We start from the raw sequence: 56,598 nt of genomic DNA on the forward strand, positions 1-56,598 counted from the left end.
ACCTCGAGTCATACCACTCCGACATGTCGTAGTCGCGTCCACTTGCCTTGGCGTGACCCGACGTTCCTAGTGTTGTTGCCATGTTGTTTCCTCCTGTTGCCTTGTGCGTTGATCATGTGCTGCGCGCTCTACCGGCTTGAACCCAACTTCGACTCCTTAACCACTCCCCGCCGGTATGAGCTTCGATAATTTGTTGCTGTCTTCGTTGCTATCAATCTGGTGTTGCTCGGTGTGTCTGGTTTACTCGATGCTGCGGGTGTTGCTCAATGCTTCTGGTGCTGCTTATACTGCAGGTGTTGCTCGGTGCTGTCAGAGGTGTTTCCAGGTGTTTCTCTGTACCTGTGTATTCTGAATACGGTGTTACCAATACGTTACATACCCATAACCTCATAAAGACTATCCCCGAAGATGCCCTAAGTCAAGCAGTTTGTCGGGGCTGCAACAGGGCATCTTCCATAGCAATTTCTATGCCAATTTGTGTTGGTTTTTTCGTAATCTTTCAGTGATGCAGTCCGATAGATATTTTGTCGCCTGGAAGAACGCCAGTAAACGGGGATATGGTTTCGTTATTCGTGGAAGAATTGTAATGGAAGCTACCCGGTTAGCGACAGAATAAGCTAAGATAATTTCGAAAGCGTATCATCATCTGTTACCACTTTTTTTGTCGATTTATTTTGATATTGCTGATCCTTCATACCCGGATCGATTACGTTGACCGTTGGCTAATAGTCTACCTATCTTTCCACCCTATCGTGGACGCTTTGCTCCATCTCCGACCGGACCGCTGCATTTCGGCTCCCTTGTCGCTGCCGTCGGCAGCTATCTTGAGGCGAAATCGCGTCAGGGCGAGTGGATGGTCAGGATCGAAAACCTGGATCCGACACGCGAAATTGCCGGCGTATCGGGGCAAATTCTAAATACCCTGCAAGCGCTGGGAATGGAATCGGATAGTGAGGTTATCTATCAAAAACAGCGCTACAAAACGTATCAGGCAGCGCTCGCTGTACTTGAAAGGCAGCATTTGGTTTATCCCTGCGTCTGCAGCCGTAAGGAAATTGCAGATTCCACGATCACAGGAATAGATGGACCCATTTATCCTGGTACCTGCCGTGGACGCTTCCTTCATGACCAATGCCCCGGGGCACGGCGAATACGAACTGATAACAGGCTGATCCAGTTCAGGGATTCGCTGCAAGGGCTGATTCTACATCGATTGCACAGTGATATTGGGGATTTCGTGCTGCGCCGTGCCGATGGGGTTTTTGCTTATCAATTGGCAGCGGTCGTTGACGATGCCGAGCAAGGAGTCACTCATGTGGTGCGTGGGAGAGATTTGCTGAATTCTACTTCTCGCCAAATATACCTGCAACAATTGCTGGGTTATCCGACTCCTTCCTATCTGCATCTTCCGGTAGTAGTTAACGCTCGAGGTGAGAAACTCAGCAAACAGACCGGCGCTGCGCCTCTTGATGTTTCCGATCCGATGCCACAATTAATGATGGCGATACGTTTCCTGGGTCAAGCACCACCGGCAGAATTGATCGGAAGCGATGTCGGTTCATTTTGGAAGTGGGCGACAGAATATTGGAAACCGGAGAAAATTCCTCAAAAATAGCGAAACTTCCAGCAGAAATCGAATTCGGTCAAGATGCAACGCCCTCATCAAGACATTCGTGCTACGCTGCTGCCCTGATTGCGATAGGCTGAGTAACTGGATGGCACCTCGTAACTTATTAAAGATGTTATATGAAATGAATATAACCCTGCAGGGATCTGAGAAGGGATACCGATGAATAGTGAAATACCTGAATTGATCTGCATTGCGAAGGAGGAGTAGTGCCGTTTCTGCCATTTTACATACCCAGGCATAAGCAACTCAAGATTGTAATTGTGGGTGGCGGTTATGCGGGAATCGCTGCGCTGGTAACCCTTCTGCGCCATATGCCCGAGGTCCGCATCACGATCATAGATCCCAGGCTTCATCACCTTAAGATTACGCATATACATGAAACGTTCCGGTATCCGCTGGACGACTTTCTCGTATCGTTTTCAGATCTGGAAAATCGCTTTGGCTGCCGACACGTTTGCGCCCAGCTGATCCTGAACGATTGTGTTCTCCAGCAAAGCCAGAAAGATAGATTTATCGTGGTCAACGACGAAATACTGGAATTTGATTATCTTCTGGTGGCCTCAGGTTCGCCTCTCGCGCAGCTGAGTAAATCAGAGGATATTTTCGACCTGAATGATTTCATGATCACCACCGGCTCGGACTTACTGAACCAGCAGCGCTATATACATGAGCCCGGCGAGAAAATCATTTCAGTAATAGGCGGAGGCGCCACAGGTATTCAATTTCTTTTCGAAATCGCCCATTTTCTCCAGCGCCAGAAATTCGGATGGAAATTGCGGTTGATTCATGGGGGAGATCGTGTACTTAACCAATTTGGAGTAGGCTTTTCGGAATATACCCAGGCACGCATGTCTGAACTGGATATAGATTTTTATCCTAATACTCGTTACCGGGACCAGGTCGCGAATAAGATTTTGCTGCAAGAAGTCGAAACGGGTCACGAATTCGAGCTACCTTCCACTATCTCGCTCCTGTTTCTCGGCAAAAAACTTGATACGCCGCTCTTCGCCAATGCGTTCGGACAAGTTGTGATCGAGCAGAAACAGTTGGAGAATATTTTTACCGCCGGCGATTGTTCCATATATAACTCTGCCGGTTCCAATGCCATGACAGCGCAATCCAGCGTTCGCAAAGGAATGCTGGCGGCAAGAAATATTTTACGTCACTCAGGCTCATTAAAGTTGCTGGAGCCATACTTTCATCGCGACTTAGGTTACGTCATCAGTCTTGGACCATCGGATGCCGTCGGTTGGCTGGCACTCGAAGGTAACGTGGTCGGTGGCATGCCGGCGCTGATGATCAAGGAGGTGGTAGAGGCTCAATATGATTTATTGCTGACAGGAATCGATACGTATCTGATCTAAGTTCGAATGCTTGGCATTAACAATACAATACCATATCGTTAAAATAAACAGTTGAAGAGCGGGCTATTAAGAGCGGGCTATTAATCGATATTCACCGGTTCGCCAGGATAGACGATATAACCATACCCTGCTGAAACCATTTATCGATCACATATTCATAAAACTCCTGATTTCGGTTATTGCTGAAAACGGTCGCTAGCGCTTTCCCTTTTTCTGTCAGGAGAACGTGTCCAAGATCAAGCTGATTGTTCGCTTCCTCCGGAAATTGGATTTTCGTAGCCTGGCCGAAATAAAACAGACGGGTATGCTTACCAAACCTTCTCTTCACATATCCAGCGGCCTCAAAGGATATCAAACCGATTGACTCCAAATGTTTTAATACCCGTAAGCTGATGCCATGCTTTGCATAAACCGCATGCTCCGGATTATAAATTAAAAGCAGCGGCTCCCCTTGAATCCATACAAACTGGCACAGGGATGTAAAAAGCGCTGCATCGTCTTCATCAAGATCAGGAATATGGGCGTCTATCTCTTTCTTTAAAGACATTGCCAACTCGATATCAATGGAGTTTTTTATTTCCTGGAAATTGGCTGCATCCAGGTGAAAACGCCGGGGATGGCGTAGCGCGTTAAAATTGATGGCCGCGACGGGTAAGTTCCTGGTCAATTTTTCCGAGAAAACTTATATTTTTTTTGCGCTGTTTGTCGCCCTTGTACCAAGTAAAACAGGCAAGAGTACCAAGCAAGACCAAGAGAAGGTTTGTCGCAGTCGGACCGCCGAAAAACATGTCCATAAGCCCGGTCAACAATGCAAACGCGCCCGCTATACCATTCCAGTTCAAGAACTTATTTCCCCACGTCGGGGCTTCACGTTGGAGACGCCACGCAAGAAGTTTCTCACGTATCGAAACAAGTTCGGCCACGGTCCAGGTCGTTAAATCCATCGGAATAGCCCCAACTGAAATAAAAGATACATAACCGATCGAATGTCCATGCTATCAATAGCTCAGATCAGTGTATGTTAGAAGCATACAAGAATTCTCTGAACCAGACAATGATTTATGCTGGGCAGAGCTAAAGCAGTTTTTATTCCGCGATGCCAAACCGGATGATGGTTTATTAATACCGGTCAGGCATAAAGAAGCCGGGATAACCCGGCTTCTTTTTTTTACCTTATCGCCGGCACTTACGTATCGGCTTTCTCAGCTACGGTCGTAGTTAATTGCTCTGGTCGATCCAACAATTCCACTAAAGCCATCGGTGCGTTGTCACCCTTGCGAAAACCGAATTTAAGAATACGCAAATAACCGCCGTTACGTGTTTGATATCGCGGACCCAGTTCACCGAATAACTTACCGACCATGTCACGATCGCGCAAGCGATTGAATGCCAGACGTCGATTCGCCAGCGATGGTTTTTTACCTAGCGTTATCATTGGCTCGATTACACGGCGCAACTCCTTGGCCTTAGGCAGCGTGGTTTTAATAACCTCATGCCGCAACAATGAATTGGTCATGTTACGTAGCATCGCCAGTCGGTGGCTGCTCGTACGATTTAGCTTTCGTAGCCCATTATGGTGCCGCATGACTTGTTTCCTTTTTTCCCTTATCAAGATTGGAAGGCGGCCAACTTTCCAGCTTCATGCCCAGCGTCAATCCACGCGAAGCCAAGACCTCCTTTATTTCATTGAGAGATTTTCTTCCCAAGTTAGGGGTTTTCAGCAATTCGGTTTCCGTGCGCTGAATTAGGTCGCCAATATAATAGATATTCTCCGCTTTCAGGCAATTGGCCGAGCGCACGGTAAGCTCCAAATCATCCACTGGCCGAAGCAATACCGGATCAATCTGAGGTAATTTTGGCTGCTCCACCGGTAACGGTGTGCCCTTAAGGTCGGCAAATATGGAGAGTTGCTCAACCAGCACCTTCGCCGCATAACGGATCGCTTCTTCCGGATCGACGACGCCGTTGGTTTCAATATCCATAACGAGCTTATCGAGGTCGGTACGCTGCTCAACCCGAGCACTCTCGACCGCATAACTTACGCGCCGCACAGGACTGAAAGAAGCGTCCAGCAAAATGCTACCGAGAGCACGACCTTCACTTGTCAATTGCCGCACAGTTCCAGGTACATAACCGCGCCCAAGCTCCACCTTAATTTGCATATCCAGCTTTCCGCCGGCAGTAAGATGTGCCACCACATGATCTGGATTAATGATTTCCACATCATGTCCTGCTTCGATGTCGCCGGCAGTCACCGTACCTTCACCTTTCTTTTTAAGGATCAGTATAGCCTCGGTTCGGCTGTGTAGCTTTAGAACGATACCCTTAAGATTGAGCAGAATATCGACCACATCCTCTTGTACACCGTCCAGTGCAGAATACTCATGCACTACACCGCTAATCTGGACTTCGGTTGGTGCAAATCCCGGCATGGACGATAGCAAAATTCGACGTAATGCATTTCCTAACGTGTGACCGTACCCACGTTCAAACGGTTCCATGATAATCTTGGCATGCAGCGGGGAAATATTCTGCACGTCAATAATGCGGGGCGTAAGAAAAGTGTTACTTGGCATAGCCTGATCCTTTTGCGGAAACCTTGGCGGTAATTACTTAGAATACAACTCAATTACTAGAGACTCATTGATGCTTGAAGGCAAGTCAGAACGCTCCGGTTTAACTTTAAACGTTCCTTTCATAGCCTTGACATCCATCTCTATCCACTCTGGAAAATTACGCTGCTCCGCTGCTTCCACAGCAGCCTTGATGCGCAGATGACCTTTAGCCTTTTCCGCAACCTCTATCACATCACCGGGCTTAACCTGGTAGGAAGGAATATTGGTCCGGCGTCCATTTACCAGGATGCCGTTATGGCGCACGATCTGGCGCGCCTCTGACCGCGAAGCACCAAATCCCATCCGGTAAGAAACCGTATCCAGGCGACATTCCAGCAACTGCAGCAAATTCTCGCCAGTAATACCGCGCTGTCGTTCCGCTAGCTCATAATTGTTATGGAACTGGCGCTCCAATATGCCATATATCCTGCGCAACTTCTGTTTTTCGCGCAATTGGACCCCATAGTCAGACAACCGCGTACTTTTCTGACCGTGTTGACCGGGCGCATAGTTCCTGCGCTCGATTGCACATTTGTCGGTGAAACACTTCTCACCTTTCAAGAATAACTTCTCCCCTTCCCGTCGACATTGGCGACATTTAGGATCAAGATTTCTAGCCACAGACTACTCCTTAAATACGGCGTTTTTTCGGTGGGCGGCAACCGTTATGCGGAACCGGCGTCACATCCGAAATACTGGTGATTTTAAAACCGGCTGCGTTCAAAGCCCGCACGGCGGATTCACGTCCCGGACCAGGACCTTTGATACGCACTTCCAAATTCTTTACTCCGCATTCCTGAGCAACCTTACTTGCCTGCTCGGCTGCTACCTGAGCAGCGAATGGAGTACTTTTACGCGACCCCTTGAATCCGGCACCGCCGGAAGTCGCCCATGATAAAGCGTTGCCCTGGCGGTCCGTGATAGTCACGATAGTGTTATTAAATGATGCATGAACGTGGGCAATCCCCTCCGCTACATTTTTTTTGACCTTCTTGCGAACCCGTGTGGCTGCTTTTACCATATCGAATTATTCCTGTATGCTACCGTTCAGTTGGCTGAAAATTATCTCGTTGCTGCCTTTGCGTTGGAAGCTCGAACTGCCTTGCGTGGCCCCTTACGCGTCCTTGCATTTGTACGAGTACGCTGGCCCCGTACCGGCAAACCACGACGGTGACGCAATCCACGATAACAGCCCAAATCCATCAAACGTTTGATATTCATAGAAACCTCACGCCGCAGATCGCCCTCGACCGCAAATTTTGCGACGTTGTCTCTCAGCTTTTCCATTTGAGCATCGGTTACATCTTTGATCTTAGTGGAAGCACCGATGCCAACCGCAGCACAAATCTCCCGCGCTCTGGCGCGACCTATGCCGTAGATTGAAGTTAACGCAATTTCGGCATGCTGATGATTCGGGATATTTACTCCAGCGATACGGGCCATACAGGTTTCCCACAAAAATTTTGAATTATAACATCGAAAGTGATGCTTATTCGATTAACCTTGGCGTTGCTTATGCCTTGGATCTGAACAAATTACCCGAACTATCCGATTGCGTTTAATAATCTTGCAATTACGGCAGATTTTTTTTACAGAGGCTAATACTTTCATAAATACTCCTTCCCCACTATTTCGCGCGAAATGTAATTCGCGCTCTGCTTAAATCGTATGGCGTCAAATCCACCGTAACCTTATCACCAGGTAAAATCCGAATGTAATGCATTCGCATTTTTCCTGAAATATGGCCCAGCACGACGTGCCCATTTTCCAGCTTGACACGGAAGGTTGCGTTTGGCAACGTTTCGAGTATCTCGCCCTGCATTTGTATCGTTTCTTCTTTGGCCATCCTATCCTTAGATGTAACTATCTTGCCGGTAATCCACCGCCGCCTTTGAAGTTGGTTTTCTTCAGCAAGCTCTCATACTGATGGGACATTATGTACGCCTGAACCTGCGCCATGAAGTCCATGGTAACCACCACGATAATGAGGAGAGACGTCCCTCCAAAGTAAAATGGTACGTTCCATTTCAAGATCAGGAATTCCGGCAGCAAACACACGAGTGTTACATAAATCGCTCCGGCCAGGGTAAGTCTTAGCATAATGCGTTCGATATACCGGGCTGTCTGCTCGCCCGGACGAATCCCAGGGATGAAAGCCCCGCTTTTTTTCAGATTCTCGGCAGTTTCTCTGGGATTGAATACAAGCGCGGTATAAAAGAAACAGAAAAATATGATCATTGCAGCATACATGATCACGTAAATCGGTTGGCCCGGCGATAGCGCGCCGCTCATATCCTTCAACCAACTCATGGATTCGCCCGTCGCAAACCAGCCTGCCAGCGTAGCTGGAAACAATATAATGCTGGAAGCAAAGATCGGAGGAATCACACCGGACATATTCAGCTTCAACGGCAAATGAGAGCTTTGGCCGCCATAAACTTTTCGTCCCACCTGGCGCTTCGCATAATTCACAAGTATCTTGCGCTGGCCGCGCTCGACAAAAACCACGAAGGCTGTCACTGCCGTTGCCGCCACAAAGATCCCCAATGCAACCAGAAAATGCATTGCACCAGTTCTGACCAGTTCCAGCGTACCGCCAATTGCGCTGGGAAGCCCCGCTGCTATGCCGGCAAAAATTATGAGCGATATACCATTCCCGATGCCGCGTTCAGTAATCTGTTCGCCTAGCCACATTAGAAATATCGTTCCGGTAACCAAGGTTATCACCGTTGTCAACAGGAACATCGGTCCAGGCTCGATCACCAATCCGGGCTGGGATTGCAACGCAATCGATATGCCATAACCCTGCAGCAGCGCCAATCCCAACGTACCGTATCGAGTGTATTGGGTAATTTTCCTGCGGCCTGATTCCCCCTCTTTCTTCAGCGCTTCCAGATAAGGAAACGCAACTGTACCCAATTGCATAATAATAGAAGCCGAAATATACGGCATGATCCCGAGTGCAAAGATCGAGAAACGGGAAAGCGCGCCACCCGAAAACATGTTGAACATCCCAAGGATGCCCCCTTGCTGCGACTCGAACAGGTCTTTTAGCACCACTGGGTCGATACCTGGTACCGGAACATGCGCACCGATTCGATAGACGACTAATGCGAGCAACAAAAACCACAACCGACGTTTCAAGTCGCCAAGTTTTCCGGAGAGTCCCCGCAGGGATTCGCTAGCGGCCAATCTGTATCCTCTCGAGTTTATTCAACGCTGCCCCCAACGGCTTCGATGGCAGCCTTCGCGCCTTTCGTTACTGCAATTCCCTGCAACTTAAGTGCACGCTCGACCTTTCCGGAAAGTATCACCTTCGCACTCAAAGCAGATCCGGGAATAACCCCTGCCTGTTTCAGGATGAGGATATCGATTTCATTTCCTGGCAATTTTTCCAAGGCCGACAGTCGCACTTCAGCGGTAGCGCTCCGGGTAAGTGATACAAAACCACGCTTGGGCAAACGACGTTGAAGGGGCATCTGGCCGCCTTCAAAACCTACTTTATGAAAACCGCCAGAGCGGGATTTTTGTCCCTTGTGACCTCGTCCGGCAGTTTTGCCGAGGCCGGAACCGATGCCGCGCCCCAAACGCCGCCTTGCATGCTTGGCGCCACCGGCTGGCTTAATCGAATTCAGCTGCATCTACGCCTCACTCTTTACAAGGTAATAAATATTATTAATCATACCTCGCACAGCCGGAGTATTCTCCAACTCAGCGCTACTATTTATTCCGCGCAGTCCCAACCCACGTGCAGTCGCACGATGCGATCGTTTCGTACCGATCAGGCTTTTGACTAAAGTCACTTTAATCTTTTTTTTATCCGTAGTCATTTCGCCAAGCCCATGATTTCTTCCACACTCTTGCCCCTCTTGGCTGCGATTTCCGCGGGCGTATTCATCGCTTGCAATCCATGCAAAGTCGCACGCACTACATTATAAGGGTTGGTTGAACCGATACATTTGGCGAGAATATTATGAACACCCATCACTTCGAATATTGCCCGCATCGGCCCACCGGCAATAATACCGGTTCCTTCGGACGCAGGCTGCATATAGACTGTAGCAGCGCCATGTCTGCCGATGACTGGGTGATGTAGCGTGCCATTCTTCAAGCTTACCTTGATCATCTTGCGGCGGGCTTCATCCATTGCCTTTTGTACGGCAACCGGCACTTCCCGGGATTTACCTTTACCCATGCCGACAGCGCCATCCCCGTTCCCAACTACCGTCAGCGCGGCAAATCCGAGGATACGACCTCCTTTGACTACTTTGGTGACCCGATTAATCGCCACCATCTTTTCCTTAAGGCCATCACCTCGATCATCACCCTGAGGCACCTTTCCTTGCATGCGTCCTTGCATTTTAGCCATTATCTTCCCTCAGTTAGAATTTGAGGCCATGTTCACGAGCAGCTTCGGCTAATGCCTTTACGCGCCCATGATATTTGAACCCCGAGCGGTCGAATGAAACCGTCTCGATACCTAAACCTCTGGCTTTTTCTGCAACGCGTTTCCCAACTGCCGCCGCCGCATCAACGGTGCCGCCATTGGGCAAATCCTTGCGAAGCTCTGGCTCCAAAGTAGATGCACTGGTCAAGACCTTCCCGCCAGAGCCATCTATCAACTGTGCATAAATATGACAATTGCTGCGATGCACCGACAACCGCACCATCTTCAGCTCGGCGATCTTGGCGCGCGTCCGACGAGCACGGCGCAAACGGGATTTTGTTGGATTCGGCATATCTACCCCAATTATTTTTTCTTGGTTTCTTTCATAACGATGACTTCATCGGAATAACGCACACCCTTCCCCTTATAAGGTTCCGGCTTGCGGTAAGCACGTACGTCAGCCGCGACCTGGCCGACCTGTTGCTTATCCATTCCCTTGATAATGACCTCGGTTTGAGTGGGCGTTTCCACTTTAACGCCCTCAGGCATCTTGTGAGCGACGGGGTGTGAAAATCCCAGAGTCAAGTTTAGAACATCATTCGCCGCCTGGGCACGATAGCCTACTCCAACCAGTGTCAGTTTCTTTTGAAAACCGCTGGTAACTCCCTTGACCATATTGGCAAGCAATGCGCGCATCGTACCAGACATCGCATTTGCGTGTTTCGAATCATTCGCAGCTTTAACAAGCAAACTATCGCCCTCACGCTCGACAGAGATGTCTGAAACCAGACTGCGCTGCAACGCGCCCAGTGGTCCCTTTATCGACACTTCAGAGGCTGAAAGCGTTACCTCAACACCTGCGGGAATCAGCACAGGATTTTTACCCACTCGAGACATTTTTTATATCCTTAAGCCACAATGCATAGTACTTCACCGCCAACGCCATTGGCGCGCGCCTTTCGCTCCGTCATTACACCTTTTGAAGTGGAGACGATCGCTACGCCTAACCCGTTCATCACATTAGGAAGCTTGTCGCTGGCTTTGTAAATCCTCAGGCCGGGACGGCTAACACGTTCAATTTTTTCAATTACAGGACGTCCCGCGTAATATTTTAAACTGATATCCAACAGCGGCTTTCCGTCCGCTTGGTGAACCGCGAAATCCTCGACGTAACCTTCATCCTTCAATACTTGCGCAATCGCAGCTTTGAGCTTGGACGCGGGCATTACAACGGATGTTTTTTCGGAAAGCTGCGCGTTACGAATCCGCGTCAGCATATCGGCGATAGGGTCACTCATGCTCATCTAGGGATACCTCTAGAAATCCAGATTCCGTAACCGGAAAATATACTAATCTCTGAAATTATTAAATTGATCATGTTGGGCCCGCCTTTTGTATGAACGAAAGTCGCGTTTGGTTCATTAGTATTTAGACGCGCCCAAAATATTATGTCGCTCAATCTTACCAACTGGCCTTGATTATGCCGGGAATCTCCCCGCTCATCGCAATATCGCGGAGTTTGCTGCGGCCCAGACCGAACTTGCTGTAAACGCCACGTGGACGACCAGTCAGGGAGCAACGATTACGCAGACGCACCGGACTTGAGTTGCGCGGCAACATCTGAAGCTTGATCCTGGCAGAATGTCGATCTTCATCGCTCGAATTGGCATCGTTAATTATGGCCGACAATTCAGCGCGCCGAGGCGCATATTTCTTTACGGTTTCGCGTCGTTTCAAGTCGCGGTTAATCACAGCTATTTTGGCCATGCTACTCTCAATTTTTAAATGGAAATTTAAATGCCGCCAACAACGCTTTCGCCTCCGCATCCGTCTTTGCGGTGGTGGTGATAGTTATATTCATGCCCCTTAGCGCGTCGATTTTGTCATATTCAATTTCAGGGAAAATGATTTGCTCTTTTACACCCATGTTGTAATTTCCCCGCCCATCAAATGCCCTGCCGGAAACACCACGAAAATCACGAATACGCGGTATAGCCACGCTAACCAGTCGGTCCAAAAATTCATACATGCGAATACGGCGCAATGTAACCATGCAGCCCAGCGGATATCCATCACGAACCTTAAACGTCGCGATGGATTTTTTCGCCTTTGTCACCACCGGCTTCTGCCCTGCAATTTTTTGCATATCGCTTACGGCGCTATCCATGACCTTCTTATCTGCGACCGCCTCTCCCACACCCATATTAAGCGTGATTTTCTCGATGCGGGGGACTTCCATCACAGACTTGTAGCCAAATTGCTGCATTAATTGTTGGACTACGGTGTCGCGGTAATACTCTTGTAGACGAGCCATATTCTTTCCTTAACCTATTCAGGCATCAAGCAGTTCGCCGCTCGACTTGAAATAACGGACTTTACCTTTGCCTTCCTGAATTCTGAAACCCACACGGTCGGCTTTACGAGTGAAGGGATTATAAATCGCTATATTCGAGACCTGAATTGGATTCTCCATCTCGACGATTCCACCCGTGGCTCCCTTATTTGGATTGGGCCGCTGATGTTTCTTGACCTTATTGACGCCCTCGACCACCACCAAGTCGGCATTCACCGCGCGCAACACCGTGCCACGCTTGCCCTTGTCTTTGCCGGTAATGACAACGACATCATCACCTTTCTTTATCTTTCGCATATTCAGTCCTTACCGCGCCTACAAAACTTCTGGCGCAAGCGAAACAATTTTCATGAAACGTGCATTACGCAATTCCCGCGTTACCGGTCCAAAAATACGCGTACCAATTGGCTCCAGCTTGGCGTTCAACAACACGGCAGCGTTACTGTCAAATTTGATTAACGAACCGTCAGCGCGACGCACTCCTTTTGAAGTGCGAACCACCACCGCATTGTACACCTCGCCTTTTTTGACACGTCCCCGCGGCGCAACATCCTTGATGCTGACTTTTATAATGTCGCCAATACCAGCGTAACGCCGCCTGGATCCGCCCAGCACCTTGATGCACATGATCGAACGAGCACCAGTATTGTCCGCGACTTGCAGAATCGATTGCATTTGGATCATTTTTTACTCACTCTTTCCAACTTTTCCTGCCCCGAGACCGAGGTGTGGATAGTATTGGAACCCGTCCGGGTTATGAAGTCACCAATTGATGACTGCCAAAATTAAAGATCTGAAAAACGAAGAGGCCGAATTATAAGTTAATCCTGTGAGAAAAACAAGGAAAAAGAAATATTGACCTATCGGGCTCGTCAGTAAATCAACTGACTTGGTTGCCCTTCTCCATCAACTTAACCACGCGCCAGGCTTTTGTTTTAGAGAGAGGCCGGCATTCTTCGATTACTACCATATCACCTGGATGAAACTCGTTACTCTCGTCATGAACGTGGTATTTTTTTGAACGAACCATTATCTTCCCATAGAGGGGATGCTTAACTTTACGTTCGACCAAAACAGTAATGGTCTTATCCATCTTATCACTCAACACTTTTCCGCTGAGGGTGCGGCTTAAATTAGCTTCACTCATGACTGCTTTGCCTTCTGGCTAAGTATGGTTTTTGCGCGCGCGATATCCCGGCGCACGTTACGTAATTGGTTGGTATTACTCAACTGCTGTGTTGTGTGCTGCATCCGCAGGCCAAACTGCGCCCGTAGGAGCTCTAACAACTCCTGCTGCAACTCTACCGGATTCCGGGATCTAAGGTCTTTAGTTTTCTTTTTCATAATTAACCGCCTACCTGTCTTACAACGAATGTAGTCAGAATCGGAAGCTTGGACGCAGCTAGACGAAAGGCTTGTCGCGCCAGCGCTTCATCAACGCCGTCCATTTCGTACAGCATTTTACCGGGCTGAATTTCCGCCACAAAGTACTCTGGATTCCCCTTCCCATTGCCCATCCGAACCTCGGCTGGCTTATGGGAAATCGGTTTATCCGGAAATATTCGGATCCAGATACGCCCGCCGCGTTTTATGTGACGGCTCATTGCGCGCCGCGCGGCCTCGATCTGTCGCGCGGTTAATCGACCACGGCCAACTGCCTTGAGACCATATTCCCCAAAACTGACTTTCGCACCGCGGGTTGCAACCCCGGTATTACGTCCTTTTTGCTGTTTGCGGTACTTCGTTCTAGCTGGCTGCTGCATCTTTTGCTCCTGGCGTTATAGTTGCAGACTTGGAGGAGGGCGCTTCAACCGTGTTCTCAGGTTTTCTGGCAATTTTCCTCTCGCTCGTTCTTGCGTCGGTCCTGGGTTCCCCCCTGCCAGCCGGCTTCCGTGCTGGACGTCTGGCTTCCGGTTCTCCCGCAGGAGTCGGTGCTTGCGTTGCTGGCCCAATTGCCCCCGATTGCTCGTTGCGTCCTATCACTTCGCCCTTGAATACCCAAACTTTGATTCCGATCACACCGTATGTGGTCTTGGCTTCCGAAACACCATAGTCCAGATCAGCACGCAAGGTGTGAAGCGGCACACGGCCTTCACGGTACCATTCGGTGCGAGCAATTTCAATGCCGTTCAATCGCCCGGCACTCATGATTTTGATGCCTTGGGCACCTAAGCGCATTGCGTTCTGCATCGCGCGTTTCATGGCACGACGAAACATGATACGTTTCTCTAACTGCTGCGCAATATTGTCTGCAATCAATTGCGCATCAATTTCCGGCTTGCGGATTTCCTCGATGTTTACGTGCACCGGAACACCCATAAGCTTTTGCAGCACACCGCGCAGAACTTCTATATCTTCGCCTTTCTTGCCGATTACGACACCGGGACGTGAACTGTAAATGGTAATGCGCGCATTCTTGGACGGCCGTTCGATGATTACGCGACCAACGGATGCGTGCGCCAATTTCTTTTTAAGATATTCCCGAACCTTTATATCTTCGTTCAGCATCCCTGGAAAATTTTTTGTATTGGCATACCACTTCGACGACCAGTTTTTAAGTACAGAAAGGCGGAAACCCGTCGGATTTATTTTTTGTCCCATAATGTCCTGGTACGTCCTTATTTTTTGTTGCCGGCTTTGTCGCCAACAGTAAGAAGAATATGACAAGTTGGCTTGACGATGCGATTGCCACGCCCCTTGGCGCGGGCGCTGGTACGCATCATTGACGGTCCACGATCCACATATATCGTCGATACCTTTAATTCGTCTATATCCGCTCCATCATTATGCTCAGCATTGGCGATGGCCGATTCGAGCAGCTTACGAATAATGACAGCGCCTTTTTTCGGACTGAAGGCAAGCAGATTAAGCGCCCGATCCACAGGTAATCCCCGAATCTGATCCGCCACCAACCGACCCTTCTGTTCGGATAACCTGACCCCACGCAATACGGCAGTTGTTTGCATAATTGATTATCCCTATCTCTTCGATCCAGCCGCAACTTTCCTGTCGCCTGAATGCCCCTTGAAAGTACGAGTGTGAGAGAATTCTCCAAGCTTGTGTCCTACCATGTTCTCGGTAACGTATACCGGGATATGCTGTTTACCATTATGTACCGCAATGGTTAAACCAATAAAATCCGGTAGAACAGTTGACCGACGCGACCAGGTTTTGATCGGGCGCTTGTCATTGGTAGCGCGCGCAGCCTCCACTTTGGCTATCAGATGCAAGTCAACAAATGGACCTTTTTTTACAGAACGTCCCATGATTCATTACCCTTTATTTGAATAACGGCGCCGCACAATCATACCATCGGTACGCTTATTGGCACGAGTACGGAAACCTTTGGCAGGTGTCCCCCATGGGCTGACTGGATGACGCCCTGCAGCGGTTTTACCTTCACCTCCACCATGGGGATGATCTACAGGATTCATCACCACACCGCGCACTGTAGGCCGAATGCCGCGCCAGCGCTGTGCACCCGCTTTACCGATCGATCGCAAATTATGCTCCTCGTTTCCGACCTCGCCTATCGTGGCACGGCAGTTTACGTGCACCCTTCGGATTTCTCCGGAACGCAGGCGAAGCTGGGCATAATCCCCCTCGCGTGCCAGAAGCTGCACCGACGTACCTGCAGAGCGGGCCAGTTGCGCACCTTTCCCCGGCATCATTTCCACGCAGTGAATTGTGCTACCCACCGGAATATTGCGCAGCGGCAGCGCGTTACCATTCTTGATCGGCGCATCCACGCCGCTCATCAATTGCATGCCGGCGGCAATGCCGCTCGGTGCGACGATATAGCGCCGCTCCCCATCGACATAGCAAAGTAATGCCAGATTTGCGCTGCGATTCGGATCGTATTCCAGCCGTTCTACCTTGGCAACGATACCATCCTTGTTACGGCGGAAATCCACAATGCGATAATGTTGCTTGTGGCCACCGCCCATGTGGCGGGTAGTAATGCGACCTTTATTGTTGCGTCCCGCTGTATGATTCTGCTTCTCCAGGAGCCTGGCATAAGGTTCACCTTTATGCAAACCTGGATTAACTACCTTGACAACTGCGCGGCGGCCGGGAGAGGTTGGTTTGACTTTAACCAGTGCCATTATTTGACTTCTCCTTGAGCAATTTCAGAAAAATTTATTTCCTGACCAGCCTTTATGTTGACATAAGCTTTCTTCCAGTTGCGGCGGCGCCCCATGAAACGACCAAAGCGCTTTTCCTTGCCTTTGACGTTAGCGACCTGCACGCTCTCTACCTCAATATTCTGGCCCTTCCACAGTAGCTCAACCGCTGCTTTGATCTCGGGCTTCGTAGCATCCTGCGTCACGCGAAAAATGACCTGGTTATGCTTTTCAGCGATATAGGTAGCCTTCTCCGACACTTGCGGTGACAAAATGACCTGCATCAGACGTTCCGGATTGAATGTTTGCGTGCTCATGCAAGCATTTCCTCCATCTTGGCCAATGCGCCGCGAGTTATCAGCACGTTGGCAAAGCGCAGAAGGCTGACCGGGTCGACGTGACCCGCTTCCACTACCTTTACGAGAGGCAGATTTCGTGATGACAAATAGAGATTTTCATCCACACTATCGGTAACGATCATGACCTCATCCAATTTCATATCTTTCAGTTTTCCAGCCAGAGCTTTGGTCTTTGGCGTATCCAGGGCAAAATTTTCCACCACTGACAATCGATTTTCACGGACAAGCTGGGATAAGATAGCCCCCATACCTGCGCGATACATTTTACGATTGACCTTGTGGCTAAAATTCTCTTCAGGACTGTTGGGGAAAATTTTTCCACCACCACGCCACAATGGGCTCGACGCCATGCCGGCGCGTGCACGCCCTGTACCTTTTTGCCGCCAGGGCTTGCGAGTGGACTTGGCAACATCCGAACGTCCCTTTTGGGCGCGGTTGGCGCTACGAGCGTTTGCAAGGTAAGCGGTCACCACTTGATGCACCAAGGCTTCATTGTACTCCCGACCGAAAAGGGAATCAGGAGCCGAAACACTAGCATCCGACTGACCGTTATCGCCAATGAGTTTAAGTTCCATTATGCACCCGCCTTCTTACCGGACTTCGTACCACTTTTTGCCGCCGCTTTTGCATCAATCTTTACAGCAGGCTTTGCAACAATCTTGCTGATCTTTGCGCTCGGATGCACCACCACGTCCCCGCCTTTCGATCCAGGTATCGCACCCTTGATGAGCAACAGGCCACGCTCGGCATCAACCCGCAGCACCTCAAGGTTCTGGGTGGTGCGTTTTACGCTACCTAGATGTCCGGACATGCGCTTCCCGGGAAAAACACGACCAGGGTCCTGCGCCATTCCGATGGAACCTGGAACGTTGTGAGATCTGGAATTTCCATGGCTGGCACGGTTTGAGGAAAAACCGTGACGCTTGATTACGCCAGCATAACCCTTTCCGATGGTAATACCGGTCACATCCACTTTTTGCCCAACGCGGAAAATCTCCGAACCTACGACTACACCGGGCTTGAGACTATCAGTTACCTCCTGCCCCACACGGAATTCCTTAAGGACATGACCGGCTTCCACAGCAGCTTTGGCAAAATGCCCCGCTGAAGGTTTATTGACGCGAATGGCGCGGCGTTTGCCGAAAGTGACCTGCACTGCGGAATAGCCGTCAGTGGCCGGTGTTTTGATTTGGGTGACACGATTGTTGGACACGTCAAGTACTGTGACCGGCTGGCTATCGCCATCGTCGGTGAAAATACGAGTCATGCCAACCTTGCGGCCGACGAGCCCTAAACTCATTTTAATTACCTTTTCAGAAAAGGTGCCGATTACAATTGACCGGCAAGTACATTTGTTTAAATCAGGGATTCAGATTATTCGTCAAAAAAACGATTACCTAAAGATTAAATTCAGCAACTCATAACTTTATTTCTACATCAACCCCTGCAGGGAGATCCAGTTTCATCAAGGCATCCACTGTTTTATCAGTGGGATCCATGATGTCCATCAGGCGCAGATGAGTCCGAATCTCGAACTGATCGCGTGAGGTTTTATTGACGTGAGGGGACCGCAATACGTCGAAGCGCTCAATGCGCGTCGGCAGAGGTACAGGTCCTTTAACTACCGCCCCCGTCCGTTTGGCGGTTTCAACGATTTCCATCGCCGATTTATCTATCAATCGGTAATCAAACGCTTTCAGACGAATACGAATTTTTTGACTTTGCATAAACGAACCTCAGGTTGAGGATTTGGATTTCGAATTGACGATTCGGTGCTGTGGAACCAAATCTTAAATCCTATCCTTGATCCTGTTATTACTCGATAATCTTTGCCACCACGCCTGCGCCAACGGTTCTGCCGCCCTCGCGAATGGCAAAACGCAGACCTTCTTCCATCGCAATCGGCGCAATCAGGTTGACCGTCACGGAGACGTTGTCGCCAGGCATGACCATCTCGGTGCCCGCAGGCAATTCAATCGCACCCGTTACGTCGGTGGTGCGAAAGTAGAACTGGGGCCGATAGCCCTGGAAAAATGGGGTGTGACGCCCACCTTCTTCTTTGCTCAGTACGTATATCTCGGCGGTGAATTTGGTGTGAGGGTTGATGGTGCCAGGCTTGGCCAATACCTGGCCACGCTCGACGTCTTCTCGCTTGGTGCCTCGCAGCAATACGCCAACGTTGTCGCCGGCCTGCCCCTGGTCCAGCAGTTTCCTGAACATTTCCACGCCAGTACATACTGTCTTGATGGTGGGCTTGAGTCCCACTATCTCGATTTCCTCGCCTACCTTGACGATGCCGCGCTCTACACGTCCAGTGACTACGGTGCCGCGACCGGAGATGGAGAAAACGTCTTCCACCGGCATCAGGAAGGGGCCGTCTATCGCGCGAACAGGCTCAGGAATGTAGCTGTCGAGCGCATCCGCCAGCTTGAATATGGAGGGCTCGCCTATGTCGCTCTGATCGCCTTCAAGTGCTTTGAGGGCAGAACCGATGATGATGGGGGTGTCGTCTCCCGGAAAGTTGTATTTGGACAACAGTTCCCGTACTTCCATTTCCACCAGTTCCAGCAGTTCGTCGTCGTCTACCATGTCCGCTTTGTTCATGTAGACAACTATGTAGGGAACCCCTACCTGACGCGCCAGAAGTATGTGTTCGCGGGTCTGCGGCATCGGCCCGTCCGCAGCCGATACGACCAGTATCGCGCCATCCATCTGCGCAGCACCGGTAATCATGTTCTTGACGTAGTCGGCGTGGCCCGGACAGTCAACGTGCGCATAGTGACGCTTCACCGTCTCGTACTCTACGTGCGATGTGTTGATGGTGATGCCCCGCGCCTTCTCTTCCGGCGCCGAGTCAATCTGCGCGTAACTCTTCGCCTCACCACCAAACTTCTTCGTCAATACCATGGTGATCGCCGCCGTTAATGTGGTCTTGCCATGATCCACATGCCCTATCGTGCCAACGTTTACGTGCGGCTTCGTCCGCTCAAATTTACTCTTTGCCATGATCGTTCCTTTACTTGATTACCGTTATTTCTTATTAATAATTGCTTCAGCCACATTTTTCGGTGCTTCAGAATATTGCTTGAACTCCATGGTATAGGTCGCCCGCCCCTGAGTCGCGGATCGCAGCGAAGTCGAGTAGCCAAACATCTCCGCCAGCGGGACTTCCGCACGTATCACCTTGAGGCCGGGCAAGTCGTCCATACCCTGGATCATTCCGCGACGGGATGACAAGTCGCCTACCACATTGCCCATGAAATCCGCTGGCGTTTCCACTTCCACTGCCATCATGGGTTCCAGCAACACTGGACTCGCCTTGCGCATGCCATCCTTGAACGCGATCGAAGCGGCCATTTTGAACGCATTCTCATTCGAATCGACGTCGTGATAAGAACCATCAAATAAAGTAACTTTGGCATCCACCACTGGAAAGCCTGCCAGCACACCATTCGGAAGCGTCTCCAGCAATCCTTTTTCTACCGCCGGAATGTATTCGCGCGGTACCGTTCCACCCTTGATTGCATCAACGAACTCAAATCCCTTACCCGCCTCATTCGGCTCCAGCTTGAGCCAGACGTGACCATATTGGCCCCGCCCGCCGGATTGCTTGATGAATTTACCCTCGACCTCTACCGGCTTCTTGATGGCTTCACGGTAAGCGACCTGAGGAGCGCCCACGTTGGCTTCCACGCCAAATTCTCGCTTCATCCGTTCTACAATAATTTCAAGATGCAGTTCGCCCATGCCGGAAATAATAGTTTGTCCCGACTCTTCGTCAGTGCGAACGCGAAAGGACGGATCTTCCTGTGCCAGACGATTCAATGCCATTCCCATCTTTTCCTGGTCAAGCTTAGTCTTCGGCTCCACGGCAACGTGAATCACGGGTTCCGGAAATATCATCCGCTCCAATGTGATCACAGCGGTGGGATCGCACAAGGTGTCACCGGTAACAGCCTCTTTCAAGCCTACCGCAGCGGCGATGTCACCAGCCCTCACCTCCTTGATTTCCTCTCGCTGATTGGCATGCATTTGCAGCAACCTTCCAATTCGTTCCTTCCGCCCTTTAAGGGGGTTATAGATGGTATCACCGGAAGACACCACGCCAGAGTAAACGCGGAAAAAGATTAATTGGCCAACATAAGGGTCGGTGGCAATTTTGAATGCCAATCCAGAAAACGGCTCCTCGTCGTTTGCATGGCGTTCATCATGCCCGCCCTTCTCATCTTCTCCATTGATCGCGCTGATATCTACTGGCGAAGGCAAGTAGTCCAGAACGGCGTCGAGCATCGCCTGCACACCCTTGTTCTTGAATGCCGAACCACAAAGCATGGGAACGATCTCGTTTCCGATCGTACGAATGCGTAGCCCTTTCTTGATGTCGGCGGGAGATAAATCGCCCTCTTCAAGATATTTGTTCATCAACTCTTCATTCGCCTCGGCGGCGGTTTCCACCATTTTTTCACGCCATTGCTTGGCATTCTCCAGCAAATCGGCCGGTATATCCCGCTCCTCAAACTTAAGCCCCTGGCTCGCATCGTCCCAATAAATGCCTTTCATCTTTATCAGATCGATAACGCCTTCGAACTTATCTTCCGCACCGATAGGTAGTTGTACGGGTACCGGATGCGCTTTCAGACGAGATTGAATTTGTTCATGAACGCGCATGAAATTGGCGCCGGCGCGATCCATTTTATTGACGAATGCCAGCCTTGGGACCTTGTATTTATTCGCTTGGCGCCATACTGTTTCAGTCTGAGGCTGCACTCCGCCAACGGCGCAGAATACGGTGCAAGCCCCGTCGAGGACACGTAGCGACCGCTCCACTTCGATGGTGAAGTCAACGTGACCCGGGGTATCGATAATATTGATGCGATGATCGGGATAGTTTTTTTCCATTCCCTTCCAAAAGCAGGTGGTCGCCGCGGAAGTGATGGTAATGCCGCGCTCCTGCTCTTGCTCCATCCAATCCATCGTTGCCGCGCCGTCATGCACTTCGCCAATTTTGTGCGATACACCGGTATAGAACAGTATGCGTTCCGTGGTCGTAGTCTTGCCGGCGTCGATATGCGCCATTACGCCGATATTCCGATAACGCTCGATAGGGGTTTTTCTTGCCACGATTCTTGAACCTTAAGGTTTTATTTGTCGGAGCGAAGCGCTCAGCCAAGTAATAAAATGAATTTGCTGCGGAAACAGGTCAGCCAGGGACCTGAATTTCGGTGATCGTTGCCGTAACTGCCGCTAGAACCGGTAATGTGCAAATGCCTTATTCGCCTCTGCCATACGATGTACTTCCTCACGCTTCTTGACGGCACCGCCCCGGCCTTCAGCTGCTTCCGCTAATTCGCCGGCAAGTCGCGCGCCCATCGATTTTTCTGCTCGTTTCCGGGCAGCATCGCGCAACCAGCGCATCGCCAGCGCATTTCGCCGAATCGATCGCACCTCTACGGGGACTTGATAATTGGCTCCGCCGACCCGACGGCTTTTTACTTCCACCATGGGACGAACATTGGATAGCGCTTGCGTGAACACTTCTACCGGGTCCTTGCCCGTTTTCTTCTGGATTTGATCCATTGCGCCGTAAATAATGCGTTCCGCTACCGACTTCTTTCCCCGGGTCATCAGCACATTGACGAATTTCGCCACCTCGGTACTGTGGTACTTGGGATCCGGCAAAATTTCTCGTTTTGGAACTTCTCTCCGTCTTGGCATTTTCTAACCTTGGGGGTAATTATTCAGCTTAAGTAACAACGTGTTCAGTTCAATATTATCCGGCGCTCGACGCTCAACCGCTCTTAAGCCTATTTCGGCCTCTTGGCGCCATATTTGGAACGACTCTGTTTGCGATCTTTTACTCCGGCAGTATCCAGACTACCCCTTACGGTGTGATAGCGAACGCCCGGCAAATCCTTGACGCGGCCGCCACGAATCAGCACTACGGAGTGTTCCTGAAGATTGTGTCCCTCTCCGCCGATGTAACTGGACACCTCAAAACCGTTAGTCAGACGAACCCTCGCCACCTTGCGCAAAGCCGAGTTCGGCTTTTTTGGCGTAGTGGTATAGACTCGGGTGCATACCCCCCGTTTTTGGGGACTATTTCCCAGCGCTGGAACCTTGCTCTTCACACGTCTCGCCGCACGAGGCTTGCGTACTAACTGACTGATTGTCGGCATTTTATTCTCTACAAAATCGGGATGGCAATATAGCCGTCCCGCTGGCAATATGAAATTTTCTATCCTTCCGCGCCAGATATTTTTATCCAGGGACGGCTAAAAAACTGCGAATTCTAGGGGGTTTATCATGTGATGTCAAGCTAAAGTCTTTTTTGATTTCTGGTGAAAATACAATTCTTAAAACCTTAAACGTCTGTTCCCAAATGGTCTTTGGGCATCCCTCTTACTCTTATTTGGCTAACCGGCATGCGGATGACCGAAAGGCTTTCTGGCAGGACGATGCATTTCATGGTATAGCTGCCGACAGCATAACGGCGGCGCGCCTGTGATCTGATCGCGCTTATAGTTGCCAGACGATGCACCAAATGGTATATCTATCAGGCGCTTGCGGCTGAACACGCCTACTTCAGCAGTCACCCCACATTCGCCAGAAAGCCAGACTCGGTGTTTGCGGGCGTCCGTATGGATGATCTACACGGAACCGAGTCGCGGCATATCCAGTATCCGGTATTTAACGTCAGGTGGAGGCAGCGCGAACTTCGCGCCGCTTTGCGGTAAGCGCGTGGTTGCCCAACTTCTTCAATACCTCCCACGCCGGTCCGGGAAACTTGTGCAATTTTACCATCACATCCTCGAGCGCTTCCAGGAACCAATCCACATCAGCTTCGCTGATATTCAAGGGTGGAAGAATTTTTACGATGGGCATGGCGTGTCCCGCTACCTGAGTCAAGATATGATGATCGTCCAGGAGTGGAAGAACGATCGCTTGGGCGAAGAGATTCTCATCCATCTTGTTGACCATAGCCCAAGCCGCCCTGAGAGACATCGATTCAGGTTGACCGAACTCAATGGCGATCATTAGGCCACGTTGACGCACCCCCTTCAGAAATTCGAAGCGGGGCACCATCGCCTCGATACCCGTGCGAAAACGCGCACCGAGCTCAATGGCCCGATCCGTAAGCTTCTCATCGTCCAGAACGCTGAGCGAGGCCAGGCCCGCCGCCATTGCCATATTACCCATACCGAACGTCGAAGCATGAACAATCGCCCGATGCATGCCATCGTAAACACTATCATAAACAGCGCGGCGCGTAATAGTCGCACCGAGCGGGATATAGCCACCCGAAAGCGCTTTGGAGAGACAGATGATATCAGGGCGGAGTCCCTCGACCCATTGGCTGGCCAGAAAGCGCCCTGTGCGTCCCATGCCCGATTGAACTTCGTCACAAATCAATAAGGTGCCGTATTTCCGACACAACTCCTGAGCGCCGAGGAGATATTCGTTACTGGCGATATTAACGCCCTTGCCCTGAATAGGCTCAAGGACAAAGGCAGCAACATCGCCCCGGGCAAGGCGTGACTCAAGACCCGCGAGATCCCCAAGATATACTTCCGAGCTACCGGGAAGCATCGGCTCGAAACCCCTCCGGAAACTCGCTTCTCCATTTAGAGATAGCGCCCCCATGGTCAGACCATGGAAGGCTTTAGCAAGATGAGCGGTGCAGGGCCGCCCTGTATAGGCACGCGCGAATTTGATCGCTGCTTCGATCGCTTCGGTTCCCGAGTTGCTGAAATAAACAGTGTCCAGACCAGGCGACATGCGTTTCACGAGTTCGCGTGCCAGCGCAGCCGCAAGGGGTGGTGCGTCGAAACCGATCCATCCGGGGAAATCGGAGTCCAGCACCTGCTGCAAGGCGCCGCGAATGGCAGGATGACGGCGTCCAAAATTGAAAACACCCCAGTTGGTCAGGAAATCAAGGTAGCGCGTACCGTGCTCATCCCAAAGATAAGGCCCCTCGCCTCTCACCCACGTTCGATTGAAACCGAGTGTGCGTAAGACTTTGACGAATACCGGATTTACATAATCTTCGTAGAGCTCGAAGTTTTTGCCACGTGTCTCGGCAATTATCGCGTCAATATCAATGGGCATAATTAAGTTTTCCACCAGACACAAATATGATGTTGGCGTTATCTCGCATGGCAGTCGCTGATCCAATCCCTTTATTCGTTAGACAGTATATCCACTATTCCGCATTTCTCCTGCATCTTCCTCTCCCAAACCTATCTTCTCTCCTGCATTTAACAACAGTTTCTGTTTCTTGCGGGTATTATGGAAGGCAAGGCCCGTGCCTGCAGGGATAAGCCGACCGACGATAACATTTTCTTTTAAGCCTCGCAGGTCATCCCGCTTGCCCATGATAGCCGCTTCGGTTAGCACACGCGTGGTTTCCTGAAAGGAAGCCGCGGAAATGAACGAATCGGTGGAAAGCGACGCCTTGGTGATGCCCAGAAGCATGAATTCATAGGACGCCGGTTGTTTGTCCTCGGCCACCACCCTTTCGTTTTCCGACAACAGGTCCGCCCGTTCAACTTGCTCACCTGGAATAAAGCGTGTATCCCCCGCATCCACAATTTGTATACGCCGCAACATCTGGCGCACGATTACTTCGATGTGCTTGTCATTGATCTTGACACCTTGCAGTCGATACACATCCTGGACCTCGTCAGTGATATAGCGTGCAAGCGCTTCTACGCCTAGCAAGCGGAGGATATCATGCGGATCGGCGGGCCCATCGACGATGCTCTCCCCTTTATTCACGACTTGTCCATCGTGGGCTGTGACGTGCTTTTCCTTGGGGATCAAATACTCATGCGAGATCCCGTCCAGATCGGTAATTACCAGGCGCTGTTTACCTTTGGTATCCTTGCCGAAGGACACGATACCGGTGACCTCCGCCAACACGCCAGCATCCTTCGGAGAGCGCGCTTCAAACAATTCCGCGACACGAGGCAGGCCGCCGGTGATGTCGCGCGTTTTTGAACTTTCCTGCGGGATACGAGCCAGTACTTCGCCCACGCTGACCTGTTGCCCATCCCGGACCGTAATAACGGAGCCGATCTGGAAGGTGATGCTGACCGATAAAACGCTACCTGCGAGCCGCACTTCCTTTCCCTCTTCATCCAGAAGCTTCACCATCGGACGCAAACCCTTCGTCTGCACCACGCCACGCCGCTTCGGATCAATCACTACAAGCGTAGATAAACCAGTTACTTCGTCTATCTGCTTGGCCACCGTCACGCCTTCTTCCACGTTCTCGAAGCGAATCTTGCCGGCGTATTCTGTAATGATGGGGCGGGTATGCGGATCCCACGCTGCCAAGACCTGCCCCGCTTTGACCACTTCACCGTCGCGGATCAGCAATGTCGCTCCATAAGGCGCTTTATGGCGTTCACGCTCGCGGCCGTTATCATCATGTACCACTACTTCGCCGCTCCGGGAAATTGCGATCAGCTCGCTGCGCGAATTGGTAACGTAACGCATGGTTGGGGAATAACGCACAATACCGTTGGACTTGCTCTCGACCTGGCTTGCTACAGCAGTTCTGGAAGCAGCGCCCCCGATGTGGAATGTGCGCATCGTGAGCTGAGTACCTGGCTCACCAATTGACTGGGCAGCAATTACCCCCACGGCTTCACCTACGTTCACGGGAGTGCCGCGTCCCAGGTCACGTCCATAACACTTGGCACATAAACCATAACGAGTTTCGCAGGTCAGCGGAGTACGTACTTTTACCTCATCTATACCCAATGCTTCAATGGTATCGACCGCGCTCTCGTCCAGTAGCGCGCCGGCCGGATAAATCACGGCTTGATGCTCCGGGTTGATTACATCGTTTGCGACTACCCGCCCAAGTATGCGTTCTCGTAGTGCTTCAATGACTTCGCCACCTTCGACCAAGGCCTTCATTACGACGCCATTACTTGTGCCGCAGTCGTCCTGGGTCACCACAAGATCCTGCGTCACATCGACCAAGCGACGGGTAAGATAACCGGAGTTGGCGGTCTTCAATGCGGTATCGGCCAGACCTTTGCGTGCACCATGCGTTGAAATAAAATACTGCAGCACGTTCAACCCTTCGCGGAAGTTCGCCGTGATGGGCGTCTCGATGATCGAACCATCAGGCTTGGCCATCAAGCCACGCATGCCCGCCAATTGGCGAATCTGTGCAGCGGAACCCCGCGCACCCGAGTCCGCCATCATATAAATCGAATTGAAGGATTCTTGCGTCAGTGCCTTGCCTTTCTTGTCTTTTTTGACTTCTCCGGTTTCCAGATCGATTATCGGCTCAACTCCCAACTGATCCATCATGGCTTTAGCGACCTGATCGCCAGCACGACCCCATATATCCACTACCTTGTTATAGCGTTCGCCCTGTGTCACCAAACCTGAAGTGTACTGAACCTCAATCTCCTGCACTTCCCTTTCCGAAGCGCCGATAATGTCATTCTTCTGTACCGGCGTCAGCATGTCGTCCAGGCAGATCGATATTCCTGCGCGTGTTGCGTAAGTGAACCCCGCATACATCAATTTGTCCGCAAAAATGACTGTTTCGCGAAGTCCGCAGCGACGGAAGCTGGCATTAATGAGCTTGGAAATCTCCTTCTTCTTGAGCACTTTGTTCATCAGCGGAAAAGGCAACCCGGCGGGGAGAATTTCAGACAGCAGCGCTCGCCCAACAGTGGTGTCATAACGCGTAGTTTTCTCATGACGTTCGCCATCGGCGTCTACGTCATACTCCTTGATTCTCACCGTAATTCTGGCATTCAGTTCAATTATGCGGCTCTCGTAGGCCCGAGAAACTTCGCTGATGTTGGAAAACATCATACCTTCGCCGCGAGCATTGATCTTTTCCCGTGTGGTGTAGTACAGCCCCAACACGATATCCTGAGATGGCACGATGACCGGCTCTCCATTTGCCGGCGACAAGACATTGTTGGTCGACATCATGAGCGTGCGACATTCCATTTGTGCTTCCAGCGATAACGGCACGTGGACCGCCATCTGGTCACCGTCGAAGTCGGCGTTGAATGCCGCGCATACCAATGGATGCAACTGGATTGCCTTGCCTTCGATCAACACCGGTTCGAATGCCTGAATTCCAAGCCGATGCAATGTAGGAGCCCGGTTCAGCATTACCGGATGCTGGCGAATAACGTCCTCAAGAATATCCCAAACGACAGGGCTCTCGTTTTCCACCTCGCGTTTGGCCGCTTTTATGGTGCTCGCGATACCCATTATTTCGAGTTTATTGAAGATAAACGGCTTGAACAATTCCAGTGCCATTTTTTTCGGCAAGCCGCATTGGTGCAATTTGAGCTGCGGGCCCACCACAATTACCGAGCGTCCGGAATAATCTACACGTTTACCCAGCAGATTTTGGCGGAACCGTCCTCCTTTGCCCTTGATCATATCGGCAAGTGATTTTAGCGGCCGCTTGTTGGCGCCGGTCATGGCTTTGCCACGACGGCCGTTATCCAGCAACGAATCAACCGCCTCCTGCAACATGCGTTTCTCGTTGCGCACGATGATTTCCGGCGCCTTCAACTCAAGCAAACGCTTCAAGCGATTGTTGCGGTTTATAACGCGACGATACAAGTCATTCAGATCAGAAGTGGCGAAGCGTCCGCCGTCCAGCGGCACCAACGGGCGCAACTCGGGCGGCAGCACGGGCAGGACCGCCAAAACCATCCACTCCGGTTTAATCCCGGACTTACAGAATGCCTCCAATACTTTCAGGCGCTTGGAGATTTTCTTCATCTTCGTTTCGGAGCCGGTTGTACCCATCTCGCGCCGAAGATTATCAATCTCAACACGAATGTTGAGATTGCCCAATAAATCGCGCACACCTTCCGCACCCATGCTCGCACGAAAATCGTCGCCATATTCTTCCGTTTTGGCGCGATAGTCGTCATCCGTCAAAAGCTGACACCGCTGAAGAGGCGTCATGCCGGGATCCGTTACCACATAAGCTTCAAAATAGAGTACACGCTCGATATCACGTAAAGTCATATCCAGAACCATGCCCAAGCGGGATGGCAACGATTTCAGGAACCAGATATGCGCTACCGGCGAAGCCAGTTCGATATGACCCATACGCTCGCGCCGAACCTTCGACAGCGTAACTTCCACACCGCATTTCTCGCAGATAACACCACGATGTTTCAGACGTTTATATTTTCCGCACAGACACTCATAATCCTTTACCGGGCCGAAGATCTTTGCGCAGAATAGGCCATCTCGTTCCGGCTTGAACGTACGGTAATTGATGGTTTCCGGCTTCTTGACTTCACCATAGGACCAAGAGCGTATTTTCTCGGGAGAAGCCAGACCGATCTTGATCGAATCGAACTCTTCCTTCTGGGTAACCTGTTTGAATAAATCAAGCAGTGCTTTCATTTGTCACTCCTGTTGATCAGGGATCGATACATAAAATTTCCCGTGGAAAAGCGAGGAAAAAAGTAACTGTTCTCCGTACCTCTACACAACATGGCTAATGCCGATCCAAATCAATATCCATTGCCAGTGAACGGATTTCCTTCACCAGTACGTTGAATGATTCCGGCATGCCTGCGTCGATCTTATGGTCGCCCTTGACAATGCTCTCGTACACCTTTGTGCGCCCATTCACATCGTCGGACTTGACCGTCAACATTTCCTGCAAGGTATAGGCGGCGCCGTATGCTTCCAGTGCCCATACTTCCATTTCACCAAAACGCTGACCGCCGAACTGAGCCTTACCGCCGAGAGGCTGCTGAGTTACCAGACTATAGGGGCCGGTTGACCGCGCATGCATTTTATCGTCCACCAGATGATGCAACTTCAACACATGCATATAGCCCACCGTCACGGGGCGGTCGAACGCCTCACCGGTTCGGCCGTCATGAAGCGTCACCTGACCGGATCTTGGGAAGCCGGCAAGCTCCAGCATATCTTTGATTTCGTGTTCGGTAGCGCCATCGAACACAGGGGTTGCGAACGGCACGCCATCCACGAGATTTTCTGCCAAGTCGAGGATCTCCACGTCCGTAAGCGAAGCGATATCCTCTTGCTTACCACTCGTGTTATAGATCTTGTCGAGAAAATCCCGGATCTCGGCGGTCCGGCCGCCCGCGCGAAGCATATCGCCGATCTTCGTTCCCAATCCTTTCGCTGCCCATCCAAGATGGGTTTCCAGAATCTGGCCCACGTTCATGCGCGACGGTACACCCAAGGGGTTCAGTACTACATCGACCGGCGTGCCATCTGCCATGTAGGGCATATCTTCTACCGGCACTATCTTCGAAATAACACCCTTATTCCCATGGCGCCCAGCCATTTTATCTCCCGGCTGGAGCCGCCGCTTTACGGCGACATAAACCTTAACCATTTTCTGAACGCCTGGCGGCAATTCATCACCTTGCGTAAGTTTCTTTTTCTTCTCCTCAAAAGCGTCATCGAACGCTTTGCGTTTCTGGGCCAAACCTTCCTCGATCTGTTCGAGCTGCAGGCTTGCCTCTTCATCAGAAAGACGAATGTCGAACCAGTGATGCGGATCGATGCTATCGAGATATTCCTTGGTGACAGGTGCGCCCTTGACGAGCTTTTTAGGCCCGCCAGTTGCAACCTTACCCTTGAGCAAGCGCTCGATACGCTCAAATGCGTCCCCTTCCACAATCCGCATCTGGTCAGCCAGATCCTTCTTGTATCGCTTCAGCTCATCATCGATGATCTGCTGGGCGCGCTTATCACGTTCTATACCTTCCCGGGTAAAGACCTGCACATCAATGACTGTACCGGAAATACCTGATGGCACCCGTAACGACGTATCCTTGACGTCAGAAGCTTTCTCGCCAAAAATAGCGCGCAGAAGCTTTTCTTCAGGTGTCAATTGAGTTTCGCCCTTGGGGGTGACCTTTCCTACCAATACGTCGCCAGCCTCTACTTCCGCACCGATATGAACGATGCCAGAAGCATCCAGACGTCCGAGTTGTACTTCCGACAGGTTGGAAATATCACCTGTGATTTCTTCCGTTCCCAGTTTTGTATCACGGCTCACCACCGACAGTTCTTCGATATGGATAGACGTGAAACGATCATTGGCAACGATACGCTCGGAGATGAGAATCGAATCCTCAAAGTTGTAGCCATTCCACGGCATAAATGCCACCAGCATGTTCTGCCCCAGCGCCAGTTCACCCTTGTCCGTGGAGGCGCCATCCGCCACCACATCGCCACGCGCAATGATGTCGCCTACTTTCACCAGTGGCCGCTGGTTAATATTGGTATTCTGGTTGGAACGGGTGTATTTGATCAGATTGTATATGTCCACACCCACTTCACCCACGCGGGTTTCAATATCATGTACCCGAACCACGATACGGCTCGCATCCACATAATCCACGATGCCGCCTCGCACCGCCTTTACCGCTGTTCCTGAATCCACCGCCACTACCCGTTCGATACCGGTGCCAACCAGAGGCTTCTCTGCGCGCAGGCAGGGAACCGCCTGCCGTTGCATGTTGGAGCCCATCAGCGCGCGATTGGCGTCATCGTGTTCCAGAAATGGAATCAACGACGCTGCTACCGACACGATCTGAGCGGGCGCCACATCCATGTACTCGATCCGGTCCGGACTTGAAAGCGTAAATTCGTTCTTATGACGACAGGAAACAATGTCGTTGGTAAAATTCCCATTGCTATCCAGCTCTGCATTTGCCTGGGCAATCACAAATTGACCTTCTTCAATGGCCGACAGATAGTCAATCTCTTCGGTTACATGGCCGTCCTTCACTTTACTGTACGGGGTTTCCATGAAGCCATATTCATTGGTCCGGGCATACAGCGCCAATGAATTTATCAGCCCGATGTTGGGGCCTTCCGGTGTTTCAATCGGACATACCCGACCATAGTGAGTGGGGTGTACATCGCGCACCTCAAATCCTGCCCGCTCGCGCGTCAACCCGCCCGGGCCCAACGCGGACACACGGCGTTTATGCGTGATTTCCGAAAGCGGATTGGTCTGGTCCATGAATTGCGATAACTGGCTGGAACCAAAAAACTCCCGCACCGCAGCCGATACCGGCTTCGCGTTAATCAAGTCATGCGGCATCAGATTATCTGACTCGGCTTGGCTGAGCCGCTCTTTTACCGCTCTTTCGACCCGCACCAGGCCAGAACGAAATTGATTTTCCGCCAGTTCACCGACCGAGCGCACACGACGATTACCCAGGTGATCGATATCGTCGATTTCACCACGGCCATTGCGCAGTTCGACCAGAATCCTGATCACTGCAATAATGTCGTCATTAGACAACGTTGTAGAACCATCCAGTTCAGTCTTGCCTATGCGGCGATTGAATTTCATCCGCCCCACCACTGAAAGATCATAGCGTTCGGGTGCGTAGAACAATCCGTTGAACAACGCCTTGACAGCGTCTTCGGTAGGTGGTTCACCGGGACGCATCATCCGGTAGATGGCTACCTGCGCGGCCATCTGGTCCGCGGTCTCGTCTATTCTCAGTGTTTGCGATATATAAGCGCCCTGATCAAGATCGTTTGTATAAATGGTGTGGATTTCTTTTATATCCGCCTCTCGCAGTTTAGCGAGCAGAGTTTCCGTGATCTCGTCGTTGGCAAGCGCCAGGACTTCACCTGTTTCCTTATCCACCACATTATGGCCCAATATGCGGCCTAGCAGAAAGTCTTCCGAAACCGCAAGTTTATCTATGCCGGCTTGCTGCATTTCACGAACGTGCTTGACGGTGATACGCTTGTCTTTCTGGACAATAATTTTGCCGCTTTTGGATACGATATCGAAACGGGCGGTATCACCACGCAAACGTTCCGGTATCAATTCAAACAGGATACCCTTCTGCGGCAGGTGGAAGGTATCAAATGAAAAGAAACCCGCAAGAATTTGCTCTGGCGTATAGCCTATTGCTTTGAGCAAAACAGTAATTGGCATTTTACGACGGCGGTCGACGCGGAAATAGAGATAGTCCTTGGGGTCAAACTCGAAATCCAGCCAGGAACCGCGGTAGGGAATAATGCGCGCAGAAAAGAGCAGTTTACCGGACGAATGCGTTTTACCCCGATCATGCTCGAAAAATACCCCGGGTGAGCGATGCAGTTGAGAGACGATTACACGCTCTGTTCCATTGATAACGAACGAACCTGTGGTGGTCATGAGCGGAATCTCGCCCATGTAGACTTCCTGCTCCTTTACCTCCTTCACGGTTGGCTTGGAAGCCTCCTTATCCATGATCGTCAAGCGGACTTTTGCCCGCAAGGGAGAAGCGTAGGTAAGGCCACGCTGCTGACATTCCTTGACGTCAAACGGGGGCATGCCAAGCACGTAATTAACGAAGTCGAGGCGGGCATTCTTGGAATGGCTCTCGATCGGAAAAATCGACATAAACGCGGCCTGCAATCCCTCAGTGGCGCGAAAATCAGGGTCGACTTGAGCTTGCAGAAAAGCTGCGTAAGACTCGATTTGAGTAGCGAGAAGAAAGGGAATCGGCAAAACGCTGGCGCGCTTTGCGAAACTTTTCCGAATACGTTTTTTCTCGGTAAACGAATAGCTCATGGAATCTCTCCGGGGGGGTCAGAAGACAGATGGACAGAAAATTGGAGCAGAGTACCTGGTTTTAGCTACCGTGCTGAGTGTTCTGGCGCATAAAAATGCGGAAATCCGAACGTTAAAATAGCCAGTATCTGACGGCGTCTTTCACGCCGCCAGCTGGTCTTATCGTTTTATCTTATTTAATTTCGGCAGTTGCGCCGGCTTCGGTCAACTGTTTCTGGATGGCTTCCGCATCGGCTTTGGCGATACCTTCCTTGACTGCTTTGGGTGCGCCGTCCACCAGATCTTTCGCTTCTTTCAAGCCCAGTCCGGTAACCGCGCGTACTACTTTGATCACGTTTACCTTGCTATCGCCCACGGCAGTCAGCATTACGGTAAATTCCGTTTGCTCCTCCACAGCCGCGGCAGCAGCACCGGCGGCGGGAGCAGCCGCCATGACGGTAGCGGCGGCGGCGGAGACACCAAATTTCTCTTCCATTTCCTTAATCAGCTGAGAAAGTTCCAGCACGGTCATATTTGCAATCGATTCTAAAATTTCTGCTTTGGCTATCGCCATGGTTTTCTCCTGATAATTAACCTGATTGATTACGATCTCGAAATACTAATACCGGACTAGGCGGCTTGTTTCTGGTCACGGACGGCTGCAAGGCCGCGGACAAAACGGGTAGGCACTTCGTTGAGGGTTCGAACAAAATTAGTGATGGGCGCTTGCATCGTACCTAACAGTTTTGCAAGCAGCTCGTCACGGCTTGGGAGAGAAGCAAGGCTTGCGACGTCATTGCTGGACATCAGCAAATTAGCCATGGCGCCAGCTTTGATCACCAATTTATCATTGGTCCTGGAAAACTCGTACAGCACCTTCGCCGCCGCAACCGGGTCACTTCCGATACCATAGACAAGCGGACCGACCATATGCCCGGAAAGCTTCGAAAATGGTGTATCTGAAATTGCTCTACGCGCTAGCGAGTTTTTGACGACCCTAAAATATATTCCCGATTGACGCGCCTTCGCGCGCAATTGCGTCATATGTCCAACGGTAAGACCACGGTACTCCGCGATAATGATTGCCTGCGCATTCGCCACCTGAGCGCTTACTTCAGCGATTACTGCTTTCTTTTCTTCCAAATTTAGACTCAAGGGCATTCTCCATCAGTTAAAATGCGACGCGAGCTCAGCTTGTGGTATTGGTAAGCTCATAAAACTCAGAACCAAAACCCGACAACCTACTCAACTATCGCGAACTGGCGACCTTAAATCAGGAGCTCAATCTGTTCCTGTTTTGGGGCACGCCATCTGCGCTGGGTGCCTGAGATGGAGAAAAACAGAAGCGAAAGCGATGCAAACGCTGCTGAGCCTCTCTCCCATCTCTATTTGCAATTAAGTTCCAAGCAATAGTTTGCATTCAATAGACTGATTCACAGCTTATCGTTACGCTCTGCCATTGCTCAACAACCCCAACGGTCTTTGACAACCCGCCGAACAGATACAACACGCTAGATACAGCATGCCTTTCCGGCGGCCCAAAGTCTTACAAATAAATCCATTAAAACTTAACGCATGTTAGCCTGATCCACTCGGACGCCTGTTCCCATGGTGCTGGAAACCGAGATCTTTCTAAGATAAACGCCTTTGGAGGCGGCGGGTTTAGACCTGTTGAGCGCATCCACCAGCGCCAGCATATTTTGTATCAGCGCGTCCACGGTAAATGATGCACGGCCGATAGTGCACTGAACGATGCCAGCTTTATCAGCACGATATTGCACTTGGCCCGCCTTGGCGTTTTTTACCGCACCCGCAACATCCGGAGTCACCGTGCCCACCTTGGGATTGGGCATCAACCCGCGCGGCCCCAGTATCTGCCCCAATTGTCCAACAATGCGCATGGCATCAGGGCTTGCGATAGCCACATCAAAATCTATGTTTCCTGCTTTGATCTGTTCCGCCAGATCTTCAAACCCGACAATATCCGCGCCGGCTGCAAGAGCCTCCTTAGCCTTATCACCCTGGGCAAATACCGCTACTCGCACTGTTTTGCCAATGCCCGCGGGCAGAACCACTGAACCACGAACAGCCTGGTCGGATTTCTTTGCATCAATACCTAAATTGACAGCCACATCGATAGACTCGTCAAATTTTGCGGTGGCGGTTTCCTTGATGATCTTGAGGGCGTCCGGCAGGGGATAAAACTTGCTGCGATCAACTTTTTCAATAATCGCCTTGAAACGTTTAGATACCTGCGCCATTTATATGCCCTCCACTTCGACGCCCATGCTGCGGGCACTGCCGGCAATAGTGCGCACCGCGGCGTCCATGTCGGCCGCTGTCAGATCCGGCGTTTTTATTTGTGCGATTTCTTCTGCCTGTTTCCGCGTCAACCGACCTATTTTATCAGTATGAGGCTTGGGACTACCCTTGCTGACGCCCACTGCTTTCTTTATCAGAACGGTCGCCGGCGTGGTTTTCATGGTGAAAGTGAAGCTCTTGTCGGCGTAAGCGGTTATAACAACCGGTACCGGCAGCCCAACTTCCATTTTCTGGGTCGCGGCGTTAAACGCCTTACAAAATTCCATGATATTCAACCCTCGCTGGCCAAGCGCAGGGCCTATCGGTGGACTCGGGTTGGCTTTGCCTGCCGCCACTTGCAATTTGATATAGCCGACTATCTTCTTTGCCACAATAACTCTCCTTTTGGGTACAAGCGAACGTTAAGCTCTCCCCGCGTTAACAACAAACAGGGCAGCGTACTCAATCCTGAGCGCCAACCCATTCCATTCCGTATCTAGGCTTTTTCGACTTGGCTGAAATCCAGTTCCACCGGCGTCGGCCGGCCGAAAATAGAAACCGATACCCTGATTTTGCTCTTGTCATAATTGACATCTTCCACGTTACCGTGGAAATCGGTGAACGGCCCTTCCTTGACGCGAACTGCCTCGCCCGTTTCAAAAAGAACCTTAGGCTTGGGTTTCTCCACCCCTTCCTGAATCTGATGAAGGATATTCTGCACTTCCTTGTCGCTGATGGGTGTCGGCTTCATGGCCGAACCCCCGATAAAGCCCGTCACCTTGGCCGTATTTTTGACCAGGTGCCATGTCTCGTCGGTCATCTCCATCTCGACCAGTACATAGCCAGGAAAAAATTTCCGTTCGCTGAGATTCTTCTGGCCGCCTTTCATCTCAATGACTTCTTCTACCGGAACAAGTATCTGTCCAAATTTTTCCTGCATTCCGGCACGATTAATTCGTTCCTTCAACGCGCGCTGCACACCCTTCTCGAATCCGGAGTAGGCATGAACCACATACCACTTCTTATCCATCACCCCTCCTGTCCCATCAGATATTTCACCGCCATCAACAAGCCCGCGTCCACCATCCATAAAAACAGAGCCATTACCAGAACAAAACCAAAAACTATTCCGGTAGTTTGCATCGTCTCTTTACGGGTCGGCCATACAACTTTCCGGGTTTCTTCCGATGACTCTCTACTGAACGCATAGAACTGTTTGCCTTGGGTAGTAAACCAGACCACCACCGCCGCAAGAACGATACCAGCGAGTACGGAAATGACGCGTATTACCATGGCACTTTCGCGCAGGTAATAGAAACCGGCAATACCCGAGATCAACAGCAGAAGCGCGAATCCCAACTTGATCTTATCCACTACTCTATCCCACTCTGCCTGTGATACTTATCAGTAAATGAAGCGGTGCAGGAGCTGATCATACAATTGCAACCTCAGCTCTTCATGCAATGTGTTGGTGGTATTATGAAGCTTTGCTTCCCTAGAAAAATATGCAGTAAGCTATGATTTTCAATAGCATCTCTTAGGGTGGCAGGCCAGGAGGGCATCGAACCCCCAACCTTCGGTTTTGGAGACCGACGCTCTGCCAATTGAGCTACTGGCCTGTATTTCGGACATGAATACAAAGGTCTTCAACGTTTGGAACGGGCTCGGCGACGTCACTCGATAATCTTTGCCACCACGCCTGCGCCAACGGTTCTGCCGCCCTCGCGAATGGCAAAACGCAGACCTTCTTCCATCGCAATCGGCGCAATCAGGTTGACCATCACGGAGACGTTGTCGCCAGGCATGACCATCTCGGTGCCCGCAGGCAATTCAATCGCACCCGTTACGTCGGTGGTGCGAAAGTAGAACTGGGGCCGATAGCCCTGGAAAAATGGGGTGTGACGCCCACCTTCTTCTTTGCTCAGTACGTATATCTCGGCGGTGAATTTGGTGTGAGGGTTGATGGTGCCAGGCTTGGCCAATACCTGGCCACGCTCGACGTCTTCTCGCTTGGTGCCTCGCAGCAATACGCCAACGTTGTCGCCGGCCTGCCCCTGGTCCAGCAGTTTCCTGAACATTTCCACGCCAGTACATACTGTCTTGATGGTGGGCTTGAGTCCCACTATCTCGATTTCCTCGCCTACCTTGACGATGCCGCGCTCTACACGTCCAGTGACTACGGTGCCGCGACCGGAGATGGAGAAAACGTCTTCCACCGGCATCAGGAAGGGGCCGTCTATCGCGCGAACAGGCTCAGGAATGTAGCTGTCGAGCGCATCCGCCAGCTTGAATATGGAGGGCTCGCCTATGTCGCTCTGATCGCCTTCAAGTGCTTTGAGGGCAGAACCGATGATGATGGGGGTGTCGTCTCCCGGAAAGTTGTATTTGGACAACAGTTCCCGTACTTCCATTTCCACCAGTTCCAGCAGTTCGTCGTCGTCTACCATGTCCGCTTTGTTCATGTAGACAACTATGTAGGGAACCCCTACCTGACGCGCCAGAAGTATGTGTTCGCGGGTCTGCGGCATCGGCCCGTCCGCAGCCGATACGACCAGTATCGCGCCATCCATCTGCGCAGCACCGGTAATCATGTTCTTGACGTAGTCGGCGTGGCCCGGACAGTCAACGTGCGCATAGTGACGCTTCACCGTCTCGTACTCTACGTGCGATGTGTTGATGGTGATGCCCCGCGCCTTCTCTTCCGGCGCCGAGTCAATCTGCGCGTAACTCTTCGCCTCACCACCAAACTTCTTCGTCAATACCATGGTGATCGCCGCCGTTAATGTGGTCTTGCCATGATCCACATGCCCTATCGTGCCAACGTTTACGTGCGGCTTCGTCCGCTCAAATTTACTCTTTGCCATGATCGTTCCTTTTTAAAGCACCTTTTATATTCACGTCCTATGGAGCCCATGGCCAGGATTGAACTGGCGACCTCTCCCTTACCAAGGGAGTGCTCTGCCACTGAGCTACATGGGCAAGCGTCTTCCTGCCTAAAACCTGTCACTCGCCTTCAGTATCCTGCAATAATTTTGCCAACACTTTTAGCTTTTCTCTGGCCCGAATCTGGAGCGGGTGAAGGGAATCGAACCCTCGTCGTAAGCTTGGAAGGCTTCTGCTCTACCATTGAGCTACACCCGCATCTAGCCATCGATCTGGATTGAAGCGCCCAATCAACTCATCAGAGAAAAGGCGTCGCGCACCACCATGCGTCGCCCGCTATCTAAAACCGGGCTCATCAGGATTGCAGAAGTTGCCAGCGCCTCGCAGCCCTGCCATACCTGTATACACCACCTGATTTGGTGGAGGGGGAAGGATTCGAACCTTCGAAGGCAGAGCCGTCAGATTTACAGTCTGATCCCTTTGACCGCTCGGGAACCCCTCCAAACGAAACTGCCAATTGTGAATGCTTTAAGTTGATAAGTCAATGTGCATTTCAGGGTTTTTTGCTTGGCAACGGCGGATATTCAAGACAGTGAATAGCCTGATTCAATCACCCTGAATTAATCATCTTGATAAGATGGCAACACCTCATCGCCGGGATAATCAGTGTGTAGATCCTTGGCGCAAACCTAATAGCTCAACCTCAAAAATCAGCGCCGCGTTCGGTGGAATGACCTTACCCGCCCCTTGTGCGCCATAGGCCATATCGGCGGGAATGATCAAAGTTCGTTGCCCCCCCACCTTCATGCCGGCCACACCTCGATCCCAGCCTTTGATTACGCGGCCCGCGCCCAGCAGAAACGAAAAAGGCGTGCCGCGATCACGCGAGCTATCGAATTTTGTTCCTTTTTTATCAGCCGCGCTGGGATCGTAAAGCCAGCCGGTATAATGCACTTCAACCGCCTTGCCGACGACCGCCTCTTCGCCAGTACCAATTTTGGTATCTTCTTTTATAAGTTCGGTCACGTTGGACGCTCCTTGCCTGGTTTCAGAAAATGCAGCCTGGGGCAATAAAACCATGCCCAATAGTAGTATGCTCAAATTGATCAGTGTGTTTACTTTAGACATGATTGCCCCAAGAATTGAATTAGTATTTGGACGCCCTCAAACTTTATTATACCGGCTAACCGCCCACGGCTTGATAAAAGAGCGATTAAATTTTTAAACTCGTCAACATTTCCATTAAACCCACGCATATGCAAGAGCGTTTGAACGATGAGGTATGCCAGGAACAGCAAGAGCCGTCGTTGATGCGGTTGCACGATTCGCCTGTCGTACGGTATCTCTACCTGGCAGCGGGGTTCGCTGCGCTGATACTTGCTGTGGCAGGCGTAGTGCTGCCGATATTGCCTACCACTCCTTTTGTACTACTGGCCGCGGCCTGCTTCGCGCGCAGTTCGAAACACTTCCATGACAGGCTTCTGGCTAATCGCGTTGCAGGTCCGATCATCCGAGAGTGGGTTGAACATCGTAGCATTCCACGGCGGGTGAAGCGCTGGGTTTACTTCCTGCTGGCGATATCATTCGGCAGTTCCATTCTGATGATGCCATCTGTCTGGCATCAGGTGATGCTGGCTATGCTGGGTATTATCCTGGTTGCATTTATCTGGCGCATACCCGTAAGGGATTTGCCTACCGGTCCATGACATCTCACAGCCAATAGCGCCCCATGGAGGACTGGTGCTTTCAATTCGAGCTCTCCAAGGCGTAAGAGACGATACAACCAGTTCCATTTTATCCACGGGTTTATTGCGTTGTAAACGCCGGCGGTCCTACTCTGAAGCGGCTTGCGGCTCAGCGACAAAAATTTCAACACGACGGTTTTTAGCTCTGTTTGCGGGCGTATCGTTGGCGACTAGAGGCTCACGCGAACCACGACCATCAATATTGATGCGATTCGAAGAAACGCCCCGGCTCACCAAATAATCCCGCGTGCTGGCCGCGCGGTTTATAGATAAGGGATTATTGATTGCATCGCTACCCGAGTTGTCGGTATGTCCAATGATCGTTACCTGGGAAGCAGTATTATTGCTCAGGCTCGTCGCAAAGCTATCCAGTACCGGTTTGAAATCATATTTGATCTCCGCGCGGCCGGTATCAAATGAAATATCGCTGGGGATATCCAGCTTCAGGCGGTTATCCGATGTCTTGACGACTTGTACACCCGTACCGGAGGTAGCTTGTTCCATATCCTTTTTTTGCTGTTCCATTCTTCTGGACCATACATTCCCGGCAATAGCCCCAAGACCGGCACCCGCAGCCGCGCCAATCGCCGCACCCGTCCCTTTGCCTGCAAGAACGCCAATTATTGCGCCTGTACTCGCACCGATCCCTGCGCCTATAGCCGTGTCTCGAGCTCTGTTATTCTGCGTTTCGGGCGTACTAGCACAGCCACCCATTGTCAAGACCAGCGCCATGGAAATAATTGATAATTGATTACGCATGATTTTCCCCTTATTTGTCGGTAAGTTATGTGGAGTGCAGATAATTTCTGCATATCAGCAACTCGCTTAAGCTAACTCTAGCAGAGAATGGGCGAAAAGCTATCAATCATCCTCGTGAATGATGCAGGGCATGAATACGCTTCAACCGTTCGCGCGCCACGTGAGTATAGATTTGCGTGGTGGAAATATCTGCATGGCCCAGCAGCAATTGCACAACGCGTAAATCAGCACCATGATTCAGCAGATGCGTAGCAAAAGCATGGCGCAATGTGTGTGGCGATAGCGGCTTGGCGATACCGGCCTGCTGCGCATAACGTTTGATCAGATACCAGAAAGCCTGGCGTGTCATGGCCGAGCCACGGGTGGTGACGAACAGCGCGTTACTCAATCTCCCTTTCAGTAACCCCGGTCTAATCTCTCTAGTGTAGCGAGCTACCCACTCTAGCGCGTCCTCACCCAAAGGCGCCAGCCGTTCTTTTCCGCCCTTGCCGATCACTCGTACAATGCCCATGTTCAGGCTGATTTGCGGGCTTTCCAGACTGATCAGCTCGGATACGCGGAGTCCGCTCGCGTATAGCACTTCAAGCATGGTGCGATCACGCAATCCTAATGGAGTCTTGACGTCGGGCGCATCAAGCAATGCTTCCACATCCGCCTCAGTAAGGCTCGAAGGCAAATTACGGGGCAGTTTGGGCGTATCGATATTGAGACTTGGATCAGTCTGAATTCTTCCCTGGCGTAACAGGAAACGGTAGAACCGCTTTAAACTCGACAGTTCGCGGCTGGTGGTGCTCGCCTTCACCCTGGCGGAAACCTTACAGGCAAGAAACTCCAGCAGATCGGGATGCGTCGCCGCTACCAACAAGCTATCATTCTGTTTTCGCTCTTTCTGCTTGGCAAGCCACTGGCTGAATTGTTGCAGATCGCTGCGGTAGCTTTCCAATGTATTACGTGACAAACCGTCTTCCAGCCACAAGGCATCCGAGAATTCGTCCAGCAAGCATGAGTCAAGCTCAGGCACCTTCATGGTGCAATAGCCAGCGCTTGATAGTAAGCGGGACGCCGTCGCTCGCATTCATAAACCCCCCCAGCCCGCCGTTTTTTGCAATAACGCGATGACACGGAATAATTATCGGCAGCCGGTTGGCTCCGCATGCCTGCCCAACGGCACGCGGGGCAGAATGCAGTTGTGCAGCGATATCGCCATAACTGCGGGTGGTCCCGCTGGAAATATCCTGAATGGCACGCCATACCCGGCGCTGATGGACAGTGCCGCCAATGTGCATCGATAGATTGAATACAAAGGCCGGATCAGCCAGATACGCCTGCAGCTGCTCGCAGACTTCCTTGGCCAAAGCGGTACGCGGCGCAAGTAAAGGCGTGTCGACGGGCAGGTATGCTATATCGGTGAGCCAGTCTTCTTCGACGCGAAGACCGAGTACGGCAAATGGGGCAGCAAGCTTTGCCTGATAGTTGTTTGCTGATTTTTGAACAGCCTTAGGCTTCATCATGACAATATTGAGATCGCTTATTCATCTTGCTTACCGCCGCCTGGGGCAGAGAATTCAGTAGTCATAGAGGCTTTGTAAACAGCTGTAACAGTTTTCTGTCCGCTTTGACTTTATGCGGACAGTCCGGCGATAATCAGCCATTATCCGGCTTGAGTAATCTGCCGGCAAGACCCCTGATCAAGGAGCAAGTGGTGAAATTTAATATAAAAAGCGGAAACCCGGAGAAGCAGCGCAGCGCGTGCGTGGTGGTGGGCGTATTCGAGCCGCGCAAATTGACTGAAGCGGCAGAAGCCATGGACAAGATCGCCGATGGGTATATCGGCGGACTATTGCGCAGCGGCGATATGGAGGGTAAGACAGGCTCTGCACTGGTTCTGCACAACGTACCCAACACCTTGTGCGAGCGAATACTCCTGGTGGGACTCGGCAAGGAACAAGAGCTCAGCGATAAAGCATACTGCGATGTGGTACGCAGCGCGTTCAAGGCACTGCATGGCACAGGCGCTACGGACGCCGCCCTGTTTTTGAATGAGGTACCGGTCAAAAACCGTGAAACCGCATGGAAAATTTCACAAACCGCCATTATCGCGATGGAAAGCAGGTATCGCTTCGATCGACTCAAAAGCCAGGTTGAAGAAACTAAACCGCCTCTTCGTAAGGTCACGCTTTGCACCCTGAGCGACGGCGGCCGCGTAAAACTTGCCGCCAGCGAAGAAGCCCTTCAGCAGGGCCTTGCCATTGCCGATGGCATGAATCTTGCCAAAGATCTAGGCAATCTTGCGCCCAACATCTGTACCCCGACCTACCTGGCGGAGCAGGCCATCGACGTGGCCAAGGCTTATAAGCTCAAGGTTACCGTTCTGGAGCAGAAGGACATGGAGAAGCTCGGCATGGGCGCATTGCTGGCCGTTGCCCGCGGCAGTCACCAGCCCGCCAAGCTGATCGCGCTGGAATACTGGGGGCGAACGAAGAAGGAAAAACCGGTCGTGCTGGTGGGCAAGGGCGTCACTTTTGATACCGGCGGCATTTCCTTGAAGCCCGCAGCGGAAATGGATGAAATGAAGTACGACATGTGCGGCGCAGCCAGCGTGCTCGGCACCATTACGGCGGTGGCAAAAATGCGACTTCCCGTCAACGTGATCGGCATCATACCCACCACCGAAAATATGCCTGGTGGCAATGCCACCAAGCCCGCGGATGTCGTTACCAGCATGTCCGGGCAAACCGTGGAAATTCTCAACACTGATGCTGAAGGACGGCTGATCCTGTGCGATGCGCTGACTTATGCCGAGCGCTATGAACCCGAGACCGTAATAGATATTGCGACCCTTACCGGGGCTTGTGTCATCGCCCTCGGCCATGTTGCGTCGGGATTACTCAGCACAGATGAAGAACTGGCAGAGGAATTGCTGCAGGCTTCCGGTCAAGCAGCAGATCCCGCTTGGCGACTGCCATTATGGGACGAGTACCAGGAGCAATTGAAAAGTAATTTTGCCGATATCGCCAACATCGGTGGCCGCGCCGCCGGAACCATTACCGCGGCCTGCTTCCTGTCGCGTTTCACGAAGAAATATCGATGGGCTCACCTGGACATAGCGGGTACTGCCTGGAAATCCGGCAAGGAAAAAGGGGCCACAGGCCGACCTGTGCCTCTGCTGACACAATTCCTGATCGGGCGGGCGGCGAAAAAAGGGCCTGCTGAGCATAAATCGAAATAGACTGGCATGACCGAGATCGACTTCTATTCCGGCAGCGAGGATAAACTTCATACCGCTTGCCGTCTCGTCGCCAAAGCGTTGCGGAAGGGCTTCAAGGTAATGATTTATTCAACCGATACAACAATGATCGAGCGGCTGGATAAACTTCTATGGACTTTTTCTTCAATCGACTTTATTCCTCACTGCCGTGCTGACGACAAGTTGGCCGATGTCACACCGGTAATACTCGGCTACGCCGCGAATCTTCCACACGATGATGTCCTGCTCAACCTGGATCCTGAAAATCCTTCGTTCTTCAGCCGCTTTCGGCGCTTGATCGAAATCGCCGGTACTACGCCGGAAGATACGCAAGCGGCGCGAAAACGCTATCGCTTCTATCAGGATCGGGGATATGAAATTCGTCATCATAAGCTTGGAGCGGTATAGTTAAGTTAAACCCAGATTGAGTCAGATGCAGGGAATCCTGCATCCACCTCTTTCTCCCGGATATCCTTCTCCCGACACCCTTTCAACTATTCGCGAAATCCGGCATTTCCATGACAAACAGCAGCGATGAAACGACGCCAGAAGCTGATTACAACGAAATCCTGAGCAAGCTCGAAGCGTTGCTGCGCAAGCACCAGGGCAACCCATCGGCTCCAGCCTCGGTTGAAACGGATGGCAAAGCCGAGGCTTTTCATATTGCTGCTCACGGAACCGCATTAGAGCAGAGGTCGTTGATAGCAGTAGACGAGATACCAACGCTGACTGAAATGGTGTATCTGGCCCCTGAAATGCTGTCGCCTCAGCCTGACATTACATCGCTACTGGCGCAAATTCTGGATTCCGCGCTTGGGGACGCGGAGGTCGACCTGAATGCCGACGCGAGAAAAATATTGATTCAGGCGCTGGAATCCCGCTTATTCGGACTCTGAGCGCCTTCCGGCCACCGCCCGTGCATCAACTTAGCCTCATCCCGGTTAGCCACCGCTTCAGGATAAACATCACCCGAAGATAACCGTCGCTGTTTGCGTCCGCACCTTCCGTTATAATTGCCGGTTTTCCGCCTTCCCCGTCAATATCCATGGAACTCGAAAAAAGCTTTAATCCCCGCACCATCGAAAACCGCTGGTATTCGCGTTGGGAATCCGCCGGCTATTTCAAATCCATGCCCGATGGGACACCCGCTCAAACAGGGATAGTTCCCGCCTACTGTATTATGCTGCCCCCCCCCAACGTAACCGGCACACTGCACATGGGCCACGCTTTCCAGCATACCTTGATGGATGCGCTTTCGCGTTATCACCGCATGTGCGGAGAAAACACGCTATGGCAGCCCGGCACGGATCACGCCGGCATTGCAACGCAAATTGTCGTAGAACGCCAACTGGATCAGCAGAATATCGATCGCCGCGACCTAGGGCGGGAAGAATTCATTGAGCGCGTATGGCAATGGAAAATGGAATCCGGCTCCACCATCAGTCGCCAGATGAGGCGGCTGGGTGCTTCCTGCGACTGGTCGCGCGAACGCTTCACCATGGATTCAGGATTATCCCAAGCCGTTACCGAAGCATTCGTCCGGCTTTATCGCGATGGCCTCATCTATCGTGGCAAACGGCTGGTGAATTGGGACCCGGTGCTGCAGACCGCGGTTTCCGATCTGGAAGTGATATCCGTCGAGGAGGAAGGATCTCTCTGGCATATTCTCTATCCACTCGAGAAGGACGGGGAAATAGATCTGGACGACGCAGCGTCCACAAAAGTAATCGTCGCCACGACGCGTCCCGAAACCATGCTGGGCGATATGGCCGTTGCCGTGCATCCGGATGACCTCCGTTACCGCCACCTGATCGGTCGCCACGTGCGCCTTCCATTGTGTGAGCGAAGTATTCCCATAATCGCCGATGCTTATGTCGATCCGGAATTTGGTACCGGCTGCTTGAAAATTACCCCCGCGCATGATTTCAATGACTACCAGGTTGGGAAGCGGCATGAGCTTGTTCCGCTCAGTATTCTCACGCTGGACGGAAAAATCAACGAGTTGGCACCCACACAGTATCAGGGCATGGACCGTTTGGATGCTCGCAAAAAAATTATTTCCGATCTGGAAGGACAAGGTCTGCTGATTGAGACCAGGCCGCACAAACTTATGGTCCCACGCGGAGACCGAACTCACGCGGTAATCGAGCCCATGCTCACCGATCAATGGTATGTGGAGATGGATAGTCTGGCCAAAGCCGGGCTGAAAGTGATAGCGATCGGTGAAGTCAGTTTCATTCCGGAAAACTGGAGTCATGTATACAACCAATGGCTCGAAAACATCCAGGACTGGTGTATTTCGCGTCAATTGTGGTGGGGGCACCGGATTCCGGCCTGGTATGACGAGGACAACAACATCTTTGTCGCGCACAGCCTGGAGGAAGCGCAGCGGCTGGCTGGCGAACGCAGGCTCATCCAAGACGAGGACGTGCTCGATACCTGGTTTTCATCGGCGCTATGGCCATTTTCCACTTTGGGCTGGCCCGGAGAAACACCTGAACTCCGGACTTTTCTGCCAACGTCGGTTCTGATCACGGGTTTTGACATCATCTTTTTCTGGGTGGCGCGCATGGTGATGATGTCGCTGTATTTCACCGGCAAAGTGCCATTCAGGGAGGTGTATATAACCGGGCTGATACGCGATGCGGAAGGTCACAAGATGAGCAAGTCCAAGGGCAATGTGCTGGATCCGCTGGATCTCATCGACGGCATCGGGTTGCCTGATCTGATCTCCAAGCGCACTACCGGGTTGATGAACCCCGCGCAGGCCGAGTCCATAGAAAAAATCACGCGTAAGCACTTCCCTATGGGCATTCCCGCGTTCGGTGCCGATGCGCTGCGTTTTACGTTTGCCAGTCTCGCGTCTCATGGCCGTGATATTAAATTCGATATGCAGCGCTGCGAGGGCTACCGGAATTTTTGTAACAAGCTGTGGAATGCCAGCCGCTACGTTTTGATGAATTGCGAGGGAAAAGATACCGGTTTGGCCGCAAGTCTGACCTCGGAATCCAATGAAGTGTCGGCCTTGGAATATTCCGATGCCGACAGGTGGATCATCAGCCGTTTGCAATTGGCGGAAATCGCAGTCACTCAGGCTTATCGCGATTACCGCTTCGATATGGCGGCACGGGAAATCTATGAATTAGTCTGGGATGAGTATTGTGACTGGTATCTGGAGTTTGCCAAAGTACAGTTGAATGACGGCAGCGCTGCTGCACAGCGCGCCACCCGCCGCACGCTGGCGCGCGTATTGGAGGCAACATTACGGCTGGCTCATCCCATTATTCCCTTTATTACTGAAGAGTTGTGGCAAAACATCGCGCCGCTGGCCGACAAGCAAGGCGACAGCATCATGATGCAGCCCTATCCCAAAGCTGATCCCGGGAAGATCAGCGAAGATGCAACCGGCCGGATCGCCGCACTCAAGGAAATGATCAACGCCTGCCGGACCTTGCGCGGCGAAATGAATCTGTCTCCAGCATCGAGGGTTCCCCTGCTGGCTGCAGGAGATGAGCAAACGCTCGCTGAATTTGTTCCTTACCTGATGGCGCTGGCTAAACTCTCAAGCGTCGAAATCGTGCGCGGCGGCTTGCCCCACGCCGATGCGCCAGTGGCAATCGTGGGCGAATTTCGATTGATGCTTAAAATCGAAGTGGATATAGTGGCCGAGCGCGAACGGCTGACCCGGGAAATTGGCCGCATCGAAGCAGAAGTCGCCAAGGCGGAGAGCAAACTTGCCAATAACAGCTTTATCGAGCGTGCCCCCGCCAAGGTGGTGGAGCAGGAAAAAAACAGGCTTGGCAATTTTGGTGCAACGCTGGTGAAGCTGAAAGAGCAGTTGCTGAAGCTGGAAAGCTCGCCACCCCTGTGAATGGATTTCTGATTTTGCCGCGCCATGAAGCAGGAAGAATATATTGAAGCCTCTCGATTCATAAAATTGAAGCAAAAAGTTCAAGCCTCATGCTCGGCTGCGCTATACTTATCGGAAATAATGAAGAAATACCTCTAGCTCTGCCTTATAAGGTGGAGATCATGGAAAGAGATAAGGGGAAATAATCATAATTGTTCTATTAGGCGGCCCCGGCGCGGGAAAAGGGACGCAGGCCAATTACATCAAGGAACATTTCGGCATTCCCCAGATATCCACGGGCGACATGCTCCGCGCGGCAGTCAAGGCGGGTACCGAACTGGGTATCATGGCCAAGAAAATCATGGATGAGGGTGGGCTGGTCTCCGATGACATTATTATCGGCCTGGTCAAAGCGCGCATTGCACAGCCCGATTGCGTAAAAGGTTTCCTCTTCGACGGTTTTCCCCGCACCATTCCCCAGGCGGATGCAATGAAGGCCGCCGGCGTACCCATCAATTTTGTGATCGAAATTTACGTGCCTGACGAAGAGATCATCAGGCGCTTGTCGGGCCGGCGCCTGCATCCCGCCTCGGGCCGTATTTATCACGTGATATTCAATCCGCCCGCCATGGATGAGAGAGACGATGTAACCGGCGAGCCACTGATACAGCGCGACGATGATAAAGAGAGAACCGTGAGGAAACGGCTGGAAACCTATCATGCCCAGACCGAACCATTGGTAGAATATTATGCTAATTGGTCAGCCAACGGCGGAAGGGGCGCCCCCAAGTACGTCAAAATAGCGGGGGTAGGATCGGTAGAAAATATTCGCGACGCCATTTTTGCTTCACTGAAATAAACCTCAAGCAAGAACCTTGGCGGACTTGAGCTTTATGATATCGCCGCCGTTTTAATCCGTGAACAGCAACACAGCAGCAGCCTTAACAAGCTGCAGCCTGATGCATCGTTGCGCGGCCAGGACGGTAGCACTAACTGCCTGTCGGACTTGAAGAATCGCAGCGAAAAGGTGACTGGGTGACGGCAGATTTTGAGGATTTTGAAGGTCAATATCTATTGGTTGAAAATCAGCGAAATATCACCCACCCAGACACTTTTGCAGCCGATTTCCTTTAAGTCCGACAGGCTGCCAGGGCAGCAAACGCATCGGCGTAATGCGCAGCAGATAAAATTTTAGAATAATCAGGGGAAAATCATGGTAGCAAAAAATGCTTTTTATGCGCAGTCCGGCGGCGTCACCGCCGTCATCAACGCCTCGGCCGCTGGCCTTATCGAAGCCGCCCGCCAGCAACAAGGGAAGATAGGCGCGGTTTATGCAGGCCGTAACGGCATCATCGGCGCCCTGACTGAAGATCTGATCGACACCGGCAAGGATTCCGCCTCGGCAATCAGCGCCCTTCGCCATACTCCCTCGGGAGCGTTCGGCTCTTGCCGTTACAAATTGAAAAGTCTCGAACAAAACCGGCGTGAGTACGAACGACTGATCGAGGTATTCAAGGCGCATGACATCGGCTACTTTTTTTATAATGGCGGCGGTGATTCCGCTGACACATGCCTCAAGGTCTCACAGCTCGCCGATACGCTGGGCTATCCCATCCAGGCCATTCATGTACCGAAAACGGTGGATAACGACCTTCCCATTACAGATTGCTGCCCCGGCTACGGCTCGGTGGCAAAATACATTGCCGTGTCCACGCTCGAAGCCAGCTTCGACGTCGCCAGCATGTCAAAAACATCGACGAAAGTATTTGTCCTGGAAGTGATGGGACGTCATGCCGGATGGATTGCTGCGGCAGGCGGCCTGGCATCCAGTGTCGACCGTGAAATCCCGGTTGTCATTCTCTTTCCGGAGATCCCCTTCGATAAAGCGAAATTTATCGCCAAGGTAGATAGCAATGTCAAGAAATTTGGCTACTGCTCGGTAGTGGTATCCGAAGGCGTAAAAGGGGAAGACGGCAAATTTCTTTCCGACCAGGGTATCCGTGACGCTTTCGGTCACGCTCAACTGGGCGGTGTTGCCCCTGTGGTGGCGAACATTGTCAGAGAGGAGCTCGGCCTTAAATACCATTGGGCAGTAGCGGATTATCTACAGCGCGCCGGGCGCCATATCGCCTCGAAAACCGATGTGGAGCAGGCTTATGCGATGGGTAAGGCCGCGGTGGAATTCGCCATCGATGGACATAACGCCGTAATGCCTACCATAGAGCGCGTTTCCAGTCATCCTTATGTGTGGAAGGTAGGCATGGCGCAACTCTCCGAGGTTGCCAACGTTGAGAAAATGATGCCCGAGAATTTCATCAGCGAGGATGGCTTTGGAATCACCGACAAATGCAGGGAATATCTGGTCCCCCTTATCCAGGGAGAGGATTACCCTCCCTATAAGGATGGCTTACCGGACTATGTGCGACTGAAGAACGTGGCGGTAGCAAAAAAACTGGGGGACTTCACGATTTAAACCCCTTCAAGCTTGATGGGATTAGGAATTCCGTGTGTGTTTTCGAGCAGTCCGACTTAACTGGAGGTTTAAATGGCTACTGGTTTAATTATCGCGATTGCTTGTGCGATGGCTGCGCTCCTGTACGGAGTGGTTTCGATAAAATGGATTGTCGCGTTGCCAACAGGCAACGAACGCATGCGTGAAATCGCTACTGCCATTCAAGAGGGGGCTTCGGCATACCTGAATCGCCAATACACGACCATAAGTATCGTTGGGGTGATTCTACTGGTGGCCATTTTCCTGGCATTGGGCTGGAAAACCGCTGTCGGGTTTTTCATCGGTGCTTTTTTGTCGGGGCTGACAGGTTATATCGGCATGAACGTTTCGGTGCGAGCCAATGTCCGTACCGCAGAAGCTGCAAGAGAAGGTCTCAATGCAGCGCTGAACGTGGCGTTCAGAGGCGGCGCGATAACCGGCATGCTTGTGGTGGGTCTGGGCTTGATGGGCGTGGCCGGCTACTATGCTTTCCTTACCGCCGGCCTGGGCACCAATGAATCAGATGCGACTCACGCCCTGGTGGGTTTGGCTTTCGGTAGCTCGCTGATCTCCATTTTCGCTCGTCTCGGCGGCGGCATTTTTACTAAAGGCGCCGACGTAGGCGCCGATCTGGTGGGCAAGGTCGAAGCCGGCATTCCCGAGGATGATCCGCGCAACCCGGCAGTCATTGCCGACAACGTGGGCGACAATGTAGGCGACTGCGCGGGAATGGCTGCCGATCTGTTCGAGACATACGCCGTGACCATTATTGCTACCATGCTGTTGGGTGGACTGCTGATCACAGACGCCGGTCCTAATGCGGTTCTCTATCCGCTGGTGCTGGGGGGATTTTCCATTATCGCTTCCATCATCGGTTGCTACTTCGTCAAAGCGCGTGAGGGCGGAAAGATCATGAACGCGCTTTATCGCGGTCTCTCGGTTGCCGGTGTACTGGCTGCGGTCGCCTTTTATCCCATCACGACGATGATGCTGGGCGAAGGGGTGATGATTGACGGCAAACTGGTTTCATCGATGAATCTATACCTCGCCGGGCTCGTAGGTCTGGTGTTGACTGCCGCCATGGTGTGGATTACCGAATACTACACCTCTACCGAATATGGGCCAGTACAGCATATCGCGGAAGCGTCCAGCACCGGTCACGGCACCAACGTAATCGCCGGTCTGGGTGTGTCCATGAAATCGACCGCCGCTCCAGTACTTGCCGTCTGCGTCTCCATCTGGTGCGCCCAGGAGTTGGCGGGCCTTTATGGCATCGCTATCGCCGCCACCTCGATGCTATCGATGGCAGGTATCATCGTGGCGCTCGACGCCTACGGACCCATTACCGACAATGCCGGCGGAATTGCGGAAATGGCAGGTTTGCCATCAGAGATACGCGATATCACCGACCCGCTGGATGCGGTAGGGAACACTACCAAGGCGGTAACGAAAGGCTACGCCATCGGCTCCGCCGGTTTGGCCGCGCTGGTACTGTTTGCCGATTACACTCATGCGCTTTCCACGGGCGGCAAGCTCTTGAATTTTGACTTATCCGATCACATGGTGATCATTGGCTTGTTCCTCGGCGGCATGGTGCCATACCTGTTCGGGGCCATGGCGATGGAGGCTGTCGGTCGGGCTGCCGGTTCGGTGGTGGTGGAAGTGCGCCGCCAGTTCAGGGAGATTCCCGGGATCATGGAAGGTACCGCGAAGCCGGACTATTCCAGAGCAGTGGATATGGTAACAAAGGCCGCCATCAAGGAAATGATTATCCCCTCGTTGCTGCCGGTTGCCGTGCCCTTGCTCGTCGGCCTCCTGCTCGGCCCCGTCGCCTTGGGTGGTGTCCTGATTGGCGCCATTATCACGGGTATCTTTGTAGCGATTTCCATGACTGCCGGGGGCGGAGCCTGGGATAACGCCAAAAAATACATTGAAGACGGCCACTTTGGCGGCAAGGGTTCGGAAGCGCATAAAGCGGCGGTGACCGGCGACACTGTCGGCGACCCCTACAAAGACACCGCCGGCCCCGCGATCAATCCGCTCATCAAGATCATGAATATTGTTGCCTTATTGATTGTCCCATTGCTATGAGCCTTTTATTCGCAGACAAGGCACGCCGAGAAATTATGGCGTGCTTTTTTTTTGGTACACTAAAAATTGCATACCCGCTTTTTCAATCTTTCCCGATTCCCGGCGTTATATATTCGGTGAGGAATATCATGTATTTCGTCACTTCAAGCTTGAACCGAAACCCGACCCCAGTCAGCAACAACGTATTTTGCGTCCCATTCGATACCGACTTTCATCGATTTGACGTTCACAATGTCGCCTGCGAGATGGATAGTCATGAATAATAAGATCGCCCTCACGCTCGATGATGCCAAAATTATTGCCGCTGCATCGGAAGCGGAAGCCAGGCGCAATAACTGGCCGGTGGTGATTGCAATCGTTGATGACGGGGCTCACCTGGTTTACCTGCTGCGCCTCGACAATACTCAGTTCGGCAGCGTCGATGTCGCAATTCAGAAGGCCTGCGCGGCGATTGCATTTCGACGTCCCACTAAGGTGTGGGAAGAACACGTCGCTGACGGACGCTTGCGTTATCTCGGCCTGCCCGGAACCCTGCCGATCGAAGGTGGTTTACCCATCATAGTGGATGGCCAGTTCATCGGCGCTGTAGGAGTAAGCGGTGTGAGATCCCACGAGGATGCGCAAATTGCACAGGCAGGATTGAATGCAATGCCAAAAAGCTGATATAAATAAATCAGGCTCATTCGCCTGATGCGGCACAGCTTATCCGCTCGTCGAATCCGGCGGGTTCGATATTAAAGTGTCACCTTTCCGCCTTCATAGTCAATTCAAACGGAAGACGTTGTCATTGGTACATTCAACGCCTGCGCGCTTCAGCCGTAGCCATCCAGACGGGAATTCAGCCAGGCATTCGTATGCATATCAGTATGCCGGGCGCTTCCCAACGAGGCCACCAACCCGGCCATTGCCGTACCCTGAATACAGTTTAACTGGACAAACTTAGTCTCATTTCTTTCAACACCACTATCTATCCTGGGGCTGAGTTAAGATACGATTCGCGCTACAAATCACGCCCTTTACCTGACTATCTGGATTATATGAATTCTGTGGAGCTCCAACAAAAAACTTTCCTGCTCCTATTGGTTTTCGTTACCGTAGCATTCGGGTGGATTCTCTTGCCTTTCTATGGCGCAGTATTTTGGGGCTCGGTTCTTGCCATCATATTTACACCGTTTCATCGCAGATTGCTGGCCGTCATGAACCAGCGGCAGAATCTTGCCGCGCTCACCACCCTCCTGCTCTGCCTGATCATAGTGATTCTTCCGGTTACGATAATGACGATTTCGCTGCTACAGGAAGGATCCATCGTCTACCAGGGAATCCGGTCTGGACAGCTTAATTTCGGTGCTTATTTTCAGCAGATCATGGGAGCTATGCCACCCTGGGTCACCAACGTTCTGGACCGGCTCGGGCTCACCAATATTTCCGAGCTGCAGGATATGCTATCGACCGGCGCTTTGCAGGGCAGCCAATTTATCGCAATGCACGCTCTCAGCATCGGTCAGAACGCCTTTGAATTCGTCATCAGCTTCGGCATTATGCTGTACCTGTTATTTTTCCTGCTGCGCGACGGCGCTGCTCTTTCCATCAGGATCAAACAAGCGATACCGCTCAGCATGGAGCACAAGCGGCATCTATTCAGCAAGTTCACTACCGTTATTCGCGCCACCGTAAAGGGCAACGTTGTTGTTGCCGCGGCGCAAGGCACGCTAGGTGGAATAATGTTTTCGTTCCTCGGCATTCAAGGGGCCTTGCTATGGGGCTTTGTGATGGCCTTCCTTTCCCTGTTGCCCGCAGTCGGAGCCGGACTGATCTGGGTGCCGGTAGCGATCTATTTTCTCTTTACCGGTGCTGTTTGGCAGGGCGTCACCCTCATCGCTTTCGGCGTGCTCGTGATCGGGCTCGTGGATAATATTTTGCGCCCCATACTCGTCGGCAGGGATACAAAAATACCCGACTATGTGATTCTCATCTCAACCTTGGGAGGCATGGTCCTTTTCGGTCTTAACGGCTTCGTTATCGGACCCGTAATTGCGGCGCTCTTCATCGCTGCATGGGATCTCTTTTCTGCATCGAAAGAGGCGCCGGCGGATTGACGACGCGAGTTAGCCCGCAGCAAGCTGTCCTGTTAAAACGCGAAGGAAGCTAGCTATCGGATGAGTCGATAGTGCCGGTCCTCCAATTGGCAAGCCGTTACCGCCTGGAGAATCTCATCTGTAGCCGGACCGTCCAGGCAAAGATGCGGCCACCCAACAGCCACCTGGCTATGACCGAGATTCTGGAATCAAAGGGGAGCGCATGCCTTACCGGTGGAACCGAAGACGTGACGGCATCAAGCACCGCCTTAGCGATAATTTCCGGACCGGGCGCCCTGGGTTCGCCAACCAGAAGGTTATGCACGCCGTCCAGAAGTTTCTTGTAGGCTGGCGGATGCGCAACGGTCTCTAACAACCTTAGCTGGTTGGGAACAAACTCTGTCTTTATTATGCCAGGCGCAATGAGCACAACTTTAATCCCGAACTCCATCACCTCGCCACGCAGGGCATCGGTTAGCGCTTCAATGGCATACTTGGTAGCCGCATACCAACCAAAACCGGGCACCGATATTCTGCTCAGTGCCGAAACGATATTGACTATCGATCCTGATTTCTGCTCCCGCATATGCGGGAGAACTGCTTGCATGAACCGTGCATAGCCGAAAACGTTAACTTCGAACTGCCGATGCGCAGCCTCCATCGAAACACATTCGATAGCCCCTAACTGGCAGAGTGCCGCGTTGTTGACCAGCACATCGATACGCCCCTTGGTCGATATAATGTGACTCACTGCACGGTTAATATTTTCTTCATCGGTCACATCCAGTTCTATCGGCTCGATGCGATCAGAACGAATCTCTTCCAGCCTGTACAATCGCCGCGCCACGGCAAATACATAATAACCATTTTGGGCAAGAAGCTCGGCCGCAGCCCTTCCGATACCGCTGGACGCGCCGGTTACCAGTGCAATCCGCTGAATCATATCCTTCGCTCCTTTTATATTGCCATTCGTTTCACTTTTTATACATAATGAGCGAGAAAGCAATTAAACGATTTATCTCGTTACCCAACATATTAGCCGCCGATATTTCTTTATAGCATCAGGCAGCGCGGGTATATTCCCGTTGACCACCAAGCGCTATTCACCAGCAGGCAGGCGCATGAGGAGAGAAATATGAAAACTGTATTAATCACAGGAGCCAACCGCGGGATTGGGCTGGAATTTTGCAGGCAGTATGCCGCAGAGGACTGGCGCATTTTAGCTTGCACTCGTCATCCTGAAAAATCAGGTGCGCTCAATACGCTGGCCGCCGGCTATCCTGAGCAGGTCACCGTGCATGCGCTCGATGTTGCTGATCATGCGCAAATCGAGGGATTGGCGCAGTCGTCAGCCGCCGAGCCGATCGATCTGCTGCTCAACAACGCCGGAATTTATACCGGCTCTCACGCGGGCACTTTCAATAGTATCGATTATGAGGCTTGGGCCCATGAATTTCGTGTTAATACCATGGCAACGCTGAAGATGGCCCAAGCGTTTAACTCGCATGTTGCCAGAAGCAGTCGAAAAATTATCGTGACCATCAGCAGCAAGATGGGCAGCATTGCGGAGAACGACAGCGGCGGCAGCTACCTGTACCGGTCCAGCAAGGCGGCCGTAAATATGGTTATTAAAAGCCTTGCAATTGACCTCAAATCAGCGGGAATCATTGCGGTGGTACTGCACCCCGGATGGGTGCAGACCGATATGGGTGGCAAGAACGCATTAATTTCCACAGCAGAAAGCGTATCCGGCATGCGCCGCG

General features: G+C 51.8%; 63 protein-coding genes and 4 tRNA genes (1 of these 67 only partly in view). 13 read left to right on the top strand and 54 right to left on the bottom strand.

Going from position 1 to position 56,598, the window contains the following annotated elements; genetic code table 11:
* The first annotated feature begins 718 nt into the window (after nucleotides 1-718).
* On the top strand, nucleotides 719-1,615 hold the full coding sequence (gene gluQRS, locus BLS94_RS05670; protein ID WP_090958420.1) for a tRNA glutamyl-Q(34) synthetase GluQRS: 897 nt from the start codon (nucleotides 719-721) through the stop codon (nucleotides 1,613-1,615).
* A 221-nt stretch (nucleotides 1,616-1,836) separates the two neighbouring features.
* Nucleotides 1,837-2,994, top strand: coding sequence for an NAD(P)/FAD-dependent oxidoreductase (locus BLS94_RS05675; RefSeq protein ID WP_090958422.1), 1,158 nt, complete (start codon nucleotides 1,837-1,839; stop codon nucleotides 2,992-2,994).
* Between the two features lie 91 nt (nucleotides 2,995-3,085).
* Here BLS94_RS05675 and BLS94_RS05680 read toward each other — a convergent pair whose 3' ends face one another.
* From BLS94_RS05680 to BLS94_RS05925, 50 genes are all read right to left on the bottom strand, one after another.
* Nucleotides 3,086-3,541 (bottom strand): DUF2806 domain-containing protein, encoded by a 456-nt coding sequence (locus tag BLS94_RS05680; protein ID WP_072767300.1) that lies wholly within the window; start codon nucleotides 3,539-3,541, stop codon nucleotides 3,086-3,088.
* Between the two features lie 82 nt (nucleotides 3,542-3,623).
* Nucleotides 3,624-3,938 carry a hypothetical protein gene (locus tag BLS94_RS05685; protein ID WP_090958424.1) on the bottom strand — a complete coding sequence of 105 codons (315 nt, stop codon included), beginning with the start codon at nucleotides 3,936-3,938 and terminating at the stop codon, nucleotides 3,624-3,626.
* A 242-nt stretch (nucleotides 3,939-4,180) separates the two neighbouring features.
* Nucleotides 4,181-4,579, bottom strand: coding sequence for a 50S ribosomal protein L17 (gene rplQ, locus BLS94_RS05690; protein WP_072767106.1), 399 nt, complete (start codon nucleotides 4,577-4,579; stop codon nucleotides 4,181-4,183).
* The gene (rpoA, locus tag BLS94_RS05695) at nucleotides 4,566-5,570 is read right to left on the bottom strand and encodes a DNA-directed RNA polymerase subunit alpha (RefSeq protein ID WP_072767107.1); all 1,005 of its coding nucleotides are present in this window, start codon (nucleotides 5,568-5,570) and stop codon (nucleotides 4,566-4,568) included. Before rpoA ends, rplQ begins: the two co-directional genes overlap by 14 nt.
* A 33-nt stretch (nucleotides 5,571-5,603) precedes the next feature.
* On the bottom strand, nucleotides 5,604-6,230 hold the full coding sequence (gene rpsD, locus BLS94_RS05700; RefSeq protein WP_072767108.1) for a 30S ribosomal protein S4: 627 nt from the start codon (nucleotides 6,228-6,230) through the stop codon (nucleotides 5,604-5,606).
* Nucleotides 6,231-6,240: 10 nt separating this feature from the next.
* Nucleotides 6,241-6,630, bottom strand: coding sequence for a 30S ribosomal protein S11 (gene rpsK / locus BLS94_RS05705; protein ID WP_004181016.1), 390 nt, complete (start codon nucleotides 6,628-6,630; stop codon nucleotides 6,241-6,243).
* A 41-nt stretch (nucleotides 6,631-6,671) separates the two neighbouring features.
* Nucleotides 6,672-7,052, bottom strand: coding sequence for a 30S ribosomal protein S13 (gene rpsM, locus BLS94_RS05710; protein ID WP_072767109.1), 381 nt, complete (start codon nucleotides 7,050-7,052; stop codon nucleotides 6,672-6,674).
* A 54-nt stretch (nucleotides 7,053-7,106) separates the two neighbouring features.
* A complete protein-coding gene (gene rpmJ, locus BLS94_RS05715; protein ID WP_072767110.1) occupies nucleotides 7,107-7,220 on the bottom strand; it encodes a 50S ribosomal protein L36 in 114 nt (37 codons plus the stop codon).
* A 16-nt stretch (nucleotides 7,221-7,236) separates the two neighbouring features.
* Nucleotides 7,237-7,455 carry a translation initiation factor IF-1 gene (gene infA / locus BLS94_RS05720; protein ID WP_004181006.1) on the bottom strand — a complete coding sequence of 73 codons (219 nt, stop codon included), beginning with the start codon at nucleotides 7,453-7,455 and terminating at the stop codon, nucleotides 7,237-7,239.
* A gap of 17 nt (nucleotides 7,456-7,472) precedes the next feature.
* The gene (gene secY / locus BLS94_RS05725; protein ID WP_072767111.1) at nucleotides 7,473-8,801 is read right to left on the bottom strand and encodes a preprotein translocase subunit SecY; all 1,329 of its coding nucleotides are present in this window, start codon (nucleotides 8,799-8,801) and stop codon (nucleotides 7,473-7,475) included.
* 17 nt (nucleotides 8,802-8,818) lie between these two features.
* The gene (gene rplO / locus BLS94_RS05730; RefSeq protein WP_072767112.1) at nucleotides 8,819-9,250 is read right to left on the bottom strand and encodes a 50S ribosomal protein L15; all 432 of its coding nucleotides are present in this window, start codon (nucleotides 9,248-9,250) and stop codon (nucleotides 8,819-8,821) included.
* A complete protein-coding gene (rpmD, locus tag BLS94_RS05735; RefSeq protein ID WP_072767113.1) occupies nucleotides 9,251-9,439 on the bottom strand; it encodes a 50S ribosomal protein L30 in 189 nt (62 codons plus the stop codon).
* Nucleotides 9,436-9,978 carry a 30S ribosomal protein S5 gene (gene rpsE / locus BLS94_RS05740; protein WP_072767114.1) on the bottom strand — a complete coding sequence of 181 codons (543 nt, stop codon included), beginning with the start codon at nucleotides 9,976-9,978 and terminating at the stop codon, nucleotides 9,436-9,438. Before rpsE ends, rpmD begins: the two co-directional genes overlap by 4 nt.
* A gap of 13 nt (nucleotides 9,979-9,991) precedes the next feature.
* Nucleotides 9,992-10,348, bottom strand: coding sequence for a 50S ribosomal protein L18 (gene rplR, locus BLS94_RS05745; RefSeq protein ID WP_090958426.1), 357 nt, complete (start codon nucleotides 10,346-10,348; stop codon nucleotides 9,992-9,994).
* 11 nt (nucleotides 10,349-10,359) lie between these two features.
* Complete coding sequence (gene rplF / locus BLS94_RS05750) at nucleotides 10,360-10,893, bottom strand: 50S ribosomal protein L6 (RefSeq protein WP_090958429.1); 534 nt, start codon at nucleotides 10,891-10,893, stop codon at nucleotides 10,360-10,362.
* An 11-nt stretch (nucleotides 10,894-10,904) separates the two neighbouring features.
* Entirely contained in the window at nucleotides 10,905-11,300 is a 396-nt protein-coding gene (rpsH, locus tag BLS94_RS05755; RefSeq protein ID WP_072767117.1) for a 30S ribosomal protein S8, read from the bottom strand.
* Nucleotides 11,301-11,457: 157 nt separating this feature from the next.
* Complete coding sequence (gene rpsN, locus BLS94_RS05760; RefSeq protein WP_072767118.1) at nucleotides 11,458-11,763, bottom strand: 30S ribosomal protein S14; 306 nt, start codon at nucleotides 11,761-11,763, stop codon at nucleotides 11,458-11,460.
* Between the two features lie 7 nt (nucleotides 11,764-11,770).
* Nucleotides 11,771-12,310, bottom strand: coding sequence for a 50S ribosomal protein L5 (rplE, locus tag BLS94_RS05765; protein WP_090958431.1), 540 nt, complete (start codon nucleotides 12,308-12,310; stop codon nucleotides 11,771-11,773).
* A gap of 18 nt (nucleotides 12,311-12,328) precedes the next feature.
* Nucleotides 12,329-12,646, bottom strand: coding sequence for a 50S ribosomal protein L24 (rplX, locus tag BLS94_RS05770; RefSeq protein ID WP_072767120.1), 318 nt, complete (start codon nucleotides 12,644-12,646; stop codon nucleotides 12,329-12,331).
* 18 nt (nucleotides 12,647-12,664) lie between these two features.
* Entirely contained in the window at nucleotides 12,665-13,033 is a 369-nt protein-coding gene (gene rplN, locus BLS94_RS05775) for a 50S ribosomal protein L14 (RefSeq protein WP_025042198.1), read from the bottom strand.
* 196 nt (nucleotides 13,034-13,229) lie between these two features.
* On the bottom strand, nucleotides 13,230-13,496 hold the full coding sequence (gene rpsQ, locus BLS94_RS05780; RefSeq protein ID WP_072767121.1) for a 30S ribosomal protein S17: 267 nt from the start codon (nucleotides 13,494-13,496) through the stop codon (nucleotides 13,230-13,232).
* Nucleotides 13,493-13,693 (bottom strand): 50S ribosomal protein L29, encoded by a 201-nt coding sequence (gene rpmC, locus BLS94_RS05785; RefSeq protein ID WP_072767122.1) that lies wholly within the window; start codon nucleotides 13,691-13,693, stop codon nucleotides 13,493-13,495. Before rpmC ends, rpsQ begins: the two co-directional genes overlap by 4 nt.
* Nucleotides 13,694-13,695: 2 nt before the next feature.
* Nucleotides 13,696-14,112: a 50S ribosomal protein L16 gene (rplP, locus tag BLS94_RS05790; RefSeq protein WP_025042201.1), complete on the bottom strand. Its 417-nt coding sequence runs from the start codon at nucleotides 14,110-14,112 to the stop codon at nucleotides 13,696-13,698.
* Nucleotides 14,096-14,950, bottom strand: a complete 855-nt coding sequence (gene rpsC, locus BLS94_RS05795; protein WP_090958434.1) for a 30S ribosomal protein S3 — start codon at nucleotides 14,948-14,950, stop codon at nucleotides 14,096-14,098. The genes rplP and rpsC overlap by 17 nt, the downstream gene beginning before the upstream one ends.
* Before the next feature lie 17 nt (nucleotides 14,951-14,967).
* Nucleotides 14,968-15,315 carry a 50S ribosomal protein L22 gene (rplV, locus tag BLS94_RS05800; RefSeq protein ID WP_025042203.1) on the bottom strand — a complete coding sequence of 116 codons (348 nt, stop codon included), beginning with the start codon at nucleotides 15,313-15,315 and terminating at the stop codon, nucleotides 14,968-14,970.
* A gap of 12 nt (nucleotides 15,316-15,327) precedes the next feature.
* Nucleotides 15,328-15,615, bottom strand: coding sequence for a 30S ribosomal protein S19 (rpsS, locus tag BLS94_RS05805; RefSeq protein WP_090958437.1), 288 nt, complete (start codon nucleotides 15,613-15,615; stop codon nucleotides 15,328-15,330).
* A gap of 6 nt (nucleotides 15,616-15,621) precedes the next feature.
* Entirely contained in the window at nucleotides 15,622-16,455 is an 834-nt protein-coding gene (gene rplB / locus BLS94_RS05810; RefSeq protein ID WP_072767124.1) for a 50S ribosomal protein L2, read from the bottom strand.
* Nucleotides 16,455-16,790 (bottom strand): 50S ribosomal protein L23, encoded by a 336-nt coding sequence (gene rplW, locus BLS94_RS05815; protein ID WP_072767125.1) that lies wholly within the window; start codon nucleotides 16,788-16,790, stop codon nucleotides 16,455-16,457. The genes rplB and rplW overlap by 1 nt, the downstream gene beginning before the upstream one ends.
* The gene (gene rplD, locus BLS94_RS05820) at nucleotides 16,787-17,407 is read right to left on the bottom strand and encodes a 50S ribosomal protein L4 (protein ID WP_072767126.1); all 621 of its coding nucleotides are present in this window, start codon (nucleotides 17,405-17,407) and stop codon (nucleotides 16,787-16,789) included. The genes rplW and rplD overlap by 4 nt, the downstream gene beginning before the upstream one ends.
* Complete coding sequence (gene rplC, locus BLS94_RS05825; RefSeq protein ID WP_090958440.1) at nucleotides 17,407-18,132, bottom strand: 50S ribosomal protein L3; 726 nt, start codon at nucleotides 18,130-18,132, stop codon at nucleotides 17,407-17,409. Before rplC ends, rplD begins: the two co-directional genes overlap by 1 nt.
* A gap of 118 nt (nucleotides 18,133-18,250) precedes the next feature.
* Entirely contained in the window at nucleotides 18,251-18,559 is a 309-nt protein-coding gene (gene rpsJ, locus BLS94_RS05830; RefSeq protein ID WP_004180980.1) for a 30S ribosomal protein S10, read from the bottom strand.
* 88 nt (nucleotides 18,560-18,647) lie between these two features.
* Entirely contained in the window at nucleotides 18,648-19,838 is a 1,191-nt protein-coding gene (gene tuf / locus BLS94_RS05835; RefSeq protein ID WP_072767128.1) for an elongation factor Tu, read from the bottom strand.
* Nucleotides 19,839-19,862: 24 nt separating this feature from the next.
* Nucleotides 19,863-21,953: an elongation factor G gene (fusA, locus tag BLS94_RS05840; protein WP_090958443.1), complete on the bottom strand. Its 2,091-nt coding sequence runs from the start codon at nucleotides 21,951-21,953 to the stop codon at nucleotides 19,863-19,865.
* 123 nt (nucleotides 21,954-22,076) lie between these two features.
* The gene (rpsG, locus tag BLS94_RS05845; RefSeq protein WP_025042219.1) at nucleotides 22,077-22,547 is read right to left on the bottom strand and encodes a 30S ribosomal protein S7; all 471 of its coding nucleotides are present in this window, start codon (nucleotides 22,545-22,547) and stop codon (nucleotides 22,077-22,079) included.
* Nucleotides 22,548-22,636: 89 nt separating this feature from the next.
* Nucleotides 22,637-23,008, bottom strand: coding sequence for a 30S ribosomal protein S12 (gene rpsL / locus BLS94_RS05850; RefSeq protein ID WP_025042218.1), 372 nt, complete (start codon nucleotides 23,006-23,008; stop codon nucleotides 22,637-22,639).
* 517 nt (nucleotides 23,009-23,525) lie between these two features.
* On the bottom strand, nucleotides 23,526-24,938 hold the full coding sequence (locus tag BLS94_RS05855) for an aspartate aminotransferase family protein (protein WP_090958446.1): 1,413 nt from the start codon (nucleotides 24,936-24,938) through the stop codon (nucleotides 23,526-23,528).
* Between the two features lie 78 nt (nucleotides 24,939-25,016).
* A complete protein-coding gene (gene rpoC, locus BLS94_RS05860; protein ID WP_072767131.1) occupies nucleotides 25,017-29,246 on the bottom strand; it encodes a DNA-directed RNA polymerase subunit beta' in 4,230 nt (1,409 codons plus the stop codon).
* 94 nt (nucleotides 29,247-29,340) lie between these two features.
* Nucleotides 29,341-33,414, bottom strand: coding sequence for a DNA-directed RNA polymerase subunit beta (gene rpoB / locus BLS94_RS05865; protein ID WP_090958449.1), 4,074 nt, complete (start codon nucleotides 33,412-33,414; stop codon nucleotides 29,341-29,343).
* A 172-nt stretch (nucleotides 33,415-33,586) separates the two neighbouring features.
* On the bottom strand, nucleotides 33,587-33,967 hold the full coding sequence (rplL, locus tag BLS94_RS05870; RefSeq protein ID WP_090958453.1) for a 50S ribosomal protein L7/L12: 381 nt from the start codon (nucleotides 33,965-33,967) through the stop codon (nucleotides 33,587-33,589).
* A 56-nt stretch (nucleotides 33,968-34,023) separates the two neighbouring features.
* A complete protein-coding gene (rplJ, locus tag BLS94_RS05875) occupies nucleotides 34,024-34,548 on the bottom strand; it encodes a 50S ribosomal protein L10 (protein WP_090958456.1) in 525 nt (174 codons plus the stop codon).
* 413 nt (nucleotides 34,549-34,961) lie between these two features.
* Nucleotides 34,962-35,654, bottom strand: a complete 693-nt coding sequence (gene rplA, locus BLS94_RS05880; RefSeq protein WP_090958459.1) for a 50S ribosomal protein L1 — start codon at nucleotides 35,652-35,654, stop codon at nucleotides 34,962-34,964.
* Nucleotides 35,655-36,086 (bottom strand): 50S ribosomal protein L11, encoded by a 432-nt coding sequence (gene rplK / locus BLS94_RS05885; protein WP_090958462.1) that lies wholly within the window; start codon nucleotides 36,084-36,086, stop codon nucleotides 35,655-35,657.
* 104 nt (nucleotides 36,087-36,190) lie between these two features.
* Nucleotides 36,191-36,724 carry a transcription termination/antitermination protein NusG gene (gene nusG / locus BLS94_RS05890; protein WP_025042210.1) on the bottom strand — a complete coding sequence of 178 codons (534 nt, stop codon included), beginning with the start codon at nucleotides 36,722-36,724 and terminating at the stop codon, nucleotides 36,191-36,193.
* A complete protein-coding gene (gene secE, locus BLS94_RS05895; RefSeq protein ID WP_072767137.1) occupies nucleotides 36,724-37,068 on the bottom strand; it encodes a preprotein translocase subunit SecE in 345 nt (114 codons plus the stop codon). Before secE ends, nusG begins: the two co-directional genes overlap by 1 nt.
* Before the next feature lie 169 nt (nucleotides 37,069-37,237).
* Nucleotides 37,238-37,313: transfer RNA gene (locus BLS94_RS05900), tRNA-Trp, on the bottom strand.
* Nucleotides 37,314-37,367: 54 nt separating this feature from the next.
* A complete protein-coding gene (gene tuf, locus BLS94_RS05905; RefSeq protein WP_090958465.1) occupies nucleotides 37,368-38,558 on the bottom strand; it encodes an elongation factor Tu in 1,191 nt (396 codons plus the stop codon).
* Between the two features lie 40 nt (nucleotides 38,559-38,598).
* Nucleotides 38,599-38,673, bottom strand: a tRNA-Thr gene (locus BLS94_RS05910).
* Between the two features lie 88 nt (nucleotides 38,674-38,761).
* Nucleotides 38,762-38,835 (bottom strand) — tRNA-Gly (locus BLS94_RS05915).
* A gap of 159 nt (nucleotides 38,836-38,994) precedes the next feature.
* Nucleotides 38,995-39,079, bottom strand: a tRNA-Tyr gene (locus tag BLS94_RS05920).
* A 161-nt stretch (nucleotides 39,080-39,240) separates the two neighbouring features.
* The gene (locus BLS94_RS05925) at nucleotides 39,241-39,705 is read right to left on the bottom strand and encodes an FKBP-type peptidyl-prolyl cis-trans isomerase (protein ID WP_090958473.1); all 465 of its coding nucleotides are present in this window, start codon (nucleotides 39,703-39,705) and stop codon (nucleotides 39,241-39,243) included.
* Nucleotides 39,706-39,833: 128 nt separating this feature from the next.
* Between BLS94_RS05925 and BLS94_RS05930 the strand changes: the two genes are divergently transcribed.
* The gene (locus tag BLS94_RS05930) at nucleotides 39,834-40,283 is read left to right on the top strand and encodes a YbaN family protein (RefSeq protein ID WP_090958476.1); all 450 of its coding nucleotides are present in this window, start codon (nucleotides 39,834-39,836) and stop codon (nucleotides 40,281-40,283) included.
* Nucleotides 40,284-40,409: 126 nt separating this feature from the next.
* Here BLS94_RS05930 and BLS94_RS05935 read toward each other — a convergent pair whose 3' ends face one another.
* The 3 genes from BLS94_RS05935 to BLS94_RS05945 form a co-directional block, all read right to left on the bottom strand.
* The gene (locus BLS94_RS05935) at nucleotides 40,410-41,081 is read right to left on the bottom strand and encodes a YiaD family glycine zipper/OmpA-like lipoprotein (RefSeq protein WP_090958479.1); all 672 of its coding nucleotides are present in this window, start codon (nucleotides 41,079-41,081) and stop codon (nucleotides 40,410-40,412) included.
* 106 nt (nucleotides 41,082-41,187) lie between these two features.
* Nucleotides 41,188-42,108, bottom strand: coding sequence for a site-specific tyrosine recombinase XerD (gene xerD / locus BLS94_RS05940; protein ID WP_090958482.1), 921 nt, complete (start codon nucleotides 42,106-42,108; stop codon nucleotides 41,188-41,190).
* Entirely contained in the window at nucleotides 42,095-42,592 is a 498-nt protein-coding gene (locus tag BLS94_RS05945) for a methylated-DNA--[protein]-cysteine S-methyltransferase (protein WP_090958485.1), read from the bottom strand. Before BLS94_RS05945 ends, xerD begins: the two co-directional genes overlap by 14 nt.
* A 191-nt stretch (nucleotides 42,593-42,783) precedes the next feature.
* On the opposite strand from BLS94_RS05945, the gene BLS94_RS05950 reads away from it, so the two are divergent.
* The 9 genes from BLS94_RS05950 (at nucleotide 42,784) to BLS94_RS05995 (ending at nucleotide 54,856) form a co-directional block, all read left to right on the top strand.
* A complete protein-coding gene (locus BLS94_RS05950) occupies nucleotides 42,784-44,310 on the top strand; it encodes a leucyl aminopeptidase (protein WP_090958488.1) in 1,527 nt (508 codons plus the stop codon).
* Between the two features lie 6 nt (nucleotides 44,311-44,316).
* Nucleotides 44,317-44,736 (top strand): DNA polymerase III subunit chi, encoded by a 420-nt coding sequence (locus BLS94_RS05955; protein WP_090958491.1) that lies wholly within the window; start codon nucleotides 44,317-44,319, stop codon nucleotides 44,734-44,736.
* A 110-nt stretch (nucleotides 44,737-44,846) separates the two neighbouring features.
* A complete protein-coding gene (locus tag BLS94_RS05960) occupies nucleotides 44,847-45,224 on the top strand; it encodes a hypothetical protein (RefSeq protein WP_090958493.1) in 378 nt (125 codons plus the stop codon).
* 149 nt (nucleotides 45,225-45,373) lie between these two features.
* Nucleotides 45,374-48,199 carry a valine--tRNA ligase gene (locus tag BLS94_RS05965; RefSeq protein WP_090958496.1) on the top strand — a complete coding sequence of 942 codons (2,826 nt, stop codon included), beginning with the start codon at nucleotides 45,374-45,376 and terminating at the stop codon, nucleotides 48,197-48,199.
* A gap of 184 nt (nucleotides 48,200-48,383) precedes the next feature.
* On the top strand, nucleotides 48,384-49,037 hold the full coding sequence (adk, locus tag BLS94_RS05970) for an adenylate kinase (protein WP_072767147.1): 654 nt from the start codon (nucleotides 48,384-48,386) through the stop codon (nucleotides 49,035-49,037).
* A gap of 354 nt (nucleotides 49,038-49,391) precedes the next feature.
* Nucleotides 49,392-50,651, top strand: coding sequence for a 6-phosphofructokinase (locus tag BLS94_RS05975; protein ID WP_090958500.1), 1,260 nt, complete (start codon nucleotides 49,392-49,394; stop codon nucleotides 50,649-50,651).
* A 72-nt stretch (nucleotides 50,652-50,723) separates the two neighbouring features.
* Nucleotides 50,724-52,760, top strand: a complete 2,037-nt coding sequence (locus BLS94_RS05980) for a sodium-translocating pyrophosphatase (protein ID WP_072767149.1) — start codon at nucleotides 50,724-50,726, stop codon at nucleotides 52,758-52,760.
* Nucleotides 52,761-53,015: 255 nt separating this feature from the next.
* Nucleotides 53,016-53,423 (top strand): GlcG/HbpS family heme-binding protein, encoded by a 408-nt coding sequence (locus BLS94_RS05990; RefSeq protein ID WP_072767150.1) that lies wholly within the window; start codon nucleotides 53,016-53,018, stop codon nucleotides 53,421-53,423.
* Between the two features lie 374 nt (nucleotides 53,424-53,797).
* A complete protein-coding gene (locus tag BLS94_RS05995; protein WP_090958509.1) occupies nucleotides 53,798-54,856 on the top strand; it encodes an AI-2E family transporter in 1,059 nt (352 codons plus the stop codon).
* 97 nt (nucleotides 54,857-54,953) lie between these two features.
* On the opposite strand, the gene BLS94_RS06000 is transcribed toward BLS94_RS05995, so the two are convergent.
* Nucleotides 54,954-55,778, bottom strand: a complete 825-nt coding sequence (locus BLS94_RS06000) for an SDR family NAD(P)-dependent oxidoreductase (RefSeq protein ID WP_090958512.1) — start codon at nucleotides 55,776-55,778, stop codon at nucleotides 54,954-54,956.
* 192 nt (nucleotides 55,779-55,970) lie between these two features.
* On the opposite strand from BLS94_RS06000, the gene BLS94_RS06005 reads away from it, so the two are divergent.
* A protein-coding gene (locus tag BLS94_RS06005; RefSeq protein ID WP_090958514.1) for an SDR family oxidoreductase crosses the window boundary here: on the top strand, nucleotides 55,971-56,598 show its 5' portion. The gene runs 71 nt beyond the window's last position; 628 of the gene's 699 nt are visible here — the first part of the coding sequence; it begins with the start codon at nucleotides 55,971-55,973; the stop codon falls past the right edge of the window.

Source organism: Nitrosospira sp. Nsp18, assembly GCF_900103145.1.
GTDB lineage: Bacteria > Pseudomonadota > Gammaproteobacteria > Burkholderiales > Nitrosomonadaceae > Nitrosospira.

Excerpts from the sequence above, each read along its gene's own strand:
- BLS94_RS05995 (WP_090958509.1), top strand. The coding sequence starts at position 53,798 with ATGAATTCTGTGGAGCTCCAACAAAAAACTTTCCTGCTCCTATTGGTT.
- rplL (WP_090958453.1), bottom strand. The coding sequence starts at position 33,967 with ATGGCGATAGCCAAAGCAGAAATTTTAGAATCGATTGCAAATATGACC.
- rpmC (WP_072767122.1), bottom strand. The coding sequence starts at position 13,693 with ATGAAAAAGAAAACTAAAGACCTTAGATCCCGGAATCCGGTAGAGTTG.
- BLS94_RS05685 (WP_090958424.1), bottom strand. The coding sequence starts at position 3,938 with ATGGATTTAACGACCTGGACCGTGGCCGAACTTGTTTCGATACGTGAG.
- BLS94_RS06000 (WP_090958512.1), bottom strand. The coding sequence starts at position 55,778 with ATGATTCAGCGGATTGCACTGGTAACCGGCGCGTCCAGCGGTATCGGA.
- rpsS (WP_090958437.1), bottom strand. The coding sequence starts at position 15,615 with ATGGGACGTTCTGTAAAAAAAGGTCCATTTGTTGACTTGCATCTGATA.
- BLS94_RS05980 (WP_072767149.1), top strand. The coding sequence starts at position 50,724 with ATGGCTACTGGTTTAATTATCGCGATTGCTTGTGCGATGGCTGCGCTC.
- rpsQ (WP_072767121.1), bottom strand. The coding sequence starts at position 13,496 with ATGAGTGAAGCTAATTTAAGCCGCACCCTCAGCGGAAAAGTGTTGAGT.
- rpmD (WP_072767113.1), bottom strand. The coding sequence starts at position 9,439 with ATGACTACGGATAAAAAAAAGATTAAAGTGACTTTAGTCAAAAGCCTG.
- rplV (WP_025042203.1), bottom strand. The coding sequence starts at position 15,315 with ATGCAAACAACTGCCGTATTGCGTGGGGTCAGGTTATCCGAACAGAAG.
- rpsL (WP_025042218.1), bottom strand. The coding sequence starts at position 23,008 with ATGCCGACAATCAGTCAGTTAGTACGCAAGCCTCGTGCGGCGAGACGT.
- rpsE (WP_072767114.1), bottom strand. The coding sequence starts at position 9,978 with ATGGCTAAAATGCAAGGACGCATGCAAGGAAAGGTGCCTCAGGGTGAT.
- rpoC (WP_072767131.1), bottom strand. The coding sequence starts at position 29,246 with ATGAAAGCACTGCTTGATTTATTCAAACAGGTTACCCAGAAGGAAGAG.
- rplR (WP_090958426.1), bottom strand. The coding sequence starts at position 10,348 with ATGCCGAATCCAACAAAATCCCGTTTGCGCCGTGCTCGTCGGACGCGC.
- rplN (WP_025042198.1), bottom strand. The coding sequence starts at position 13,033 with ATGATCCAAATGCAATCGATTCTGCAAGTCGCGGACAATACTGGTGCT.
- BLS94_RS05990 (WP_072767150.1), top strand. The coding sequence starts at position 53,016 with ATGAATAATAAGATCGCCCTCACGCTCGATGATGCCAAAATTATTGCC.
- BLS94_RS05975 (WP_090958500.1), top strand. The coding sequence starts at position 49,392 with ATGGTAGCAAAAAATGCTTTTTATGCGCAGTCCGGCGGCGTCACCGCC.
- rplE (WP_090958431.1), bottom strand. The coding sequence starts at position 12,310 with ATGGCTCGTCTACAAGAGTATTACCGCGACACCGTAGTCCAACAATTA.
- rplB (WP_072767124.1), bottom strand. The coding sequence starts at position 16,455 with ATGGCACTGGTTAAAGTCAAACCAACCTCTCCCGGCCGCCGCGCAGTT.
- rpsH (WP_072767117.1), bottom strand. The coding sequence starts at position 11,300 with ATGAGCATGAGTGACCCTATCGCCGATATGCTGACGCGGATTCGTAAC.
- rplA (WP_090958459.1), bottom strand. The coding sequence starts at position 35,654 with ATGGCGCAGGTATCTAAACGTTTCAAGGCGATTATTGAAAAAGTTGAT.
- rplW (WP_072767125.1), bottom strand. The coding sequence starts at position 16,790 with ATGAGCACGCAAACATTCAATCCGGAACGTCTGATGCAGGTCATTTTG.
- BLS94_RS05960 (WP_090958493.1), top strand. The coding sequence starts at position 44,847 with ATGACAAACAGCAGCGATGAAACGACGCCAGAAGCTGATTACAACGAA.
- BLS94_RS05955 (WP_090958491.1), top strand. The coding sequence starts at position 44,317 with ATGACCGAGATCGACTTCTATTCCGGCAGCGAGGATAAACTTCATACC.
- BLS94_RS05945 (WP_090958485.1), bottom strand. The coding sequence starts at position 42,592 with ATGATGAAGCCTAAGGCTGTTCAAAAATCAGCAAACAACTATCAGGCA.
- rpsC (WP_090958434.1), bottom strand. The coding sequence starts at position 14,950 with ATGGGACAAAAAATAAATCCGACGGGTTTCCGCCTTTCTGTACTTAAA.
- rplX (WP_072767120.1), bottom strand. The coding sequence starts at position 12,646 with ATGCGAAAGATAAAGAAAGGTGATGATGTCGTTGTCATTACCGGCAAA.
- rplO (WP_072767112.1), bottom strand. The coding sequence starts at position 9,250 with ATGCAGCTGAATTCGATTAAGCCAGCCGGTGGCGCCAAGCATGCAAGG.
- tuf (WP_090958465.1), bottom strand. The coding sequence starts at position 38,558 with ATGGCAAAGAGTAAATTTGAGCGGACGAAGCCGCACGTAAACGTTGGC.
- rplQ (WP_072767106.1), bottom strand. The coding sequence starts at position 4,579 with ATGCGGCACCATAATGGGCTACGAAAGCTAAATCGTACGAGCAGCCAC.
- BLS94_RS05925 (WP_090958473.1), bottom strand. The coding sequence starts at position 39,705 with ATGTCTAAAGTAAACACACTGATCAATTTGAGCATACTACTATTGGGC.
- rpsG (WP_025042219.1), bottom strand. The coding sequence starts at position 22,547 with ATGCCAAGACGGAGAGAAGTTCCAAAACGAGAAATTTTGCCGGATCCC.
- rplF (WP_090958429.1), bottom strand. The coding sequence starts at position 10,893 with ATGTCTCGAGTGGGTAAAAATCCTGTGCTGATTCCCGCAGGTGTTGAG.
- rpsN (WP_072767118.1), bottom strand. The coding sequence starts at position 11,763 with ATGGCCAAAATAGCTGTGATTAACCGCGACTTGAAACGACGCGAAACC.
- nusG (WP_025042210.1), bottom strand. The coding sequence starts at position 36,724 with ATGGATAAGAAGTGGTATGTGGTTCATGCCTACTCCGGATTCGAGAAG.
- xerD (WP_090958482.1), bottom strand. The coding sequence starts at position 42,108 with ATGAAGGTGCCTGAGCTTGACTCATGCTTGCTGGACGAATTCTCGGAT.
- rpsJ (WP_004180980.1), bottom strand. The coding sequence starts at position 18,559 with ATGCAAAGTCAAAAAATTCGTATTCGTCTGAAAGCGTTTGATTACCGA.
- tuf (WP_072767128.1), bottom strand. The coding sequence starts at position 19,838 with ATGGCAAAGAGTAAATTTGAGCGGACGAAGCCGCACGTAAACGTTGGC.
- BLS94_RS05935 (WP_090958479.1), bottom strand. The coding sequence starts at position 41,081 with ATGCGTAATCAATTATCAATTATTTCCATGGCGCTGGTCTTGACAATG.
- infA (WP_004181006.1), bottom strand. The coding sequence starts at position 7,455 with ATGGCCAAAGAAGAAACGATACAAATGCAGGGCGAGATACTCGAAACG.
- rplP (WP_025042201.1), bottom strand. The coding sequence starts at position 14,112 with ATGCAGCAGCCAGCTAGAACGAAGTACCGCAAACAGCAAAAAGGACGT.
- rplD (WP_072767126.1), bottom strand. The coding sequence starts at position 17,407 with ATGGAACTTAAACTCATTGGCGATAACGGTCAGTCGGATGCTAGTGTT.
- BLS94_RS05855 (WP_090958446.1), bottom strand. The coding sequence starts at position 24,938 with ATGCCCATTGATATTGACGCGATAATTGCCGAGACACGTGGCAAAAAC.
- BLS94_RS05965 (WP_090958496.1), top strand. The coding sequence starts at position 45,374 with ATGGAACTCGAAAAAAGCTTTAATCCCCGCACCATCGAAAACCGCTGG.
- BLS94_RS05930 (WP_090958476.1), top strand. The coding sequence starts at position 39,834 with ATGCAAGAGCGTTTGAACGATGAGGTATGCCAGGAACAGCAAGAGCCG.
- BLS94_RS05680 (WP_072767300.1), bottom strand. The coding sequence starts at position 3,541 with ATGTCTTTAAAGAAAGAGATAGACGCCCATATTCCTGATCTTGATGAA.
- rpsM (WP_072767109.1), bottom strand. The coding sequence starts at position 7,052 with ATGGCCCGTATCGCTGGAGTAAATATCCCGAATCATCAGCATGCCGAA.
- rpsK (WP_004181016.1), bottom strand. The coding sequence starts at position 6,630 with ATGGTAAAAGCAGCCACACGGGTTCGCAAGAAGGTCAAAAAAAATGTA.
- rpoA (WP_072767107.1), bottom strand. The coding sequence starts at position 5,570 with ATGCCAAGTAACACTTTTCTTACGCCCCGCATTATTGACGTGCAGAAT.
- rpoB (WP_090958449.1), bottom strand. The coding sequence starts at position 33,414 with ATGAGCTATTCGTTTACCGAGAAAAAACGTATTCGGAAAAGTTTCGCA.
- rpmJ (WP_072767110.1), bottom strand. The coding sequence starts at position 7,220 with ATGAAAGTATTAGCCTCTGTAAAAAAAATCTGCCGTAATTGCAAGATT.
- rplC (WP_090958440.1), bottom strand. The coding sequence starts at position 18,132 with ATGAGTTTAGGGCTCGTCGGCCGCAAGGTTGGCATGACTCGTATTTTC.